Origin of the sequence: Hydrogenophaga intermedia (assembly GCF_023715105.1) — a bacterium.
Taxonomy (GTDB): Bacteria; Pseudomonadota; Gammaproteobacteria; order Burkholderiales; family Burkholderiaceae_C; genus Hydrogenophaga; species Hydrogenophaga intermedia_A.
This window is the reverse complement of sequence record NZ_JAMBNO010000002.1, coordinates 278,850-334,840: the sequence shown is the minus strand read 5'-3', so window position 1 is coordinate 334,840 and position 55,991 is coordinate 278,850. Positions and strand designations below refer to the sequence as shown.

Below are 55,991 nucleotides of genomic sequence, written 5' to 3'. Positions count from 1 at the left end.
CGCCGCGAAAAGCGGTGTCAACGCCGTGCACATCATCGATGGCCGGGTGCCGCATGCGCTGCTGCTCGAGGTGCTGGGCAACGAGCCCTTCGGCACCATGATTCGCTCGCATTGATCCCATGCGCCTGTTGCTCGTCGAGGATGACGTGCTGGTCGCCAGCGGGATCAAGCTGGGCCTCACCGACGCCGGCTACACCGTCGACTGGGTGGGCAGCGCCGAGCGCGCCGAGGCCGTTCTCGACAGGGACAGCTTCGACGCCGCGATCCTGGACATCGGGCTGCCGGGCGTGGACGGTCTGGAGCTGACCCGACGGGTGCGCTCGCGCGGACTGGCCATGCCGGTGCTCATCCTGACCGCCCGCGACGCCTTGTCCGATCGCGTGCAGGGGCTCGACCTGGGCGCCGACGACTACATGGTCAAGCCGTTCGAGCTGCCTGAGTTGCTGGCGCGCCTGCGCGCGCTGCTGCGGCGCTCGCAGGCGGCCACCACCGCGGTGTTGTCGATCGGCGCGCTCGAGATGGACACGGCCCAGCGCCGCGCCACGCTGGCGGGCCAGCCACTCGAGCTCGGACCGCGCGAGTGGACGGTGCTGGAGTACATGCTGCTGCAGGCGCCCAAGCCCGCCGCCAAGGACAAGCTGCTGGCCGCGCTCACCGGCTGGGACAAGGAAATCACGCCCAACGCGATCGAGGTCTACGTCTCGCGCTTGCGCGGCAAGCTCGAACCCGCAGGCCTGCGCTTGCGGGCCATTCGCGGCTTCGGCTACCGCCTGGAGTGTGCCGATGCCGCCGGCGACGATTGAGCAGGGCCTCACACAGGACATGATCGGCGGCCTGCGCCGCCGCCTGTTGATCACGCTGCTGGCCACCATCGCGCTGATCGGCGCCTTCAGCGTCCTCTTCCACTACCAGAGCGCGGGCACCGCTGCCCTGCAGCAGGACCAGCGCCTGCAGCGCCTGGTGCCCATGCTGGCCGATTCGGTGGTGGTCTCGCGCATTGCCGGGCGCGCCGCGCCGGGCCTGGCCGAGCCCGACGCGGTGCTGCAGGCGCCGACGCAGGCGGACGACCTGGCCTTGCTCATGGCGCCACCGGTGCAGGAGTTCCTGGCCGATCGCGAGGGTTACGCTGCGGTCGGCGTTTTCAATGGTGAAGGGCAGCAGCTCGTGGGGCCGACCTGGCTGCCCACCCTGCTGCCAACCACCGACGCGCCCGAGTTCATCAGCGTGGTGGAGGGCGGCGTGACCCACCGGGTCGTGGCCCAGCGCATGCGCACCGAGGCGGGCGAACTGATCTTCATGCTGGCCGATGGCAGCGATGCGCGCCAGCGGTGGGTGCGCAACGTGCTGCTGCGCGTGCTGCTGCCCAACCTGCTGTTGTTTGCCGTGGCCGCCGTGGTGCTGAGCTGGGGCATCTCGCGCGCCTTGCAGCCGTTGATCGAGCTCAAGCAGGCGGTGGAGCGGCGCTCGCCGCGCGACCTGAGCCCCATCGACGACCGCCAGACCCCGGCCGAGGTGCGCCCCCTGGTGGCCGCGCTCAACCGGTTGTTCGCGCGCGTCAATGAACAGAGCGAGACGCAGCGCCGTTTCGTGGCCGACGCCGCGCACCAGTTGCGCACGCCGCTGGCCGGCCTGCAGGCGCAGGTGGAGGCCTGGGCCCAGGCCACCCGCAGCATGGGCGCAGGCGACTTGCTGAGCCTGCGCGCCGAGCAGGTGCTGCGCCTGCGCGATGCCACGCGCAACACCACCCAGCTGGCCAACCAGTTGCTGGCGCTCTCGCGCACCGACGCGCTGCGCGACGACGAGAGCGCGCTCGAGCAGATCGATCTGGCCGAGCTGTGTGAAAGCCTGCTCGCCAAATTTCTGGACGCCGCAAGCGTCCGCCACATCGACCTCGGCCTGGAGGTGGCCCCGGCGCAGACGCGCGGCCACACCTGGTTGTTGCGCGAACTGCTCATCAACCTGGTGGACAACGCCATCAAGTACACCCCAGCCCACGGCCACGTCACGCTGCGCTGCGGGCAGCACGCATCAACCGGCAGCGCGCAGGCGTGGATCGAGGTCGAGGATGACGGCCCGGGAATTGCCCCGGCCGAGCGGGAGCGCGTGCTGCAGCGTTTCTACCGGGTGCCCGGCTCGCCAGCGGGCGGGCACGGCCTGGGTCTGGCCATTGCCGACGGCATCGCCCGCGCGCACCGCACGCAGCTGCAGTTCGACGAGGGTGCGCAGGGGCGCGGCCTGCGCGTGCGCGTGGTGTTCGATGCGGTCGCCCACTAGCTCCACAGCCCGCGCCGATGCTGGGTAACCAGATGTTGCCAGCTGTGCGAGAATGCCCCGCGGGAGTACCCCCGGGGCCCATCGGGCGCCCTTCGACGCCACCTCACGGACCGATCGCACGACCATGACCAACGCCGCGCCCGAGATGCCCACCCCCGATGACGACACGCTGGCCACCGCGGCCGCGGCGGAAACGCCCGAAACCGCCACGCGCAAGCGGCCCAAGCCCGGCGAGCGGCGCGTGCAGATTCTGCAGGCTCTGGCCACCATGCTGGAGCAACCCGGGGCCGAACGCATCACCACCGCGGCGCTGGCCGCCCGGCTGGAGGTGAGCGAGGCGGCGCTGTACCGCCACTTTGCGAGCAAGGCCCAGATGTTCGAAGGCCTGATCGAATTCATCGAGCAGACGGTCTTCGGCCTGGTGAACCAGGTGGGCGAGCGCGAGGCCGATCCGCTGGTGCGTTGCCGCAAGCTCGTCACGCTGCTGCTTCAGTTCGGTGAAAAGAACCCTGGCATGACGCGTGTGATGGTGGGCGACGCGCTGGTGTTCGAGAACGAGCGCTTGCAGCAACGCATGAACCTGTTCTTTGACAAGTTCGAGTCCAGCCTGCGCCAGCACCTGCGTGAGGCCGCCGTGCTCACCGGTACCACCACCCCCACGGTGGATGCGCAGGCCGACGCGTCTGTGATTACGGCGTTTTGCGTCGGGCGCCTGCAACGCTTTGCGCGCAGCGGCTTCAAGCGCTCACCTGGCGAAAGCCTCGAACACAGCCTCAACCTGCTGCTGCCCGGCGGGCGGCTCTGAGCCCGGGCTCAGGCCGACAGCTGCGCCTCCTGAACGATCAGCACGTCGTCCGGGCAAGCGCGCACCCAGTCTGCGCTCGCGCTGAGTTCGCTCGGCAGGTACATCGCCTGCAAGGGCGTTGACTGGCAGCGGCAGACATCGAAGAAGGCCTCCATCAACTCACCCGGAACGCGCATCAGCGCCTCGCCGTGGGGCCGCAGATCGAGCACGCCGCTGCCCTCGCGCGCGTGGTCGTCCAGCGCCTGCCACAGTTCAAAGTCGGCCGCATCGAAGGTGTCGGGGTCGATGCACCGCGATTGCAGGTCGGCAAAGCGTTCAAGCAGGGCGGGCCCGGCCTGGGTGTCGATGCGGACGGGCGAAGTCGACTGCGCGGTGCATAGGCGGGACGCTGCGGTGGGGCTGCTCATGGTGACCTCCGGACTCGCGCGCCCAGCGGGTGAGGATGGCAGGCGCGCCACAGGAGCTTGCCGCGCCCTGGTGCCACCGCCTGACCGCGCGGACGGTGCGTCCGTGGAACGGGACGGCTGGCGTGAAGCCCCTGCAATGGGAGTACGGCCGGCATCGTTTCTAGACGCCAGGCCCTAAAGCCACACGGTCTTTGTGTCGCAGGCGTGTTGCGTGACGCACGATCTGGGTCAAAATAGCACGACCGTTCGTTTCTTTTGACGAGCCCCATTCACCCGGACCCACCGAGCACATGAGCAGCGAGACCTCCACACGCCCACGCCGCGCCGCCGCGCCGCGCAGTGCCGATGCTGCCCGCCACGCGCCCAAGGGCCAGCAGACCAAGGCGGCCATCGTCGACGCCGCCCTCGGTCTGGCCACGCAGATCGGTCTCGAAGGCTTGTCCATCGGGGCGCTGGCCGAGGTGATGCAGATGAGCAAGTCGGGTGTGTTCGCGCACTTCGGCTCGCGCGAGGAACTGCAGATCTCGGTGGTGCGCGAGTACCACACGCGCTTCGAGGACGAGGTGTTCTATCCCGCCATGGCTGCGCCGCGTGGTCTGCCGCGCCTGCGCGCGCTGTTCGACAACTGGATGAAGCGCACCTCGGTCGAGATCGACTCGGGCTGCATCTACATCAGCGGCGCGGTCGAATTCGACGACCGCCCGGGCCCGGTGCGCGACGCGCTGGCCAGTTCCGTCACCACCTGGCAGGACGCGCTCAAGCGCGCGATCGAAATCGCCGTGGAGGAGGGCCACTTTGCGCCCGACACGGACGCGTCACAGGTGGCGTTCGAAATCCACGGTCTCATCCTTGCGCTGCACTACGAAGCACGCTTCCTGCGCAGCCCCGGTTGCCTCGAGCGCGCCTGGCGCGGCTTTGCCGCCATTCTTGAGCGCAACGGTGCTGCCGAAGCACCGCGGCGCAAGCGCTGAATCGCCAACCAAACAACCCCTTTCGTCGAAACCACAGGAGCTTCACCCATGCCCGTCTACACCCCGCCCCTGCGCGACATGCAGTTCCTCATGCACGAGGTGTTCCATGCCGTCGATGAACTCAAGGCATGTCCCAAGCACGCCGAGATCGACGCCGACACCATCAACGCGGTGCTCGAAGAAGGCGGCAAGTTCGCAGCCGAGGTGACCTTTCCGCTCAACATCAGCGGCGACGAAGAGGGCTGCGTGCTCGACAAGACCACGCACGAAGTCCGCACGCCCAAGGGCTTCAAGGAAGCCTACGCGCAGTACGTGGAAGGTGGCTGGCCCGCGCTCTCGTGTGACCCCGAGTTCGGCGGCCAGGGCCTGCCCTTCATCGTGAACCAGTGCTTCTACGAGATGCTCAACAGCGCCAACCAGGCCTGGACGATGTACCCCGGCCTGTCGCACGGTGCCTATGAATGCCTGCACGCGCACGGCTCGCCCGAGCAGAAGGCGCTGTACCTGCCGCCGCTCACGAGCGGCAAGTGGACCGGCACCATGTGCCTGACCGAACCCCACTGCGGCACCGACCTGGGCATGCTGCGCACCAAGGCCGAACCGCAGGCCGACGGCACCTACAAGCTCACCGGCCAGAAGATCTTCATCAGCGCCGGCGAACACGACATGGCCGAGAACATCGTGCACCTGGTGCTCGCGCGCCTGCCCGATGCACCGGTGGGCAGCAAAGGCATCAGCCTGTTCCTGGTGCCCAAGTTCCTGGTGAAGGCCGACGGCTCGCTGGGTGAGCGCAACGCCATCCACTGCGGTGGCCTGGAGCACAAGATGGGCATCCACGGCAACGCCACCGCGCAGATGGTGCTCGACGGCGCCGTCGGCACGATGGTGGGTGAGCCCAACAAGGGTCTGCCCGCGATGTTCGTGATGATGAACGCGGCCCGCCTGGGCGTGGGCAACCAGAGCCTGGGCCTGACCGAAGTGGCGTACCAGAATGCCCTGGCCTACGCCAAGGACCGCATCCAGATGCGCAGCCTCTCGGGCGTGAAGGACAAGAGCAAGCCGGCCGACCCGATCATCGTGCACCCCGACGTGCGCAAGATGCTGCTCACCGCCAAGGCCTACGCCGAAGGCGGCCGTGCGCTGCTGATGTTCTGCACCCTGCTGCTCGACAAGGAACTCAACCACCCCGACGAGAAGGTGCGCAAGGACTGCGCCGACCTCGCCGCGCTGCTCACGCCCATTGCCAAGGCCTTCCTCACCGACAACGGTTTCGAAGCCACCAACCACTGCCTGCAGGTGTTCGGCGGCCATGGCTACATCAAGGAATGGGGCATGGAGCAGTACGTGCGCGATGCCCGCATCAACATGATCTACGAGGGCACCAATACGGTTCAGAGCCTGGACCTGCTGGGCCGCAAGGTGCTGGGCAACAACGGCGCCACGCTCAAGAAGTTCGGCAAGCTGGTCGCCAAGCTGGTCGAGGAAGAGGGCGTCAACGAGAAGATGGCCGAGTTCATCAACCCGCTGGGCTACCTGGGTGAGCAGATGACCAAGTTCACCACCGAGATCGGCTTCAAGGGCATGCAGAACGCCGACGAGGTGGGTGCGGCCGCCGTGCCCTATCTGCGCGTGGCCGGTCACCTGGTGTTCGCCTACTTCTTCGCGCGCATGGCGCAAGCCGCGCAGCGCGCCATCGACGCCGGCAGCACCGACCCGTTCTACGCCGCCAAGCTGCAGACCGCGCGCTTTTACTTCGCCAAGCTGTTCCCGGAGACCGCCACGCTCATGCGCCTGGCGCGTTCGGGCAGCAAGGTGCTGATGGACACCGATCTGGCCCTGGCCTGATCGACCGCCTCACCCCGAAGGAGACCGCCATGTTGCTCAAGACGACGCTTGCCACTTCCCTGATCACGCTCGCGGGCCTTGCCCACGCGCAGATGACGCCCACGGGCCTGTGGAAGACCATCGACGACGACTCGAAGAAAGAGAAGTCGCTGGTGCGCATCACCGAGAGCAACGGCGTCTTCAGCGGCCGCATCGAGAAGCTGCTCGACCCCGCCACCGACCAGAAGGCCGTGTGCGACAAGTGCACCGACGACCGCAAGGACAAGCCGGTGCTCGGGCTGGAGATCCTGCGTGGCATCAAGCAAGGTGAGACCGACAAGGCCGTCTACGAGGGCGGCACCATCGTCGACCCGAACAACGGCAAGAGCTACCGCGCGCGTTTGAAGCCCGTCAATGGCGGCGCCCAACTCGAGATGCGCGGCTACATCGGTCCTTTCTTTCGAACCCAGGTCTGGCAACGCGTCGAGTGACCGCGGCCACCTCCACGGATAACCCATGAACCGTTTCAACGTCAGAAAAGTCGCCGTGCTCGGCGCGGGCGTGATGGGCGCGCAGATCGCTGCCCACCTCGTCAACGTCAAGGTGCCGGTGGTGCTGTTCGATCTCCCGGCCAAGGAAGGCCCGAAGAACGGCATCGTCACCCGCGCCATCGAGAACCTCAAGAAGCTCAAGCCCTCGCCGATCGGTGTGGCGGCCGATGCCGATCTGATCGTGGCCGCCAACTACGAGGAGCACATGGCCCTGCTGGGCGAGTGCGATCTCGTGATCGAGGCGATCGCCGAGCGCATGGACTGGAAGCTCGACCTGTACGGCAAGATCGCGCCGCACGTGGCGAAGCACGCCATCGTCGCGTCCAACACCTCGGGCCTGTCGATCACGAAGCTCAGCGAAGCGCTGCCCGAAGCGATCAAGCCGCGCTTTTGCGGCATCCACTTCTTCAACCCGCCGCGCTACATGACGCTGGTGGAGCTGATCGCCACACCGGCCACGCAACCGAAGATCCTCGACGACCTCGAGACCTTCGTCACCAGCGGCCTGGGCAAGGGCGTGGTACGCGCCAAGGACACGCCCAACTTCATCGCCAACCGCATCGGCATCGCCGGCATGCTGGGCACGATGAAAGAGGTGGAGAACTTTGGCCTCACCTTCGACGTGGTGGACGACCTCACGGGCAAACGCCTGGGGCGTGCCAGCAGCGGCACCTTCCGCACCGCCGACGTGGTGGGCCTGGACACCATGGCCCACGTCATCAAGACGTTGCAGGACAACCTGAACGAGCAGACCGACCCGTTCTACGGCAGCTTCGGCACGCCCCCCGTGCTCAAGGCGTTGCTCGACAAAGGCCACCTGGGCCAGAAGACCAAGGCCGGCTTCTACAAGAAGGTCGGGCGCGACGTGATGCGCTTCGAACTCGACAGCGGCGAGTACGTGCCCGCTGGTGAAAAGGCCGACGATGTGTACGGCCGCATGCTCAAGAAGCCCGCGGGCGAGCGCTTGAAGCTGCTGCGCAACAGCACCGGACCCCAGGGGCAGTTCCTGTGGGCCATCCTGCGCAACAGCTTCCACTACGCGGCTGTGCACTTGGCCACCATCGCCGACACCGCGCGCGACGTCGACCAGGCCATGCGCTGGGGCTTCGGCATGAAGCAGGGTCCGTTCGAGCTCTGGCAGGAAGCCGGTTGGCTCGAGGTGGCGAAGATGGTTCAGGAAGACATCGACGCCGGCAAGGCACTCAGCAAGGCGCCTTTGCCCACCTGGGTGTTCAAGGGCCCGGTGGCCGAAGCGGGTGGCGTGCACACAGCGCAGGGCTCGTGGAACCCGTCGAGCGGCCGCTTCGAGCCGCGCCGTGAGCTGCCGGTGTACCAGCGTCAGCCCTTCCCCGAGCTGCTGCTGGGCGAAGCCGGTCCGCGTTTCGCCGATGCGGGCACCACCATCGAAGAGACCGATTCGATCCGCCTCTGGACCTTGGACAACGAGGTGCTGATCGCCAGCATCAAGACCAAGATGCACGCCATCAGCCCCGAGGTCTGCGAAGGCCTGATGCAGGCGGTGGAACTGGCCGAATCGCAATACCAGGGACTGGTGGTCTGGTCGGGCGACGAGCCCTTCAGCGTGGGTGCCGACCTGCAGGCCATGCTGCCGGCCTTCCTGGCCGTGGGCGTGGCCGCCATCGAAGACGCCGAAGGCTTCATGCAGCAGACCATGCTGCGCCTGCGCTACGCCAGCGTGCCGGTGATCTCGGCGATCCGCGGCATGGCGTTGGGCGGCGGCTGCGAGCTGGCCGTGTACAGCAGCAAGCGTGTGGTACACATGGAGAGCTACATCGGCCTGGTGGAAGTGGGCGTGGGCCTGATACCGGGCGCGGGGGGCCTCACCTACATCGCTCGCCGCGCGGCCGAGAACGCCGCCACCTCCACCGGCAAGGACCTGCTGCCCTTCCTCACCGAGGGCTTCACCGCCGCTGCCATGGCCAAGGTGGGCACGAGTGCCATCGAGTCGCGCAGCATCGGCTACCTGCTTGAGTCCGACCTGATCGTGCCGCACAAGGACGAGCTGCTGTTCGTGGCGCTCAACGAAGCCAAGGCCATGTTTCGCGCCGGCTACCGCGCGCCGCACAAGCGCCTGTTTCCGGTGGCCGGCCGCTCGGGCAAGGCCACGGTGATGGGGCAGCTCGTGAACATGCGCGACGGCGGCTTCATCAGCCAGCACGACTTCCACATCGCCACGTTGATCGCCAACGTGGTCACCGGTGGCGACGTCGACCCGGGCACCCTGGTGAGCGAGGAATACCTGATGACGCTGGAGCGCCAGGCCTTCTGCGCGCTGATCACGAACCCGAAAACCCAAGAGCGGATTCTTGGCATGCTCAACACCGGCAAGCCGGTGCGCAACTGAGGAGCCCCACCATGAGCAAACAGATTCAAGACGCCTACATCGTCGCCGCCACGCGCACGCCCATCGGCCGTTCGCACAAGGGTTCGTTCCGTCACCTGCGGCCCGATGACCTGCTCGCCATTGCGCTGCGCTCCGCGCTCGCGCAGGTGCCCGGCCTCGATCCGAAAGCCATCGAAGACGTCATCTGCGGCTGCGCCATTCCCGAGGCTCAGCAGGGCCTGAACGTGGCGCGCATCGGCGCCATCCTCGCCGGCCTGCCCAACAGCGTGGGCGGCATCACGGTCAACCGCTTCTGCGCCTCGGGCCTGTCTGCCGTGGCCATGGCGGCCGACCGCATCCGCGTGGGCGAGGCCGACGTGATGATCGCCGCCGGCACCGAGAGCATGAGCATGGTGCCCATGATGGGCAATTCGCCCAGCCTGTCGCCTGCCATCTTCGCCAACACGCAGGACGTGGAGCAGTACGGCATCGCCTACGGCATGGGTCTCACGGCCGAGAAGGTGGCGCAGCAGTGGAAGGTCTCGCGCGACGCGCAGGACGCTTTCGCGCTGCAGTCACACCAGCGCGCCGTCATCGCCATGAAGAATGGCGAGTTCACGAACGAGATCACGCCGGTGGAAGTGACCGAGCGCGACGTGAACCTGGAGACGGCCGAGGTGAGCACCCGCACCCGCACCGTGAACCTGGACGAAGGCGCGCGCCCGGACACCAGCCTCGAAGGCCTGGCGAAGCTGCGCACCGTGTTCGCCGCGCGCGGCTCGGTCACCGCGGGCAACAGCTCGCAGACCAGCGACGGTGCGGGCGCGCTCATCCTTGCCAGCGAGGCCGCCGTCAAGCGCTTCGGCCTGAAGCCGCTCGCGCGCTTCGTGAGTTACGCCAGCCGCGGCGTGCCGCCGCACATCATGGGCATCGGCCCGGTGGAGGCGATTCCCGCCGCGCTGCGCTACGCCGGCCTGAAGCAGGACGACATGGACTGGATCGAGCTCAACGAAGCCTTTGCGGCCCAGTCGCTCGCCGTCATCAACACCCTGGGCCTCGACCCGGCCAGGGTCAACCCCATGGGCGGCGCCATTGCGCTCGGCCACCCGCTGGGCGCCACCGGTGCCATCCGTTCGGCCACCGTGGTGCATGCGCTGCAGCGGCATCAGAAGAAGTACGGCATGGTGACGATGTGCGTAGGCATGGGGCAGGGCGCCGCCGGGATATTCGAGAGGGTCTGACGACTCGACCATAGAAAAAGCGCCCCTCGGGGCGCTTTTTCCTTGTGTGCACGTCGTTTCACAAGGGCTTCTTGAGCCAGTTCGCGATCTCGCCCACCACGCCGCGGCGGAAGGCCAGCACGCAGATCACGAAGATCACGCCTTGCACGATGGTGACCCAGGCGCCGAGCTGGGCCAGGTAGTTCTGCATCGAGACGATGATGGCCGCGCCCACCACGGGGCCGAACAGCGTGCCCATGCCACCCAGGAGCGTCATGAGCACCACCTCGCCCGACATGCTCCAGTGCACGTCGGTGAGCGAGGCCAGCTGGAACACGATGGCCTTGGTGGCACCGGCCAGACCCGCCAGGCCGGCCGAGAGCACGAAAGCCAGGTGCTTGTAGCGGTCGGTGTCGTAGCCGAGCGAGGTGGCTCGCGCCTCGTTCTCGCGGATGGCCTGCAGCACCTGGCCAAAGGGGGAATGGACCACACGCCAGATCAGCAGGAAGCCGCCGATGAACACCGTGAAAACCACGGCGTACATGGCCATCGGGCTGCCCAGGTCGATCAAGCCGAACAGCTGACCGCGTGGCACGCCCTGGATGCCGTCCTCGCCGCCGGTGAACTTGGCCTGCAGGCTGAAGAAGTAGACCATCTGTGCCAACGCCAGGGTGATCATGGCGAAGTAGATGCCCTGGCGGCGGATGGCCAGCGCACCCGCCACGACGCCCAGCAACACGGCGCAGACCGTGCCGAACAGGATGGCCAGCTCCGGTGTGAGGCCCCAGACCTTGGCCGCGTGGGCCGAGGCATACCCGGCGCTCCCCAGGAACATCGCGTGGCCGAACGAAAGCAGACCACCGAAGCCGATCAGCAGGTTGAAGGCGCACGCGAACAGCGCGAAGCACATCACCTTCATCAGGAACACGGGGTACACGAACAGCGGCGCGATCAGGAAGAACGCGACCATCAGGCCGAACGCGATGGCCATGTGCGAGTGGCCGCCAGCGGCCTTGGTGGCCAGGGCGTCGACGGGGGCGGAGGAGGTGGTGGTGCTCATGGGCGTGTTCATTTCTGGGTGCCGAACAGCCCCGCGGGCTTGATCAGGAGCACGATGGCCATGATCACGAAGATCACCGTGTTGGAGGCTTCGGGGTAGAAGACCTTGGTGAGGCCTTCGATGATGCCCAGACCGAAGCCGGTCAGGATGGCGCCCATGATCGAACCCATGCCGCCGATCACCACCACCGCGAACACCACGATGATCAGGTCGGCGCCCATTTGCGGGCTGACCTGGTAGATGGGCGCGGCCATCACGCCGGCCAGTGCGGCCAGGCCGACGCCGAAGCCGTAGGTGAGCGTGATCATGCGCGGCACGTTGATGCCGAAGCCCTGCACCAGCGTGGGGTTCTCGGTGGCCGCACGCAGGTAGGCGCCTAGCTTGGTGCGCTCGATCACGAACCAGGTGGACAGGCAGACGATGAGCGAGGCCGCCACCACCCAGCCGCGGTAATTGGGCAGGAACATGAAGCCCAGGTTCTGGGCACCTTGCAACTGCGCGGGAATGGAGTAGGGTTGCCCCGAGGAGCCGTACTCGTTTCGGAACAGACCCTGGATGATGAGTGCGATGCCGAAGGTGAGCAGCAGGCCGTAGAGGTGATCGAGCTTGTACAGCCTCGAGAGCATCAGGCGCTCGATGAGAACGCCGGTGGCACCCACCACGATCGGAGCGATGAGCAGCGCCCACCAGTAGCCGATGCCCAGCTTGTTGAGCAACAGCCACGCCACGAAGGCGCCCATCATGTACTGGGCGCCGTGCGTGAAGTTGATGATGTTGAGCAGACCGAAGATCACGGCCAACCCGAGCGAGAGCAGCGCGTAGAAGGAGCCGTTGATCAGCCCGATCAGCAACTGCCCGAACAGGGCCGCGGTGGGAATGCCGAAGATCTCGGTCATGCTCGACGTGCTCCGTTTACTTCACGAGCGGGCATTCGCCCTGGTTGAGCGGGCGGAATGCCTGATCGGCCGGGATGGTGGCGCGGATCTTGTAGTAGTCGTACGGTCCCTTGGACTCGGACGGCTTCTTCACTTCCACCAGGTAGGCGGGGTGAATCTTGCGGCCGTCCTGGCGGATCGTGCCCTTGCCGAACAGCGGGTCGTCGGTGGGCATCTTCTTCATCTGCTCCACCACCTTGAGGCCGTCATCCGTCTTGGCGGCTTCCACCGCCTTCAGGTAGTGCAGCACCGAGGCGTACACGCCGGCCTGCACCATCGTCGGGTACTTGCCACCGTTGCGCTCGGCGAACTTCTTGCTCCAGGCGCGCGTCTGGTCGTTGAGGTCCCAGTAGAAGGTCTCGGTGAAGATCAGGCCCTGGGCCGTATTCAAACCGAGTGAATGCACGTCGGCGATGAACATCAGCATGCCCGCCAGGTTCTGGCCGCCGCGCGTGATGCCGAACTCGGCCGCCTGCTTGATGGAGTTGATGGTGTCGCCGCCGGCGTTGGCGAGCGCGATCACCTTGGCCTTGCTGGCCTGTGCCTGCAGCAGGAAGGACGAGAAGTCCTGGCCCGGGAACGGGTGGCGCACCTTGCCGAGCACCTTGCCACCGGCCTTGAGCACAGCGGCTTCGGTGTCGCGCTCCAGCGCGTGGCCGAAGGCGTAGTCGGCGGTCAGGAAGAACCAGCTGTCGCCGCCGGTCTTGGCGATCGCGCTGCCGGTGCCGTTGGCCAGCATCCAGGTGTCGTACGTCCAGTGCACGGTGTTGGGGCTGCAGGCCTTGCCGGTCAGATCGGAGGTGGCAGCACCCGAGTTCAGGAACACCTTGTTCTTGTCGCGCACGATCTGGTTGATGGCCAGCGCCACCGAGCTGGTGGGCACGTCAGCGATGGCGTCGACCTTGTCGACGTCGATCCAGGTGCGTGCCACGGTGGAGCCCACGTCCGGCTTGTTCTGGTGGTCGGCGCCCACGATCTCGACCTTCATGCCCTTGGCGGCGGCACCGAAGTCCTCCACCGCCATGCGCGCAGCCGTCACCGAGCCGGGGCCGGCGATGTCGGCGTACAGGCCCGACATGTCATTGAGCACGCCGATCTTGATCACCCCGTCGGAGATCTGCGCCTGCGCGGCTCCGGCGGTCAGCATGGCTGCGGCCGCGGTGGCCAGCAGCTTCGTCGTCGTTTTCATCATGTCGTCGTCTCCTTCAGGGTGTGAACGTGGAAAGACCAACCCCGGCGTTTGCTGTGTGATCAGACACCGAGGTACTCGTGCAACATGCCCATCTTCGCGTCGAGCTCTGCAGCAGAGAAGCCCTCGACGATGCGGCCATGTTCCATGACGTAGAAGCGGTCCGCAAGCGGGGCCGCGAAGCGGAAGTTCTGCTCGACCATCACGATCGTGAAGCCGCGCTCGCGCAGCGTGCGGATGGTGCGCGCCAGCGTCTGCACGATCACGGGCGCCAGGCCTTCCGAGATCTCGTCGAGCAGCAGCAGCTTGGCACCGGTGCGCAGGATGCGCGCCACCGCGAGCATCTGCTGCTCGCCGCCGGACAGGCGCGTGCCCGGGCTGTTGCGGCGCTCCTTCAGGTTCGGGAAAAGCTCGTAGAGCTCGTCGATCGACATGCCGCCGTCGGCCACCGCGGGCGGCAGCATCAGGTTCTCCTCGCAGCTCAGGCTGGCGAAGATGCCGCGCTCCTCGGGGCAGTAGCCCAGGCCCAGGCGCGCCACCTGGTGCGTGGGCATGTTCACCGTTTCCTGCCCGAACACGCGGATCGAGCCGGTGCGCTTGCCCACCATGCCCATGATCGACTTGAGTGTGGTGGTGCGGCCCGCGCCGTTGCGCCCGAGCAGCGTCACCACCTCGCCGCGGTGCACCTTAAGATCGACGCCATGCAGGATGTGCGACTCGCCGTACCAGGCGTTCACGCCACTCAGGCTCAGGAGTTCTTCCGCCATCAATGTGCCCCTTGCAGTGCGGCGTCGGCGCTGCCCATGTAGGCCTCCAGCACCTGCGGGTTGGCCGACACCGTGGCGTAGTCGCCCTCGGCGATCACCTGACCGCGCTGCAGCACGCTGATGGTGTCGGCGATGCTCGACACCACGTTCATGTTGTGTTCCACCATCAGGATGGTGCGGTTGGCCGACACCTTCTTGATGAGCTGCGTCACGCGTTCCACGTCCTCGTGGCCCATGCCCTGCGTGGGCTCGTCCAGCAGCATCAGTTCCGGCTCGGTGGCCAGCGTGGTGGCAATCTCCAGCGCGCGTTTGCGGCCGTAGGGCAGCTCCACCGTCACCCAGTCGGCGAACTCGGCCAGGCCCACGGTCTCCAGCAGCACCATGGCGCGCTCGTCCAGCCCGTCGAGCACTTTTTTCGATTTCCAGAAATGGAACGATTGCCCCGTGGCGCGCTGCAGACCGATGCGCACGTTCTCGCGCACGCTCAAGTGCGGGAAGGTGGCCGAGATCTGGAACGAACGCACCATGCCACGCCGCGCCACCTGGGCGGGCTTCTGCGTGGTGATGTCCTCGCCGTTGTAGAGGATCTGGCCGCGCGTGGGGATAAGGAATTTGGTGAGCAGGTTGAAGACCGTGGTCTTGCCCGCGCCATTGGGGCCGATCAAGGCGTGGATCTGCCCGCGTCGCACGCGCAGGTTCACGTCGTTCACGGCGATGAAGCCCTTGAATTCCTTCACCAGGCCTTTGGCCTCGAGGATGCAGTCGTCAGCGTTGTTGCTTGCCATCGCCGGCATTGTCAGCATGCGACCGATCTGCATGACGAGGGGAAACCCCGAGGCAGGTGGTGTTGACGTGTGCTCGCATGTCGCACGCGCTACATCGCGCCGCCTCGACGGCGCCCGAACGTGGCATGCCGCTGGTGCACACTGCGCGTATGGATGCACACGCCTTCGATCGCGCCATCAAGCTCACTGCTGGTGGAGAGGCCGGCCATTGGCGCGGCCAGACCGATCCCGCCTACGCCAACATGGTCGGTCCGTATGGCGGGATCACCGCGGCCACCGCGCTGCAGGCCATCAGTCAGCATCCCGACAGGATCGGCGATCCGGTCTCGCTCACGGTGAACTACTGCGCCGCGCTGGCCGACGGCGCCTTTGCGCTGACGGCGCGCCCGGTACGCACCAACCGCTCCACCCAGCACTGGCTGGTCGACATCGAACAGGGCGGCGAAACCGTGCTCACCGGCACCGCGCTGACCGCCTTGCGCCGCGAGACCTGGGGCACGCAGGACGAACCCGCGCCACGCGTGCTCTCGCCCAACGCCATCGGCAAGCCCAACATGGCCGCGCTGGTCGAATGGGTCAAGCGCTACGACATCCGCATCGTCGAGGGCGCCATCCCGCGCGTGTGGGACGGATCGGGCGAGCACAGCCGCACCACGCTGTGGGTGCGCGACGAGCCGCCGCGCGCGCTTGACTTCGCCAGCCTGGCCTCGATGTGCGACGTGTTCTTTCCGCGCGTGTGGCTTCGTCGTGCCACGCGCGTGCCCGCGGGCACGGTGTCCATGACGATCTACTTCCACGTCGGCCAGGCCGAGCTTGCGGCGGTGGGCGAGGGCTGGCTGCTGGGCCAGGCGCAGTCCAGCGTGATGCGCAACGGCTACTTCGACCAGCGCGGCCAGCTCTGGAGCCAGGCAGGCGCGCTGCTGGCCACCACGCACCAGGTCGTCTACTACAAGGAATGAGCCTCAGGGCCGGCCCAGGAACAGGTACAACCCCGTGAAGCCCTTGGGCGCGCTCACCACGCTCAGGTAGAGCGGCCCGATGCCGGTGTCCGCGCCCACGAACAGGCTGCCGGCGCCGCGCAGGTCACCCAGCGAGATGTCGCGCCGCGTGAGCCAGGCATTGCCGGCCTCCAGCGAGCCGCCCACGAACAGCGCGCGCGCCACCCCCACGTCCCAAGGCAGGCGGCGGTAGTAAGTCAGGCGCCCGAACACGAGGTAGTTGCCCGCCACCTGCCCGGTGCGGTAACCGGAGAGGTTCTGGAAGCCGCCCAGCGAGTATTCGTCGATGGCGCCCAGCGGAATGCGGCTGGCGTGCGCGAAGCGTGCGCCCATGTTGAGCGTGTGCGGCCCGAAGCTGCGCACGCCGGTGAAGCTGCCCTCCACGCGGGTGAAGCTGTTGGTGGCGCCGCCCACCTCCTTGCGTCGGCCCGCCACGAACTCGCCAAGGGCGCGGTAGCCGCGCGACGGGAAGTTTGCGAAGTCGAGTTGATCGGCGATCACCGCCGCACGCAGGCCGTTCTCGCGCCATCGCACGCTGCTGGCCACCGGCAGCCCGGCCAGGCTGGCCGACAACAGCTCGGGCGTGGCGCGCCGCGCACTCGACACCAGGCCCAGCCGCATTTCGCCCACGGTGCCGCGCAGGCCGATCGGCCAGCCGATGTCGGCGCCCAGGCGCAGGCTGCGCCGTTGCAGTCGCGCCAGCGCATCGCCATCGAGCCCGTAGAGGTCGACCCGGCGCACGCTGGCGTCCACGTAGGCAGAGAGGAAACGTTCGCTGGCCAGACCCAGCGGCTGGTAGATCTCGGAATACAGGCCCAACGTCTCGCCCACCTGCACACGGTTGCGCCACTCGGCCCCGCTGTCGTTGAGCCAGTGGCGGTTGTGGCTCAGCCGCAGGTTGAACGCGCCCTCGCCCTGGAAGTCGGTGCGCAGGTCGATGCCCAGCCGCAGGTAGTTGGGGCCCCAGTTGTTTTCGCGCAGGCCGATCACCAGGTCCTCGCCGCCGGTGTCCGCATTACGCACCAGCCGGTAGTCGATGCGCTCGTAGTCGCCCAGCGCCGCCAGCTCCTGCAGGTCCTCCTCGATGCGCCGCACGTCCACGGCCTGGCCGGGTGCGGTGTCCAGCGTGGTCGCGATGCGCGCAGCACGCGCTTCTTCGACCCCTTCGAAGCGGATGCTGGCGATGGTGCCCACGCGGGTGGCGTTGAGTTCGGCCTGCGTGCGCCGCGCATCGGCCCAGGCCTGGTACTGCGGCGCCGGTGCCGCAAAGCGGGCCAACGCCTCGCTCACGGTGCGCGCGTAGTCGTTGCCCAGGCGCACCAGTTCGGCCCCGCGCTCGAAATCGCCCGAGCTCAGATCGCCCAGGGGAGGCGCCAGCAGCAGATCGCGCGGCGTGAGCGTGGCGATGCTGGCCTGCACGTTCTGCTCGGTCAGGATGTTCACCATCTGCGTGGTGATGCCCAGCAGCGTGCCCAGCGAGTCGCGGCCCGCCAGAGGTGTACCGATGTTGACCGCGATGATCACCTCGGCGCCCAGATCGCGCGCCACGTTCACCGGCAGGTTGTTCACCAGCCCGCCGTCGCCCAGGATGCGGCCATCGATCTCCAGCGGCGAGAACACACCCGGCACCGACATGCTCGCGCGCAGCGCGGCGGCCAGGTCGCCGCGGTCCATCACCACCGCCTTGCCGGTCTCCATGTCGGTGGCCACGGCACGAAAGCGCGTCGGCAGGCCGTCGAAGTTGGGCAGGTGGCGCGTGGGCAGCGTGTAGCGGCGCAGCAGCATCTCCAGCGATCGGCTCGACACCGCGCCCGTGGGCAGGCGGAACTCCCCGTCGCGAAAGCCCAGCAGCAGCACTGGCGAAAGCTCGAAGTCCTCCTCCTTGCGCCGCTGCGAGAGCATCTGCCGCGGCTGGCGCGTGCTGAACAGGCCGTTCCAGTCCACCCCCAGGATCTCGCGCTCCAGTTCGTCGGCCGTCATGCCGCTGGCGTAGAGACCGCCCACGATCGCCCCCATCGAGGTGCCCACGATCAGGTCCACCGGCACGCGCGCGGCCTCCAGCGCCTTGAGCACGCCGACGTGGGCAAAACCGCGCGCCCCGCCGCCCGAGAGCACCAGCGCCACGCGCGGGCGCGGCATCTCGGGCAGCGGTGCCTGGGCGGTGGGGCTGGTGTCGGGCTTGTCCTGCGCGCCAGCCGGCGCGACGAGCAGGCACAGGCAAAGCAGGATGAACGGCAGGCGAGGGCGCATGGCGTCGTGTGAGTGACAGTTCGAGGGAGCCGAGTCTAGGCCGCGTCGTGCATCGAAGGTGGCCTTCGTGGTAACTTGCCCGGCTGTTTTCACACCCGCTTGCAAAGCCATGAGCGACATCCTCGTCCACACCGAAGCCGGCATCCGCACCATCACCCTCAACCGGGTCGACAAGAAGAACTCCATCACCGCCGCCATGTACGGCGCGATGGCCGACGCGCTGGCCAGCGCGGTGGACGACGCCGCCGTGCGCGTGGTGCTGTTCCAGGGCCATGAAACCGTGTTCTCGGCCGGTAACGACATCGGCGATTTCCTCAACAGCCCGCCCGCGGGCCTGGACTCGCCGGTGTTTCGCTTCCTTCAGGGCATCGCCACCTTCCCCAAGCCCTTGCTGGCGGCGGTGTGCGGGCCGGCGGTGGGCGTGGGCACCACCATGCTCTTCCATTGTGACCTGGTCTACGCTGGCGACAACGCCGCGTTCTCCATGCCGTTCGTGAACCTGGGTCTGTGCCCCGAGGCAGCGAGCAGCCTGCTGGTGCCGCAGATGTTGGGCTACCACCGCGCGGCCGAGGCGCTGCTGCTGGGTGAACCCTTCATGGCCGAGGCCGCGCTCGAGGTTGGTCTCGTCAACCGCGTGCTGCCGCCCACCGAGGCCAACACCTACGCCCACGGCGTGGCCGCCAAGCTCGCCGCCAAGCCGCTGAGCTCGCTGATCGAAACCAAGCGCCTCATGAAGAAAGGCCAGAGCGAGCTGGTGCTCAAGACCATTGCGGAAGAGGGCGCCAGCTTCGGGCGCATGCTGCGCGAGCCGGCGGCGAAGGAGGCGTTCGGGGCGTTCATGGAACGCCGCAAGCCGGATTTCTCGAAGGTCTGATCGCACCGGGCCGCCGATGTCCGACGACACCATCGAACGCGCCAAGGCGCACTTCTTCGCCGGCAACGACCATTTCGAGGCTGGCCGTTTCGATGCCGCGCGCGCCGACTACGAGGCCGCGCTGGCGCTCGTGCCCGGGCGGGCCTCGGTGCTGGCCAACCTGGGCGTCACGCTCACGCGGCTGGGCCGCTGGGCCGACGCGGTGCCGCGGCTGGACGCAGCGCTGCTGGCCGAGCCCACCAACCGCGACGCCTGGGCCGCGCTCGGCCTGTGCCGTGAGGCGCGGGGTGACTGGGCGGGCGCGGTGCACGCGCTGCGCCAGGCCATCGGCCTGGGCGCGCAGCAGGCCGGCCTGTGGCTGGCGCTGGCCACCTGCGAGCTGGAGCAGGACCACGAGCGCGAAGGCCTGCAGGCGATCGAGGAGTGCCTGGCGCTGGACCCGACCATGGGTGAGGCCTGGAGCCAGCGCGGTACCGTGATGCGCCGCCACGGCCATCTGGCCCAGGCCGCGCACTGCTTCGAGCAGGCCATCGCGCACGGTGCCGACGCCGAACTGCACCGCTTCTACCTCGCTGCCGTCACCGATGCGCGCGACCCGCCGCCGCCGCCCGCCCTGTACGCGCGCGTCCTGTTCGACCGCTACGCCGACGAGTTCCAGGACCACCTGGTCGAGGTGCTCAAGTACAGCGCGCCGCAGACCTTGCTCACGCCACTGCTCACGGGCGGCCGGCGTTTCCAGCGCGTGCTCGACCTGGGTTGCGGCACCGGGCTGTGTGCGCAGGTGCTCGCGCCCCACGCCGACGCCATCGACGGTGTGGACGTGGCCGATGCGATGGTGCGCCGCGCGCAGGCGAGCGGCCTGTACCGGCGGGTCTGGCGCGCCGATGTCATCGAGGGCTTGCGAGAGGCCGGCGACACCGCCGATCTGATCGTCGCGGCCGATGTCTTCATCTACGTCGGTGCGCTGGACACGGTGTTCGCCGCCGTCGCGCCGCGCCTGGCCCCGGGCGGCGTTTTCGCATTCAGCGTGGAGCAAGCCGACCCAGGGCGCGCCCTGCAACTGCGCCCCAGCCTGCGCTACGCGCACGGGCGCGAGTCGCTTGAAGCCCTGGCCGCTGCCCACGGCTTGCTGGTCGATGCCGTGTGGGCCGCACCCATCCGAGAAGACCAGGCGCAGCCCGTGATGGGCTGGTACCTGCACCTGCGCAAGCCCGGCTGAGGCGTCAGGCCCCTGCCGCGGGCCGGTACTTGAACGCGGCGCGGATCACGCCGTGGTCGCCGGTGCCGTCGTTCGGGTGGTTGTCGAAATTCAGGTGGTCGTTGTTGATCGCCAGGCCGTCGAACATCCACACGCGCTGGCGGCTGTGGTCATAGAACTCCTGGCTCACCAGGATGTGGTCCAGCGATTCGCGGATGTCCTGGTGCACGTGGGTGTAGTACACGTCGCGCGTGTCGCGGTATTCCTGCAGTGTCTGTGCGGTGTAGAGCGCGGTGTCGCTGCCGCCCAGGGCGCCACCCACCAGGTACTGCGGCTGCTCGGTGAGGATGTTGGCGGTGTTGCTGTGCTGGCCGTCGTTGATGTCACCGAGCACGACCACCGGGGTGCGCGTCCCTTTCATCAGCGTGGACAGCATGAACCGCAGTGCCGCGGCCTCCGCGGTGCGGCGGATGGTTGAGATCGCCGACCCCAGGCCTGTGGCGTGCGGACGGTAGGTGTCTACCGCATCGCGGTACCAGTCTTCGTTGAACACCTTGGTCGGCCCCTTGCTCTTGAAGTGGCACACGAACACGTGCACCGGCTCGCGGTCCTCGCGCGGGGCGATGGTAAAGTGCAGCAGCGGGCGCGAGAAGCCGCGGATGTTGACGTCGATCGCCGGCGTTTGCGGGTCGTCGCCGCGCGAGCGCAGCACGAAGCCAGGCGGGAACGCGGTGATCCACTGCGGCTCACTGGCGCGCAAGCCCCGCCGCACCATGGCCCCGCAGGTGATGCGCGAGCCGTCGGCCTGCGGCGCGGTGATCAGCTCGAAGTCGTTCGCCAGCTGCGCGGCGTCGATCGCGCGCTGCACCGAGTCGCGGTGCCACAGCTCCTGGAAACCGATCACGTCGGCCACCAGCGAACGCAGCTGCGCTGCCGTCCAGAGAATCTTGAGGTCGTACTGGGCCTGGGTCCAGCCGTCGCGGTCGGTGTAGATGGCCCGCCCGGGCTCGTTGAGGTTGTAGAGGTTGAACGAGCCGATGCTGAGTTCGCGCAGTTTCATGACGGCCTCCTGAACGTTCGTTCAGTCTGGGCGCGCCGCGCGGCGGCGTCATGCAACCGATGGGGGAAGGCGACGGGCGGTGGGAAGCTTCAGGCCGCGTTGCGCCGCGCCACCCAGTACGCCGCGCCATCGGCACCGTAGCGCTCGGCGTGGGGCACCTCGCGCTCCAGCGCGAAGGTATCGCCAGCCCGCAGGTGGCGGGTGTCGCTGCCCACGGTCAGCCACAACTCGCCCTGCGTCACCACCGCCTTCACCGAGAACGGGTGGGTGTGGGTGTCGAGCACGGTGTCGGGAGCCCACTGGCGCTCGATGACTTCGTCAAAGCCCTCGGCCAGGGCCTGCTCGCGAAAGGTGTCGAAATGCAAGGTGTTCATGGCGCCGCATTCTGGGCCTAGGATGTGCGTTTTGCCTACCGGGAGACCTTGCACCGTGTCGTACATGCTGCTGATCATCGAACCCACGGGCCAGCGTGCCACCCGCACCGAAGCCGAAGGCCGCGAGGCCTATGCGCGCATGCAGGCCTTCGGCGCATCGCTGCGCGCGCAGGGCCGCCTCAAGGCGGTGGAATCGCTCGCCGGGCTGAACGACGCGGTGCGCATCAGTCAGGCGCCCGGTGCCGCGCGCCGGCTCGACGGCCCGTTTGCCGAGGCCAAGGAAATGGTGGGAGGTTTCTTCCTGCTCGACGGCGTCACGCGTGACGAGGCGATCGAGCTCGCCCGCCAGTGCCCGGCCGCCGAATGGGCCACGGTGGAGGTGCGCGGCCTGGCACCGTGTTTTGACGAAAGCCGGGCCTGAGGCACCAACCGACGGGCGGCGGTCGATGCCGTAGCGCCGCGACCGTCGTCGGCAGGAGCGCGGCGAAACCGGTCGTTGCGTGAGACACCAGCCAGGAGATCCCCATGCCTTCCAGACTCTTCGTCAACCTGCCCGTGGCCGACCTGCCACGTGCACAAGCCTTCTACACCGGGCTGGGCTTCACGCTCAACCCGCGTTTTTCCAACGAGCAGGCGGCCTGCATCGTCATCAGCGAGCACATTGGCGTGATGCTGTTGGTCAAACCCTTTTTCCAGGGCTTCACCCACCTGCCGGTGGCAGACCCAGCCAAGGGCACGGCGGTGTTGAACGCGCTCGAATGCGCCAGCCGCGACGAGGTGAACGGCTTCGTGGCCAAGGCGCTTGCGGCCGGTGGCAGCACGCCCAATCGCGCGCAAGACCACGGCTTCATGTTCCAGCACGGCTTTGCCGATCCCGACGGCCACCAGTGGGAGGTGTTCTACATGGACGAGGCAGCAGCGCCGCGCCAGTTCTGACGGGCGCCGATGCACAGCGCGGTCCATGAACGCATCGCAGCCATCTGGCGGCTCGAATCCGCGGCGGTGGTGGCGGCAGTGGCCCGGCGCGTGCGCGATCTCGGTGTGGCCGAGGACATCGCGCAGGACGCGCTGGTGGCTGCGCTCGAGCACTGGCCGGTGGACGGCATGCCCGACAAGCCCGGCGCCTGGCTGATGCGCGTGGCGCTCAACCGCGCCATCGACCACCTGCGCCAGCGCGCCACGCGCGAGGGCCACGAAGCCGATATCGCCGCCGACCTCCAAGCGCTGCAGGCCGACCGCGTGCCCGACGTGGCCGACACCGTGGACGCCGCGCGCCAGGACACCATCGGCGACGACCTGCTGCGGCTGATCTTCACCGCCTGCCACCCGCTGCTTTCGGCCGACGCCCGCGTGGCGCTCACGCTCAAGCTGCTGGGGGGCCTCACCACGCAAGAGATCGCGCGCGCCATGTTGCAAAGCGAACCCACCGTCGCCCAACGCATCGTGCGCGCCCAGCGCACATTGCGCGAGGCGGGTGTGCCGTTCGAGGTGCCGCGCGGCGCCGCGCTGGCCGAGCGCCTGGGCTCGGTGCTGGAAGTGATCTACCTCGTCTTCAACGAGGGCTACACCGCCACCCGCGGTGACGACTGGATGCGCCCGGCCATGTGCGACGAGGCGCTGCGGCTCGCGCGCGTGCTGCTGGCGCTGATGCCCGACGAGCCCGAGGTGCTGGGCCTGCTCGCGCTGCTGGAGATCCAGGCCTCGCGCAGTGCCGCGCGCACCGACGCCGAAGGCCGCCCCGTGCTCCTGGAGCGGCAGGACCGCTCGCGCTGGGATCACCTCCTGATCCGCCGCGGGCTGGAGGCAATCGCACGCGCCGAATCGCTCGCGCGCACACCCGGTCCCTACCAGTTGCAGGCCGCCATTGCCGCCTGCCATGCGCGCGCCGCCTCCGCCGACGCCACCGACTGGGGCCGCATGGCCGCGCTCTACGACGACCTCGCGCGGGTGCAGCCCTCACCGGTGGTGGAGCTCAACCGCGCGGTGGCGGTGTCGCGCCACGCGGGCGCTGCCGCCGGCTTGCAGGTGCTGCAGCCGCTGCTGGCCGAACCCGCCCTCGCGCGCTACCCCTGGCTGGCCGCGGTGCAAGGTGACCTGCTCGAGCAATTGGGCCGGCGCGACGAAGCGCGCGCAGCCTTCGAGCGTGCCGCAGCGCTCACCCACAACGCACAGGACCGCGCCTTGATGCAGGCGCGCGCCGCGTCACTGAACTGACCCGCGGCCTTCATGTGCGCTTCATCTTCGCTGCCCAGAGTGGCGGGATGGACCTCTCCCACGCCGCGCTACCGACCATCGCCTCGCCCTGGCGGCGTTTCGACGCCCGGGTCTTTCGCGCCATCGGCGCCGGCCACGGTCCGGCATGGCTGATGACGTTCGCGCGCCTGCTGGCGCGCTGGAGCTGGCTGCCCTTGCTGGCGGTGGTGGCTGCCGTGGCGGCGCAAGCCCCCGCGCACGGCGCGCTGCTGGCCGTGCTCTCGCTGGTGTTTGCCGGCGCGGTGCAGCTCGTGGGCAAGCGGCTGGCGCGTCGCTGGCAGGCCCAGCGGCCGTTCGTGCTCGGCCTGTGCGACAACCACCTCGGCCACAGCGCGCGCGCCGGGTTCCCGAGCAGCCATGCGCTGGTCATGGGCGCCGTGATCGGCGTGTTGTTGCCCTACACACTCAACGACGCCCTGCTGGCTACCATGAGCGCGATCGCGGTGCTCACCGGCTGGGCGCGTGTGCACACCGGCGCGCACTTCCCGCTCGACGTGGTCGTCGGCACGGTGATCGGTCTGCTCGCGGGCCTGCTGTTCGGCTTGCATCTGCCTTTCTGAAGGGCTGCGTGATCGCAGCACCCGCACCCGCGGGCGATCACGGATGCGCAAGCAGCGGACCTGCGGGCACACTCGTGGTCACCATGCCCGATCAAGCAGCCGCCGCGAACGCCACAACCAACCCCGTGCTCATCGTCGGCGCTGGCCCCGCAGGCCTGGCGGTGGCGGGCTGCCTGCGCCAGCGCGGCATCGACAGCACGGTGCTCGAGCAGGCCTGCGGCGTGGGCAGTTCGTGGCGCCACCATTACGAGCGCCTGCACCTGCACACCGTCAAATCGCACTCGGCGCTGCCGGGCCTGCCGTTCCCGCCCGACGCGCCGCGCTACGTGCCGCGCCAGGGCGTGGTCGACTACCTCGAGGCTTATGCCCGGCACCATGGCATCGCACCGCTGTACGGGCAGACGGTGTTGCGCATCACGCACGACGCAAGCCAATGGCAGGTGCACACCGCCGCCGGGCAGACCTTTGCCGCACCCGAGCTGGTGCTGGCCACCGGCGCCAACCGCGAACCCAGCATGCCCCTGTTGCCCGGGCAGGACGCCTTTGCCGGGCGCGTGCTGCACAGCCGCGACTACCGCAACGCCCAACCCTTTGCCGGCCAGCGCGTGCTGGTGGTGGGTATCGGCAACACCGGTGCCGAGATCGCGCTGGACCTTGCCGAACACGGCGTGCGCGTGGCGCTGTCGGTGCGCTCGCCGGTCAACATCGTCAAGCGTGACGTGCTGGGCCGGCCCACGCAGCTCTCCAGCATTGCGCTTGCCAAGCTGCCCGAGCCGCTGGGCAACGCGCTCGCGAGCCTGCTGCGCAACCTCACCGTGGGCGATCTCTCGCGCTGGGGCCTGCGCACGCCACGCGCGTCGCCGTTGCAGCAGCTGCGTCGCGAAGGCAAGACGCCGATGATCGACATCGGCACACTCGATCGCATCAAGGCCGGCGACATCGCCGTGTTCCCCGGCATCGCCACGCTCACGCGCGGCGGCGTGCGCTTCACCGACGGGCGTGAGCAGCCGTTCGACACCATCGTGCTCGCCACCGGCTACAGCGCCGGCCTGGCAACGCTGTTCCCGCAGCACACGCTGCCGCTGGATGCGCGTGGCCTGCCGACGGTGCTGCACGGCGCGGGCGATCTCGAGGGCCTGCACTTCGTGGGTTTCGACATCCGTCAGCCCGGCGGCTTGCTGCGCACCATCGCGCAGCAGGCGGAGCAGGTGGCCGCGCAGGTGGCCTTGCAGGTGGCCAGGCGGGTCGCCGGGCGCGTGGCGGCCACGGCACCGCAGCCATTGCCATTCATCGGTTGAGCCGCGCCAAGGGTGGCGTCGTGAAAGAAATCGAACCAGCATGCGACCCATCCCCAACACACCCCGGGAGAGTGCATGAAAGCGATCTGGAACGGCGTTGTCGTGGCCGAGAGCGACGACATCGTCCTGGTTGAAGGCAACGCCTATTTCCCCGCCGGTTCGCTGCGGGCCGAGTACCTGCAGCCCAGCAACCACCACACGTTCTGCCCCTGGAAGGGCGAGGCCAGCTACCACAGCCTGCTGGTGAACGGCGAGCTCAACCGCGATGCGGTCTGGTTCTATCCCGACCCCAAGCCCGAGGCCGAGAGCGTGCGCGATCGTGTGGCGTTCTGGCGCGGCGTGCAGGTCAGCCCCTGATGCGCCGCGACGACCTGGGCGAACTCGCCCTGCGCTTCAGCGAGATCCGCGCCCGCAGCGTCAGCCTGTGCGCGCCACTGGCGGTGGAGGACCACGTGGTGCAGCCAGTGGTCGACGTGAGCCCGCCGAAATGGCACCTGGCACACACCACCTGGTTCTTCGAGACCTTGCTGTTGGCGCAGGCCGTGCCCGGGCACGCACCGTTCCATCCGGCCTACGGTTTCCTCTTCAACAGCTACTACGAGAGCGAAGGCGCGCGCGTGCCGCGTGCGCAACGGGGCCACCTGAGCCGACCGACCGTGAGCGAGGTGATGGCCTACCGCGCGCACGTGGACGCGGCCGTGCTGGCGTGGCTCGACACACGGCCCGAAGCGCGCTGGCTCGAACGGCTGGAACTCGGCCTGCAACACGAACAGCAACACCAGGAGCTGCTGCTGACCGACATCAAGTTCATCCTGGGCCACAACCCGCTGCGCCCTGCGTACCTCACGCACGACACGCACGACACGCACGCCATCGCCGTCGGCCAGGAGCATCCCGAACAACCACGCACACTGCGCTGGCGCTCGCATCCCGGTGGCGTGTGCGCCATCGGTCATGCGGGCGGGGGTTTCGGGTTTGACAACGAGGGCGCGCGCCACGAGGTCTTGCTGCAGCCCCATGCGCTGGCGGACCGGCTGGTGAGCAATGCCGATTACCTGGCGTTCATGGACGCCGGGGGCTACGACACCCCGCGACACTGGCACGCCGACGGCTGGGACTGGCGCACCGCCAGCGGCGAACGCGCGCCGATGTACTGGTTTCGCGGCGACGACGGCCAGTGGTGGCACCAGACCCTGCGCGGCCCGCAACCGCTGCCGCCCAACGCCCCCGTGACCCACGTGAACTGGTTCGAGGCCAGCGCCTACGCCGACTGGGCGGGCGCGCGCCTGCCCACCGAGGCCGAATGGGAGGTGGCGGCCGCCGACGGCATGGCCTGGGGGCTGCGCTGGGAATGGACGGCCAGCGCCTACACACCGTACCCGGGTTTTCGCCGCGCCGACGGCGCCGTGGGCGAGTACAACGGCAAGTTCATGGTCGGGCAACAGGTGTTGCGTGGTGCTTCGTTTGCCACGCCGCCCGGCCATGCCCGGCTCACCTACCGCAACTTCTTCCAGCCACCGCTGCGCTGGCAGTACACCGGCATTCGCCTCGCCCGATGAGCAAACATCACCGACTTCCCGCCACGGTCAGCGCGCTGGCGGCCGATGGGCCGCACACCGATGCCGCCGAGGGCACCCTGGCCGGCGATGTGATGCGCGGCCTGAGCGCCTTGCCCAAGCAGCTGTCCTCGAAGTACTTCTACGACGCGCAAGGCTCGCGGCTGTTCGAGCGCATCATGCGGCTGCCCGCCTACTACCCCACGCGGGTCGAGGCACGCTTGCTGCGGCGCCACGCGCGCGCGCTGCTGGCCGCGCTGACGCCCACCGGCGCGCCCATGGAACTGCTCGAACTCGGCAGTGGCGACGGCCGCAAGACGCTGGCACTGTGCCGCGAATGGCTCAAGGCCGGCGCCAGCCTGAGCTACCGGCCCATGGACATCTCGGCGCAGGCGCTCGAACGCCTCGGGCAGCGCGCGACGCGGCAATTGCCGGCGCTCTCGGTACACCCCTTGTGCGGCGATTACTTCCAGACCTGGCCGCTGCCGCAGGCACGGCGCCACCAGGTGGCGCTGTTCCTGGGCAGCAACCTTGGCAACTTCACCGATGCCGAGGCGAACCGCTTCCTGCGCCGCGTACGCGCGCACCTGCGGCCTGGCGACAGCCTCATGCTGGGTCTTGATTTGCGCAAGGACCCCAGCACCGTGCTGGCGGCCTACGACGACCCCGAGGGCGTGACCGCTGCCTTCAACCTCAACCTGCTGCGCCGCCTCAACCGCGAACTCGGCATGGATTTCGACCTGGCCGCCTTTCGCCATTACGCGAGCTATTGCCCGTTGCAAGGCGTGGCCCGCAGCTTCCTCGTGAGCCTTCGGGCACAGTCGGTGCACAGCCGGGTGCTGGGCCAGTCCTTCGGTTTCGAGCCGGGCGAGGTGATCTACACCGAGCAATCGCAGAAGTACGAGCGCGCAGGCGTGGAGGCCATGGCCAGCCAGTGCGGCTTCGCGCTGCACGCCTGGTTCGAGGACCCGGAGCTGCCCTACGCGCTTGTGGTCTGTCGCGCGAAGGCCTGAGGGGCTCCGCCGCCCCTAGGCCATCACTTCAAAGTGGGTGCCCATGCCGCCGGCGTGGTGTTCGAGCACGTGGCAGTGGATCAGCCAGCGGCCCGGGTTGTCGGCCACGAAGGCCACCTCCGCGCGATCCCCCGGGGCCAGCAGCACCGTGTCGCGCCAAGCCGCTTCGGTGAGTGGCTCACCGTTGCGCGACAGCACCTTGAAGTGGTGGCCGTGCAGGTGCATCGGGTGCCACCAGGCGGTGGGGTTCTCGAACGCGATGCGCACGCTGCGGCCCTGTGGCACGCGAAACGCGGGTGGGTGGTGGCCGTGGTGGTCACCCACGTGCGCCTGGCCGTTGATGGTCCACACCGGGTCTGCCTCGCGCGCGCCCGCGGCGCGGCGCTGCTGGCGTGCCGCGCGCGCCTCGGGCGTGTCGGCGGGCCATCCTTCGCGGCTGCGCGCGCCGCCGCCCAGGCGCATCGTGTGCAGCACCGCCCCGGCCAGCATGGGCTCGGGCGGCGGCGTGTAGGGCGAGGGAACGGGCGCGGGGCGCGGGGCGGTGTCGTTGGCGCCACCGACCACCAGCGTGGCCAGCGCTTCGGCCTCGCGGCCGTTGAACTGGCGGATGGCAAAGCGCCCGGCGCGCACCGCGTCCACCACCACGTCGGCGCGCATGCCGGGGCCGATGAGCAGCGGCGCGTCCCACGGCACGGCCTGCGGCGCGGGCATGCCGTCGCGCGCGATCAGCCAGGCGTTGATGCCCGGCTCGGGCTGCAGCGCGAACAGACGCGCGTTGGCGGCGTTCACCAGCCGCAGCCGCACACGCTGGCCGGTGCGCAAGGCCAGCTCGGGCCGCAGCGCACCGTTCACCGTGAGGCGCTGGCCCAGGCGGCCCGCGTGCGCCACGTCGTGGAAGCGGTAAAAGTCCTCGGCAATGCGGCCCTGCGCATCGAGCCGCCAGTCGTCGAGCAGCCACACGATGTCCTGGTCCACCGGCGGGGGTGAGTCGTCCTCCACCACCAGCGCGCCGGCCAGACCGCGTTCCAGCTGCTCGGCCGCGCCCAGGTGCGGGTGGTACCAATAGGTGCCGCTGTCCGGCAGCTTGAAGCGGTAGCGAAAGCGCGCGCCGGGCTCGATCGGTGCCTGCGTGAGGTGCGGCACGCCGTCCATGGCGTTGGGCAGGCGGATGCCGTGCCAGTGCACGGTGGTGGCCTCGGGCAACTGGTTGTTCAGGTCGATGTCGAGCCAGTCGCCACGGCGGTAGCGCAACACCGGGCCGGGCACGCTGGCGTCGTAGGCCCAGACGGGCAGGGCGGTTTCGCCCGCGGCGGCCAGCGCGGCGGGCGCGGGGCTGAGGCTTCGCGGACCCTGTGCCTGGGCGAAACCCGGCAGGGTGATCAGCGGGGCGCCCGCCAGCGTGTGCAGCAACTCGCGTCGGTTCATGGGTGCACAGCCTAGCGGTGCGGGAAAACCCCGTCGGCCCGGTCGGGCGAACGGCACCCGGGCAGCGTTCACGCGGCACCGACGCGACAGGGGGCGCTTATTTTCACCAAGCAACCGCTTGCTATAAATGAATCCCGCTGCTATGTTTGCGGCCAATGGACGCCCACGCCCCGCTGGTTGAACCCCTCCCGCGCCGCAGCCGCGGCCGCCCCCGCAAGACCGCCGATGAGCGCGACGACGGCAACCGCCGCCAGGCCCTGCTGCGCGCCGCCGCGCGGCTGTTTCGTCAGCAGGGCTTTTCGGCCACCAGCACACGCGACATCGCGGCCGCGGTGGGCATGCGCTCGGGATCGCCCTTCTATCACTTCGAAAGCAAGGAGGCCCTGCTGGCCGCGGTGATGGAAGAGGGCATGGAACGCGCGCTGGCGCACCAGCGCGAGCGCATGGCCGCGGCGGTGGCGGCCTCGCCCACGCCGCTGTCGGCGCGTGAATGCCTGCGCGTGCTGGTGCGCGGTCATTTCGACAACCTGCTCGGGCCAGAGAGCGACCACATCCCCGTGATGCTCTATGAGTGGCGCGTGCTCTCCGACGAGCAAAAGCGCGCCGTCAATCGCCTCAAGGACGACTACGAAGCCGTGTGGATGCCGGTGCTGCAGGCCCTGCACCGTGAAGGCGCGCTCGCGGGCGACCCGCGCGTCGCCCGGCTCATGCTGTTCGGCGCGCTCAACTGGGCCGCGCAGTGGTACGTGGCCGACGGCCGCGCCACGCTGGACGACCTCACCGAGACCGCGCTGCAACTGTTCCTGAAGGACTGAGCATGAACACCCGATACCGCTCCGCCTTTCGCCCCGGCCTGTTCGCGGGCCAGGTCATCGTGGTCACGGGCGGCGGCTCGGGTATCGGCCGCTGCACCGCGCACGAACTCGCCTCGCTCGGGGCGCACGTGGTGCTGGTCGGCCGCAAGCTGGAGAAACTGCAGACGGTGGCCGAGGAGATCGTGGTCGATGGCGGGTACGCGAGCTTTCACGCCGCCGACATCCGCGACGAAGCCGCGGTGCAGGCGCTGGTGACGGCCATCGTGGTCACGCACGGGCGCATCCACTGCCTGGTCAACAACGCCGGCGGCCAGTACATCAGCCCGCTGGAAAAGATCTCTGCCAAGGGATGGCAGGCCGTGATCGACACCAACCTCACCGGCGGCTTCCTGGTGGCGCGCGAATGTTTCTTGCAGAGCATGCAAGCTCACGGCGGCTCGGTAGTGAACATCGTGGCCGACATGTGGGGCAGCATGCCCGGCATGGGCCACAGCGGCGCGGCGCGCGCGGGCATGGTGAGCTTCACCGAAACCGCGGCGCTCGAATGGGCGAAGAGCGGCGTGCGGGTGAACGCGGTGGCGCCGGGCTACATCGCCTCCAGCGGCATGGACCACTACCCGCCCGAGGCTGGCCCCATGCTGCGCGAGATGCGCGAGACCGTGCCGCTGGGGCGCTTCGGCAACGAGGCCGAGACGAGTGCGGCGATTGCCTTCCTGCTCTCGCCCGCGGCCAGCTTCATCAGCGGCAGCGTGCTGCGGGTGGACGGGGCGCGTCCGCAGGTGCGCCTGGGCTGGGGCGACATCGCCGCGCCGGCCGAGGCGCAGCAACGCGACGCGGTGAAGCCCTTCGACGGCTTTCACCGCTACGTCACGCCCAAGGTGTTCCAGTCATGAGCTTCGCGTCTGCCTTCAACCCGCACAGCGAGGTCGCGCAGGCGCGCCGCACGGCCATGCTGGAGCGCATTGCGCAGCTGCGTGCCATTGAGGCGCGCGCCGCGGCTGCGTCGGCGCAGAGCAAGCCGGTGTTCGACAAGCGCGGCCAGCTGCTTCCGCGCGAGCGCATTGCGCTGCTGATCGACCCGGGCGCACCCTGGCTGCCGCTGTGCTCCATCGCCGGCTTCGGGCAGGACACCAAGGACCCGTCTAAATCCGTGGCCGGCGGTGGGGTGGTCGCGGGCATCGGCTTCATCGCGGGCGTGCGCTGCATGGTGGTGGCCAGCGACTCGGGCATCGAGGCCGGCGCCATCCAGCCGCGCGGGCTGGAGAAGATCCTGCGCGTGCAGGACATCGCGCTCGAAAACAAGCTGCCGTTTGTGCACCTGGTGGAGAGCGCGGGCGCCAACCTCACCAAGTACAAGGTCGAGGGCTTCGTGCACGGTGGCTCGCTGTTCCGCAACCTCGCGCGCCATTCGGCCGCGGGCCTGCCGGTGATCACGGTGCAGCACGGCTCGGGCACCGCGGGCGGGGCCTACATGCCGGGCCTGAGCGACATCGTGGTGATGGTGCGCGGGCGCTCGCGCGCCTTCCTGGCCGGGCCACCGTTGCTGAAAGCCGCCACCGGTGAAGTGGCCACCGAGGAGGAACTGGGCGGCGCCGAGATGCACACCAGCGTGTCGGGCCTGGGCGAGTACCTGGCGGAGGACGACCGCGAGGCACTGGGTATTGCGCGGCGCATCGTCGATCAGGTGCGGGATGGCTTCGCGCGACACGCCGCGCCTGCGTTCGCCGAACCCGCGCTGCCCACCGACGACCTGCTCGCGCTCATGCCCGCGCACCACCGAGAGCCGCTGGACATGCGCGAGGTCATGGCGCGCATCGCCGATGGCTCCGAACTGCTCGAATTCAAGCCGCTCTACGGCGCGGCCACGCTGTGCGTGCAGGCGCGTATCGGCGGCCATGCGGTGGGCTTCATCAGCAACAACGGCCCCATCGACGTGCCCGGCGCCAACAAGGCCACGCACTTCATCCAGTGGATGTGCCAGCTCGGCCATCCCATCGTCTACCTGCAGAACACCACCGGCTACATGGTGGGCAAGGACAGCGAGCAGGGCGGCATGATCAAGCATGGCAGCAAGATGATCCAGGCCGTCACCGGCGCCACCGTGCCGCAGATCACCATCCAGTGCGGGGCTTCGTTCGGCGCCGGCAACTACGGCATGTGCGGGCGCGGCTTCGAGCCGCGCTTCCTGTTCAGCTGGCCCAACGCGCGCACCGCGGTCATGGGTGGCGAGCAGGCCGCGCGCACCATGCAGATCGTGGCTGAGGCTGGTTACGCGCGCAAAGGCATCAAGCCCGACCCGGCGCAGATGCAGCAGCAGTTCGACCAGATCGTGCAGGTGTTCGAAAGCCAGGCCGACGCCTTCCACACCAGCGGCCTCGTGCTCGACGACGGCGTGATCGACCCGCGCGACACGCGCGCCGTGCTCATCTTCTGCCTCGACACCTGCGCCGAGGCCGCCGCCCGAACCCCCCGGCCACTGCCGTTCGGCGTGGCGAGGATGTAGCGCATTCCCACAGGAGACACACCATGCAGTTCACGCACGAACACCGCGAGATCCAGAAGACGCTCAAGCGCTTCATCGACGACCACATCAACCCGCACGTGGACGAATGGGAAGCGGCCGAGATGTTCCCCGCGCACGAGGTCTTCAAGGGCCTGGGCGACCTGGGCCTGCTGGGCCTGACCAAGCCCGAAGCCCACGGCGGCGCCGGTCTGGACTACAGCTACAGCGTGGCCATGGCCGAGACGCTGGGCCACATCCACTGCGGTGGCGTGCCCATGGCCATCGGCGTGCAGACCGACATGGCCACGCCCGCGCTCGCGCGCTTCGGCAGCGAGGAACTCAAGGCGCAGTTCCTGGCGCCTGCGATTCGCGGCGAGACGGTGGGCGCCATCGGCGTGAGCGAGCCCGGCGCCGGCAGCGACGTGGCCAACATCAAGACCTACGCCCGAAAGGACGGCGACGACTACGTCATCACCGGCCAGAAGATGTGGATCACCAACAGCCTGCAGGCCGACTGGATCTGCCTGCTGGTGAACACCAGCGAGGGCCAGAGCGGAGCGGGCAACAGCAATCACAAGAACAAGAGCCTGGTCATGGTGCCGATCCGCGAGAACGGCAAGACGGTGAAAGGTTTCGAGGTCGGCAAGAAGATCCGCAAGATCGGCATGCACAGCAGCGACACCGGCCTCATCTACTTCGACGAGGTGCGTGTGCCGCAGCGCTACCGCATCGGCCAGGAAGGCGCGGGCTTCATCTACCAGATGCAGCAGTTCCAGGAAGAGCGCCTGTGGTGCGCCGCGAGCACGTTGCAGAGCCTGAACAACTGCATCGACTGGACCATCGAGTGGGCGCAGGAGCGCAAGCTGTTCGGCAGCACGTTGGCCGACCAGCAGTGGGTGCAGTTCAAGCTGGCCGAACTCAAGACCGAGGTGGAATCGCTGCGCGCGCTGACCTACCTGTCGTGCGAGCGTTACGTGGCCGGCGAGGACGTGACCGAGTGGGCCACCATGGCCAAGCTCAAGGCCGGGCGGCTGAACCGCCTGGTGCCCGACACCTGCCTGCAGTTCTGGGGCGGCATGGGCTTCACGCTGGAGAACAAGGTCTCGCGCATGTACCGCGATGGGCGCCTGGCCTCCATCGGCGGCGGGGCCGACGAGGTGATGCTCGGCATCCTCACGAAAATCATGGGCATCGCCAAACGGCAACCCCGATGACGGCCGGTGCGATGAACAACGCGCTGATCATCGAACGCGACGGCGCCGTGGAGCGCTGGACGCTCAACGACCCGGCTTCGCGCAACGCGCTGAGTGATGCCATGGTGGTGGCGTTGTACGCGGCGTGCCTGCGCGCGCAGGGAGACGCCACCTTGCGCGGCGTGGTGCTCACCGGCGCGGGTGGCGCCTTCTGCGCTGGCGGCAGCCTGGGCAACTTCGCGCACATCATCGGCCAAGCTTTGCAGCCCGGCGAAACCGACCCGGTGATCGGCATGAACCGCGCCTACGGCGACCTGTTGCACGCGCTGGCTGCGCTGCCGCAATGGCTGCTGTGTGCGGTGGACGGGCCCGCCATGGGTGGCGGCTTCGGCCTGGTGTGCTGCGCCGACGTGGTGCTGGCCACCGAGCGCGCGAGCTTTGCCACGCCCGAGGTCACGCTGGGCCTGCCGCCGGCGCAGATCGCGCCCTTCGTGTGGCAGCGCCTGGGCGACGCCACCGCGCGCCAGTGCCTGCTGAGTGGCGTGCGCTGGGGCGCACGCGATGCGCAGGCCGCGGGCCTGGTGAACCGCGTGGTGGCCGACGACGCGCTGGAGAGTGCCGTGGCCGAGGCCACGCAGGCGCTCAACCGCGCCGCGCCCGGCGCCGTGGCCGCCACCAAGCAGCTGCTGCAACGCCTGCGCACCGATGTGCCCGACCTGCGCGACGAAGCGGCGATCGCCTTTGCCGCCGCGCTGCGCGGGCCCGAGGCCGCGGCCGGCCTTGCCGCGTTCGCGAAGAAGCAACCCGCGCCGTGGGTGGACAAGGCATGAAGACACTGCTGATCGCCAACCGTGGCGAGATCGCGCGCCGGGTCATCCGCACCGCGCAGCGCATGGGCATCGCCACGGTGGCGGTCTACAGCGAGCCCGACGCACACGCGCTGCACGTGCGCGAGGCCACCACGGCGGTGGCGCTGGGCGGCGTGAGTTCGGCCGAGTCCTACCTGCGCATCGACAAACTCATCGCCGCCGCGCGGGCCAGCGGCGCCGACGCGGTGCACCCTGGTTACGGCTTCCTGAGCGAGAACGCCGACTTCGCGCAGGCGGTACTCGACGCCGGCCTCACCTGGGTCGGCCCGCCGCCCGCGGCGATCCACGCGCTGGGCAGCAAGTCGGCCGCCAAGGCGCTGGCGCAGCAACACGGCGTGCCGGTGCTGCCGGGTTACTTCGGCAGCGACCAGAGCGACGCCACCTTCGCCGCCGAGGCGCAGCGCGTCGGCTACCCGGTGATGGTGAAGGCCGTGGCCGGTGGCGGCGGGCGTGGCATGCGCCTGGTGGCCGACGCTGCGCAACTGAGCGCCGCGCTGGCCAGCGCGCGCGCCGAGGCGCAATCCAGCTTCGGCAACGCCGACCTGCTGGTCGAGCGCGCCGTGGCGCGCCCGCGCCACGTGGAAGTGCAGGTGTTCTGCGACGCGCACGGCCACGGCATCCACCTGGGCGAGCGCGATTGTTCGGTGCAGCGGCGGCACCAGAAGATCATTGAAGAAGCGCCGAGCCCGGCCGTGACGCCCGCGTTGCGCGAAAGCCTGGGCGCCGCCGCGGTGGCGCTGGCGCAGGCCGCGGGCTACCAGGGCGCGGGCACGGTGGAGTTCCTGCTGGATGGCGAGGCGTTCTATCTCATGGAGATGAACACCCGCCTGCAGGTGGAACACCCGGTGACCGAAATGCTCACCGGCCTGGACCTGGTGGAATGGCAAATCCTCGTGGCGCGCGGCGAGCCGCTGCCGCTGACGCAGGAGCAGGTGCACCTGCAGGGCCATGCCATCGAGGTGCGCCTGTGCGCCGAAGACGAGCACTTCACCCCCCACACCGGCACCGTGCGCGCCTTCGTCGAACCGCCGCTGCACGCGGGCCTGCGCTTCGACCACGCCATCGAACCCGGCAGTGTGGTCACGCCGCACTACGACGCCATGCTCGGCAAGCTCATCGCCCACGCGCCCACGCGTGCGCAAGCCATCGCGCAACTGGCGCACGCGCTCGACGCCACCGTGCTGCTGGGCCTGCCTACCAACTGCGCGTTCCTCGCGGCCTGCTTGCGCCATCCGGTGTTCGGTGCAGGTGAGGCGTTGATCCCGTTTCTGGCCGAACACGGTGATGCCGTGCGCGCCGCGCTGGCGCCGCCCGCCACGGCGCTGCTGGCCGGCGTGCTGGCCGCTGCCTGCCCGGCCGGTGCCGCCAGTGCCCTGCCGTGCCCGTTTGCGCGCCCGCTGCGCTGGCGGCATGGCGATGCGGTGCTCGATCTCGCGGTGCTTGAAGTGGGGCAGGGCGCGCTGCGCATCACGCAGGGTGAGCGTGTGCACGAGGCGGTTGTGCAGCCCGGCCGCGTCACGATCGACGGCCTCACCCACACGGTGCACACCTGCGCGGTGGGCGAAGGCACTTGGCAGGTTCAGGTGCAAGCCGAGGGCGGCGCGCACACCCTGGCCTTGCACGACCTGGGCTTTGCCCCGCGCGAGCGCGCCGACGGCGGCAGCGCTGCGCGTGAGCTGCGCGCACCCTTCAACGGCAAGCTGGTGGCCGTGCACACGCAAGCCGGCGCGCGCGTGGCCAAGGGCGATGCGCTGCTCGCCATCGAGAGCATGAAGATCGAGCACCAGATTGCCGCGCCGCGCCACGGTGTGGTGGCCACGGTACCGGTGGGCGCGGGCCAGCAGGTGGCGCCCGGGCAGTTGCTCATCACCTTCGCCGAAGAAAGCCCCGCATGAACTGGACGCCGCAAGACACCACGGCCCTGCTCGACACGGTGGCGCGCTTTGCGCGCGAAGCCCTCGTGCCACACGTGAACGACTGGGACGCACAGGCCGGTTTCCCCCGCGACGTGTACCGCCAGGCCGCAGCCATCGGCCTGCTTGGCCTGGGCTACCCCGAGCACCTGGGCGGCACGCCCGTGCCCTGGCGTGCGCGCAACGCGGTGTCGCAGTTGCTGGCGCGGCGCACCGCCAGCGGCGGCCTGCTGGCCAGCCTGTTCAGCCACAACATCGGCCTGCCGCCCATCCTGAAGCACGGTGCGCCCGAACTGCAGGCCGAGATCATCGCGCCGGTGCTGCGCGGCGAGCAGATCGCGGCGCTGGGCATCACCGAACCCGGTGGCGGCAGCGATGTGGCCAGCCTGCGCACCACCGCGCGCCGCGACGGCGGCGACTACGTGATCCACGGCGAGAAGACCTTCATCACCTCCGGCGTGCGCTGCGACTGGATCACGCTCGCGGTGCGCACCGATCCGCAGAACCGCAGCGCCGGCGGCATCAGCCTCATCGCCGTGCCCTGCGACGCGAAGGGCATCGAGCGCACCGCGCTGCACAAGATGGGCTGGCACGCCAGCGACACCGGCCACCTGCGTTTCGACGGTGTTCGCGTGCCCGCGCGTTATCTGATCGGCGAGGAGCACAAGGGTTTTCGCATGATCATGGGCAACTTCAACGGCGAGCGCCTGGCCATGAGCGCGCTGGCTCTGGGCTTTGCCGAGGCCTGCCACGACGAGGCCCTTTCCTGGGCGCGCGAGCGCAAGACCTTCGGCGCTGCGCTGATCGAGCACCAGGCCATCCGCCACAAGCTCATGGACATGCGCATGCGCATCGCGTCCACGCAGCACTGGCTCGACGCGCTGGGCGATCGCATCGACGCCGGCGACGAAGGCGCGGACTGGGTGGGCAACGTGTGCCTGCTCAAGAACCACAGCACGCAGGTCATGCAGGCCAACGCCGACGCCGCGGTGCAGATCCTCGGCGGCATGGGCTTCATGCGAGGCACCGCCAGCGAACGCATCTACCGCGAGGTGAAGGTCATGATGATCGGCGGCGGCGCCGAGGAGATCATGAAGGAACTCGCCGCCCGACAATTCGGCCACCCATGAGCACCACCAAAGTACCGCCCACCGCCTTCGAACCCGAGTTCGTGCAACTGCTCACGCAGCTGTTCGAGCACAAGATCGTCTTCAACAGCGTCATCGGCCTCAAGGTCACCGCCATCACGCCCGAGCGCGTGAGCGGGCGCATCGAGATGCGGCACGAACTCATCGGCTCGTACACCCACAACCGCATCCACGGCGGCGTCATCAGCGCCAGCCTGGACGCCATGGGCGGCCTGGCCGCCATGGCCGCCATCGGCGCGCGCCACATGGACGAAGTGCCCGAGCAGCGCCTGCACCGCTTCATCAAGCTCGGCACCATCGACCTGCGCATCGACTACCTGCGCCCCGGCATCGGCACGCACTTTGATCTGAGCGCCGAGGTGCTGCGCCTGGGCTCGCGCGTGGCCAGCACGCGCATGGAATTCCGCGGGCCCGACGGCAAGCTCCTTTCCACTGGGGCGGGTGCGTATATCGTGAGTTGAAGAGGCCGCGCAACGCGGGCCACGGGGAAGACCGATGAGCGATTTCAAACTGACCTACTCCACGATGTTCGCGCCCCCGCGCGAATTGCACGAGCGCTTCGATGCCGCGCTCGCGCGCGTGCGCGGGCAACTCGGCCAGGACCACGGCCTGTTCATCGACGGCGCCTTCGTGCCGCGCGCCGAGCACATCGAGAAATACAACCCCGCCGACACGCGCGAACGGCTGGGCCGTTTTGCCCAGGCCTCGGTGACCGACGTGGAACTGGCCGTGGCCGCCGCGCGCCGCGCCTGGCCCGCGTGGCGCCGCACGCCCTGGCAGGAACGTGTCGCCCTGCTACGCCGCGCCGCCCGCCTGGTGGACGAGCGCCTCTACGACATGGCCGCCATCGTCTCGCTGGAGGTGGGCAAGACGCGCATGGAAGCCCTGGGCGAGGTGGCCGAGGTGAGCGCTTTCTTCGACATCTACGCGCAGCAGATGGAAGAGAACAACGGCTACGACCACAAGCTGCCCGACGACCCGCTGCCCCACCTGGTGAGCCACAACCGCAGCGTGATGAAGCCCTACGGCGTGTGGGCCGTGATCGCGCCCTTCAACTACCCCTTCGCACTGGCCGGCGGGCCCACCGCGGCCGCGCTCGTCACCGGCAACACGGTGGTGCTCAAGGGCTCGGTGGAGACGCCGTGGTCGGGCCTACTGCTGGCGCAATGCCTGAAGGACGCAGGAGTGCCCGACGGCGTGTTCAACGCCCTCGTGGGCGACGGCGCTAACGTGGGCGAAGCGCTCATGCGGCACGACCACATCGGCGGCATCACCTTCACCGGCAGCTACGCGGTGGGCATGCACATCCTGCGCACGCAGGCCGCGCGCGCGTATCCGCGCCCCTGCATCGCCGAGATGGGCGGCAAGAACGCCGCCATCGTCACCGCGCGCGCCGACCTGGATGTGGCCGCGCAAGGCATCGTGCGCTCGGCCTTCGGCATGTCGGGCCAGAAGTGCTCGGCGCTCTCGCGCGTGTACGTCGACCGCCGCGTGGCCGACGCGCTCATCGAGAAACTGCAGGCCGCGGTGGCCAAGCTCGCCATCGGCAACCCGCAGCTCGAAGCCACGTACACCGGCCCCGTGGCCACCCCCGCCGCGCAAGCGCGCCACGCCGAATGCCGCGCCCTGCTGGAACACAGCGATGGCGCGCGCATCGTCGCCAGCGGCCCGCTGCCGCCCGACGCCGCGCGCGGCTTCTACTGCGAACCCGTGATCGCCGAAGCCCCGTTGAACCACCCGCTGTGGCAGCGCGAAATGTTCGCCCCGCTGGTGATGATCGGCCGCGTGGACAACGCCGAACACGCCATGGCCGAAGCCAATGCCAGCACCTTCGGCCTCACCGCCGGCTTCTTCGGTGCGGAAGACGAAGTTGACTGGTTCCTTGACCACATCGAAGCCGGCGTCACCTACGTCAACCGCCCCCTGGGCGCCACCACCGGCGCCTGGCCCGGCTATCAACCCTTCGGGGGCTGGAAGGGCTCAGGCAGCACGGGGAAAGCGCTGGCGTCGTTCCATTACCTGCCGCAGTACATGCGGGAGCAGTCGCAGACGCGGATCCTGGGGTGAGAGAGTGATCAGCTTCGTGTTTTAGGTGGTCGGACCTTTTGACAGTGAAAATGCGCATTCATCACGAGCGTTTTTGCCCTGACACCGCGAGCGAACACCTCTTCATCCGATGACTTTGCACCGCGCCCACTACCACGCAACGATTGACGCGTTTCTCAATACATCCGCTGATGCAATTTGCGGAATGTTGGCGAGCCGCAGTGGCGGCGCTGTTGAACCTACCCAGTTGCGCGCCTGGCAAGAACAGGTAGCGGTGCTGCAGATGGCTCTGGTGCCGTACGGCGGGCAAGGCCACGTGTTTTTCGAGTTCGTGTTGCCGCGCATCGGCCGTCGAGTTGATGTCGTCTTGGTCATCAACCATGTTGTCCTTGTTGTTGAGTTCAAGGCCGGCGAGAAGGAATTTCATCGACGCGCGATCGATCAAGTTTGGGACTACGCGCTGGACTTGAAGAACTTTCATGAGCCCTCGCACGCCATACCTTTGGTCCCCGTGCTGATCGCTACACAAGCTGAATCGGTCGATCTGGCGTTGACCACCCCTGCGCATGACGGCGTTTACGAGCCTGTGCGAATTGGGAGGGGTCAGCTGGGCCTTCTACTTCATAGGCTAACAGCGGAAAATGCCAGTCAGTGCATTGATGGCCTCGCATGGGGAGCTGGTCGCTACAGTCCCACCCCAACGATTGTTGAAGCGGCGCGTGCGCTCTATGGCGGTCACGCCGTGTCTGATATCTCACGAAGCGATGCCGGCGCATCGAACTTGACGCGAACATCACAGTACTTGAACGAGGTCATTGCCGGAGCGCAAGAAGTCGGACGTAAGGCAATCTGTCTGTTGACCGGAGTTCCCGGGGCTGGAAAAACTCTGGTTGGCCTTGATGTCGCTGCGCAGCACATGGATGCTGCGAGTTCGTTGCACAGCGTATTCCTTTCTGGGAACGGTCCTTTGGTCGCCATCCTGACTGAGGCTTTAGCGCAGGATCGGGTTCAACGTGCTCGCCGAGAAGGAGGAATCCTCACCAAGGGTGCTGCGCGACGTCAGGTCGAGACATTTATTCAGAACGTTCATCATTTTCGCGATGACTGTCTCCTTGATCCTGGTCCTCCGCCCGAGCACGTGGCGATTTTTGACGAAGCCCAACGCGCGTGGAATCGTGAACAAACCGTAGCTTTCATGGCGCGAAAGAAGGGGCACCCTGACTTTCAAATGTCTGAGCCCGAGTACTTGTTGTCTTGTATGGATCGTCATTCAGACTGGGCGGTGGTTCTTTGTCTCGTGGGTGGTGGGCAAGAGATCAATACAGGGGAGGCGGGAATATCCGAATGGATCGAAGCGCTTCAATCGCGGTATCCGAACTGGGAAATCCATCTTTCACCTCGTTTGCATGATTCTGAGTACGGGTCGGGCGCAGCCCTGCGTGCGCTGAGCGGCCGTGAACGGGTCCATCTAAATGATTCGCTGCATTTGGATGTATCTATGCGCTCGTTTCGCGCCGAGCGAGTTTCCGATTGGGTCAAGTTTGTCCTTGACTTAGAAGAGGACAAGGCGCGAGGCACGTTGCATGAGTTGCTGCCACGCTATCCCATCGTTCTGACGCGAGACCTTGATGCAGCCAAAGCATGGGTCAAGAAGCGGGCTAGGGGTAATGAGCGGTTTGGGATGATCGTGTCTTCGCAAGCTCAACGGCTGAAACCGCATGCCATCGACATTCGGGTGCCTATCGACCCAGTGCACTGGTTCTTGGGTCCCAAAGAAGATGTTCGGTCGTCCTACTACTTGGAAGATGCTGCCACGGAGTTCCAAGTACAGGGTTTAGAGCTTGATTGGGCGTGCGTGGTATGGGATGCCGACTTTCGCAAGTCTGGTTCAGTGTGGGATCACTGGTCGTTCGTTGGAAGTCGTTGGCAACGGGTCAGGAAACCAGATCGACAGGCGTACCTGAAGAATGCGTATCGCGTTCTCTTGACCCGTGCTCGTCAAGGCATGGCGCTTGTGGTCCCGATGGGCAGTGGGCATGACCCTACTCGAGCCGAGAATTTTTACGACGAAACGTATTCCTATCTGCGGTCGATTGGTCTCCCAACCCTCGATTAGTCGCAACGCCGTAGGGCGATGTATTCAAGCGTTGTGGCCTTGCCTCCACAACCCGTCTGCTCGATGAACCTCCCCTCATCCCACCCAACCCCCCACAACACCATCCGGGTGTGAAAGTCCTCCAGCACCTCGTCGGCCACATGCGGGCCCAGGTGGGTAAGGCGTTTGTCTTTCAGGTGCACGTAGTGCAGCGGGTGGTGTTGCGCCAATCTGTGCCACAGCGCGTGCGCGGCGGGGGATTGGCGGGGGCCGCTGATGAGGCACATGCCCTGGCCGAGCGCCCAGCGGTAGACCGCGGTGGCGATGCCGTGGCGGCGGTATTCGGGGGCGATGCGGGTGTGCGGGCTGCGCAGCACGCGGTCGGCGCGGCGGTTCAGTTCGATGAGGCGGTTGAACACGACGAAGCCGGCCAGGCGGTTGAGGCCGCGGTCTTCGACGTAGACGTAGTGCTCGCCGTCGGCCACGCGGTGGCGCAGCACCAGGCCCGGCAGGTGCACGGGCAGGGTGGCGCTTTCGTGCAGCGCGTCGCCCGGTGTGCGCAGGCGCTGATGCAGGCGGCGCAGGTCGGCCGCCAGCAGGTCGGCGGGCAGGTCGACGTCGATGCGCAGTTCCAGCGGGCGCGTCCACGGTATCCCGCGCGGCATGCGCCAGGGCAGGGCCCACGGTGTGGAACACGGTGTCGCACACGGTGTGTGTGGGTGGGGCAGGGCGATGGCGCTCATGTCGCGCCCTCCAGGCGGTGGGCATGGTGGGCGTTGGGGTCTTCGTCGTGGTCCGATGCGCCGTCGCTCGCCCACCAGCCGCTCAGCAACCGCTCAGCAACCGCTCGGGCCGGTGGCTCGCGCTCACGCGCGCGCTGGTAGCCCAGTCTTCGCGCGGCACGCACAGGCCGGCGTAGACGCCATAGCCTTCGCCGGCGCGGATGGCGCCTTGTGCGCTCAGGCTTTCGCCCGCGCGGATGGCGCCGCCCGCGGTGATGTCGCCGCCGGCCTTGATGCCCCAGCCGGCGTCCAGGTGGCGTTCGCAGTGCAGGTCGCTGTCGGTGAGCACGCCGTCGCCGGCGCGCAGGTGGCCGCTGACGTGCGCGGCGCCGCGCACGCGCAGGCTGCGCCCGCACTGCACGTCGCCACGCACTTGCAGAACGCCGCCCACGCTGGCTTGCGCGCCCACCTTCAGCTCGCGTTGGCACACCAGGTCGCGCGTCACCCGCAGGTGATCGCGTGCGCGCACCGGGCCTTCGATGTGCAGTGCGCCGGCCTGCAGGTCGCCGCCGGCGTCCACGCCCGTGGCCTCGATCACGCCGCCGGCCACGATGGCCTCGCCCGCGCTCACGATGCCGCCGGCGCGGATGGCGCCGCCCGCGCGCAGCGAGCGCCCGGCACGCACCAGGCCATGGGCATCGATGTCGCGGCGCACCTCAACGGAACCCGCGAACACAAGCGCCAGGCCCGAGAAATGGTCAAGCTGCAGCACCGCGCTGGTGGGGCCGAACTGCGTGAGCAGCCAGCAGGCGTCGTCCACGCGGCCGTCGGCCACCAGGGCATCCAGCAGGGCCTGGTAGTCGTTGCCTTGCGGGTGGTGGCGCAGCAGCCAGCGAAAGCCGTCCGCGCACGGGCTTTTGGCTTTGATGAAGCGTTTGGTGAGTTCCATCGTCATCTCCGCTCAGGCCGCGGCCAGCAGGCCGGCCCAGGCGCGGCGCAGCGCGGCCCGCAGCGAACGCGCGGGCTGAGGCACCACCAGGGTGTCGTCGGCGAGGTGCATCAGGGCCCGGGCGCGCACGCCGCCCCACGGCCACCAGCGCCGCCATGTGTGGCCCATCACGAGTGTGCCCACGGTGCTGCGGGCCAGGTGGGCTTGCAGTTCGTCGTCGACGTCCCCAAAGAGCACGGTGGTCTGCACGTCGTGCAGGGGTGCGCAACCTTTCGCGCATGCGGCGGTTCGCAGCGGCGCGGCCAGTTGGTCCAGCGTGTGGTGCGCCTGCAGGCGCCGCTGGCGCTGCATGTGGTCGAACACCGTCCACGCCACGATGTCGCGCGGGTCGTCGGCGGGCAGCGCGGTGGGCAGCACGTGCACCAGGCGCAGCGGTCGCTGTGCGGCCAGGCGCCAGGCCCAGGCCAGCAGCGGCGCGTCGAGCGCGTCGGGGCGCAGAAGGCAGTGCACGCTGCGCACGCCGTCGGCTTCAGCGCGGTGGATCACCCACACCGGGGCACTGGCCGCGCGCAGCAGCGGTGTCAGCAGGCGCTCGGCCAGGGTGGCGCGCGATGTCCCCGCGGTGGCAGCCGATGGGGCATCGGCCAGGCAGGTGAGGCTGGCGGTGCGTGCCAGGCGCACGGCCTCGGCGGCTGTGCGCACGGGGGTGCCGGCCACGTGCACGGCCAGCGCATGGCGGCGGCGCAGCACGCGCGCGCGCTGCTGCAGCCGCGCCATGGGGTCGCTCAGGCCGTTGGGGTGTTCATCGGTGCACCAGGCCAGGCGCAGGTCGGTGCCCAGCGTGCGCGCCAGCCGTGCCGCCTTGTGCAAGGCGTCGCCGGTGCCAGGGCGCAGGGTGGTCAGCGCCAGCAGCGGTGCGGGGGGTGCCACGCCTTCGTGGTGGCGGCATTGGAAGCGGTGGGCGTCGATCGGCGCACCCGGCAGCCAGGGCGGGTGGCTTGGCACGTGCGTGTGCCGGAGCGTGAGGGACACGGTGAACTCCTTCCAGAGGCCCGGGCCGCGATGCGGTCAGGCCATGCTTCGCACGGGGCGAGGGGCCCGGCGATGGAAGGTGTGTGCGGTGAGGGGGGAGGGAGCGATCGCCGGGCTCAGGAATCTGCGGCCAGCAGGCACTGGCTGCCGACGGCCACGCATTGGCCGGAGCGAGGGCGCGTGGCCGCCGTGCACGACGCAAGCGCGTGTGCAGCGAAAACGGTGGCCGGGGATTTCAACATGCGCGGGAGTCTAGCCCGAACGCAATGTCGCACTGATGCATGAGGGTGTTATGCGAGCGGTGTGCCGCAGAGGCTACTTGGTGAGGTTGGCCAGACCGAGGCCGATGAACACGATGAACAGGCCACGCTGGAAGGCTGCAGCGCTGAGCCTGCCGCGCGCCAGGGCGCCCAACCACATGCCGGCGAACGCGGCCCCCAGCGCGATGGCGGTGGATGCGGACCACAGGTTGAGCCCGCCGCTGGCTTGCAGGCGCAGCGCCAGCGCGATCATGGCCACGGTGAAACCCAGGCCCAGTGCCTGCACCAGCGCGTCTTTGTCGAGCTTGAGGCTCTGCAGGTAGGGCACGAGCGGCATCACGGACACCGCCGTCATCGCCGTCATGAGACCGGCCGTGCCGCCCGCCAGGGCGCCCCAGGCGGGGTGGCGCTGGGAAAGGTCGGGCAGGCGTGGGCGCCACAAACCCCAGGCGCCGTAGAGGACCAGCACCGCGCCAAGTGCGTGGCGCACATCGAATGGCAGCGGCGCGCCGCCCAGGCCCGGCGCCAGCGCGGTTGCCAGTGCCAGCCCCAGCCACGCGGGCCAGAGGCGGCGCACCAGCATCCTTGTGTGCGGGCCACGGCATTGCGCCACGTTGGTGGCCAGGGTGGGGGCCACCAGCAGCGCTGCGGCCTGCGCGGGCAACATCCACAAACCCAGCAGGCTGATGGCCACGGTGGGCAGGCCCATGCCCGTGATGCCTTTGACGGTGCCCGAGAGCACGAAGACGGTGGCGATCAGCACAAGCTCGGTCGGATCGGGCATGGGCGCATGGTGACGCAGTGGCGCCTCGTCGTCGATCAGACAGGTGTTGAGGCATCCTTCGGCGTTTTCGAAGGATGTGCTGCGCATTGACCTTGGACGAGCATCCCAAGTTGTCGTGCGTATCCTTCATGCTCGCCGAAGGATCGACCATGCCCACCGCCCGATCGAAACACACCACCCGCCGCACCGTCGATTACCGCGTCGACCCGTTCGACCTGCACCTGTTCAGCGCGGTGCTGGAGCACGGCACCATCACCGCGGCGGCACAGGCGTCCAGCCTGTCGTTGGCCGCGGCGAGTGCGCGGCTGAAGACATTGGAGGCCGTGGTGGGCACGCCGCTGCTGGGCCGCTCCAAGGCCGGCGCCTCACCCACCGACGCGGGCAAGGCGCTGGCGCGGCATGCACGGCGGGTGCTCGCCGAGCTGGAGGCCTTGCACGTGGAGATGGCGGGCTTTGGCCGCGGCCTGCGCGGCACGGTGCGTCTGCTGTCCATCACCGCCGCCCTGGCGGAGCCGTTGCCACCCCGGCTCGGGCGGTTTCTGGTGCAGCACCCGGACATCGATCTCGACGTCCAGGAGTTGCCCAGCGACGCCATCATGGACGGACTGCACCGCGGCCTGGGCGATGTGGGCGTGGTCTCCGACTATGTGGACACGCGCGGACTCATGGCTTGGCCCTGGGCCGACGACCAGCTGGTGGCATTGCTGCCGCGCGGCTGGCTGGGCCGCGCGCCCGGGGCGGTGCGCTTTGCGGAGCTGCTGGAGAAGCCGTTCGTGGGCTTGCCGGCCGACGCCGGGTTGAGCCGTTACCTGGCCGTGCAGGCCAGCCGCTGCGGGCGCGTGCCGCACCACCGGGTGCGGCTGGGGCAGTTCGCGGCCATCGCGCGGCTGGTGGCCGACGGTGTGGGCGCGGCGGTGATGCCGCTGAGCGCGGCGCAGCGCTGGCGCGTGGCGCCGGCCGTGGTCGTGCCGTTGGCGGACGCGTGGTCGCGCCGGCGCCTGTTGCTGTGCGCCACGCCGCAGGCGATGGAGCTGGCGGGCGTGCAGGCGCTGTTGGCCACCCTGCGCGCGCCCTAGCCCGTGCAGCGCCGCGCGTTGGCTGGCGACGCGCAGGCTGACGGGGCGAATGAAGCGCTGGCTTACTCGGGCTTGAACCCCGAGGCTTTCACCGGCGCCTCCCAGCGCTTGAGGTGTTCGGCCACCATGGCGGCGGTGGGCGCGGGCCCGGCGTGGCTGGGCACCAGGCCGAAGTTGCGGATGCGCTCCTGGATGCCCGGGTCGGCCAGGGCCTGGGCCACGGCCGCGCTGATGCGCTCGCTCATCTGCGCGTTCACGCCAGCCGGGCCGAAAAAGGCGAAGAAGGCATCGGCCGCCATGTTGATGCCTTGCTCCTTGAGCGTGGGCACGTCGGGCAGCGCGGCCGAGCGCTGCTCGCCCGTGACGGCCAGGATGCGCAGGCGGCCCGCGCGGTGGTGTTCGATGGTTTCCGAAGCGGTGTCCACCATCAGCGGGATCTGGCCGCCCAGCAGGTCTTGTGCGGCGGGCGCGCCGCCGCGGTAGGCCACGTGCGTGAGCGGCACGCCACTGGCCTGGCCGATCAGCAGGCCCGCGAAGTGCGGCACCGTACCCGCGCCCGAGGTGCCGTAGCTGGCCTTGCCGGGGTTGGCTTTCATCCAGTCGAGCACAGCCTTGAGGTTGCCTTGCGGCGCGCCCGGCCCGGCGGTGACGGCAAAGTCGAACACGGTGGTGCGCGCGATCGGCGTGAAGTCCTTGATCGGGTCGTAGCCGACGTTGCTGTACAGGTAGGGCGCGATCACGAGTGCGCCACTCGGTGCCAGCACGATGGTGTTGCCATCGGGTGCGGCGCGACGCAGTTCACCCAGCACCAGTCGCCCGCCGGCCCCGGGCTTGTTCTCCACGATCACGTTCTGGTTGAGCGAGGCCTTCATCTTCTCGGCCACCAGCCGTGCAACGGTGTCCACCGAGCCACCGGGCGGAAAGCCCACCCACACGCGCAAGGTGTTGTCCTGCGCCGAGGCCAGGCCGGCCACGGCCAGCAAGGTGGCGCCTGCCAGGGCGTGGAAATGGCGTCTTTGCATGGGGTTGTCTCCTGTTGTGGGGTGGGGCGCCGCCATTCTGGAATCGGCATACGCGGCGTCCATGCGTGTTTACCCCGGGAAAGTAGGCTTGCTAACAATCGCGCGGCGCGGCATCGTGTCGGGTGCTTCGCACAACAGAAGGATTTCTGCATGCCCGTGATCGACGTCCACACCCACATGTACACGCCCGCCTGGCTGGAGCTGCTCAAGGCCCGCGGTGGGCAATACAACATCCAGCGCCGCCCCGATGGGCAAGACGAGATCTTCCGCGGCAACACGCCGGTGGCGATTCCCCAGCGCGGGCACTTTGACTACGAGCTGCGCATCCGCACCATGGATGACGCCGGCATCGACATTTCCATCGTCTCGCTCACCTGCCCCAATGTGTACTGGGGCGACGAGGCCACCAGCTGCCAGGCGGCGGTGGAGTCGAACGACGCGATGGCGCGCGCGCAAGGCCGCTGGCCCGACCGCATCCGCTGGTTCACCTCGTTGCCGTGGGAGTACCCGCACCGCGCCGTGGAGGAGCTCGAGCGCAGTTGTGCCAACGGCGCCGTGGGGGTGATGGTGCTGGCCAACATCTCGGGCCGCAGCCTCACCGACCCGTTCTTCGAGCCCGTCTGGGCCGAGATCGATCGCCGCGGCCTGCCGGTGCTGGTACACCCCACCGACCCGCCCGGCGTGGACCTGATGGACATGACCAAGTACGACCTGAGCTGGTCGGTCGGCTTCATGTTCGACACCACGCTGGCATTCACGCGCATGATCTTCGACGGCTTCTTCGACCGCTTTCCGAACATGAAGCTCATTGCCTCGCACGGCGGTGGCACGCTGCCCTACCTGGTGGGCCGCTTCGAGAAGGGCGACGAGGTGGAGATCCCGCAGCGGCGGCGCATGCAACGCAAACCCACCGACTACCTGCGCCACATTTTTTACGACAGCATCACTTACGACCCGCGCGCCCTGGAATACCTCGTGTCCATCGTCGGCCCCTCGCAGGTGATGCTGGGCACCGACTGGCCGCACCAGGTACACGACGTGGCCGGTGCGCTGCGCAAGGTCGACGGCCTTGGCCCCGGCCTGCGCGAGGCCGTACGCGGGGGCAATGCGGTCAAGGTGTTCCGGTTGTGAGCTGGCGGGCCGGCCGCACCCACCACCACGCCAGCGCCACCAGCACCGCGAAGGTGGTGTAGGCGGTCACGAACACCCACCACGGCGCGTCCCAGTAGAGCAGGCGCGCAAGCCAGTGCTCGATGAAGCTCTGCGTGTAGGCGCCCTGGCCGGCAATGCGCCGCAAATCCTGCTCCCACACGGTGAGCGGGCACAGCTGCCCGAGCCAGGCTTGCGCCGCGATGAAGACGATCAAGCCGAGGTGCGTGAGGCGAAGCCCACGATGACGCACCCAGCGCCAGCCGAGCACGCCGCCCGCCAGCACCAGTGGCAGCAAGCCCACCACGAACAGCACCACGCCCACGTGCAGCGCGAGCAGTGCGTCGGCCAGCCATTGGGCGGTGTTGGAACTCATGTGCCCATTCTGCGACCACGGGGGGAGCGCGCCGTGGCGCCCCTCAGACGATGGTGTCGATTTCGCCGCCCTCGGGGGCTTTGAGGTTCATGGCCAGCGCGATGCTCCGGGACTGCATGGCCACGATCAGGTCACTTGGTGCGCCGGTCATGAGATCGAACAGGTCGGGTGGCATTGTCTTGCCCGGGGCCAGTGCGCCCCTCACGGCCTGGCGCGCCTGATCCATCCAGGAAGCGGCTGCCGCCTCGATCAGTTGGTACACGTCCATCCGGTCTTGAGCCAGGGCCGCGTGGGCGGCTTCCTGGAAAGCGTCACGCACGCCTCTGGCCAGACGGCCAACCGGTTGTATCTGGGCAGGCGGTTGAAACGCGCGCTGCAGTCGTCCGTAGGCCGCGACCAGACGCCGCGACGCCGCGGGTTCGCCGCGGGGAAGGTCCCCGAGCTGGACCACGGGCAAGGCGAGCACCGGCCTTGCGTTGCTCGTTGAGGTCGTGGTCACAGTCGCTTTGGGCGTCTCGGGCGCGGTGGGTTCGCTGATGTCCCGGCGCACGCGCTTGGTCTCGGATGCAGCGCTGCGCTCGTCGTTGCCATGCTGCTGCTGGTCAAAGGCGCGAATACTGTCGGCAATGCGCGCCATCCGTTGTTCGAAATCCTTCATGGCACGGCTGCCGCGGGGCTCACCGGCCCTCAAGGCTTGCTCGCGCACCCGGGCGCAGGTTCCCTTGAACCATCCTCGGATCTGTTGATTCATCTCGCCGGGCGGCGTCATTTCGTAGAACGCCAGCATGTGCAGGTCCAGCAGGTGTTCGGGGGTCCATTGGGTGGTGTCGAACAGGCGAGACAGGCCGAGCGAAGAGCCGAGCTGTGGCTGGACGGCGACCCCGGGTGGCGTGAGGTGTGCTGCCGGTGGCCGGTTCGCCGCGACGAGTGCGTTCACGCGGTTCGTGTCGAGCGATGGGTCGTCCGAGGTGAGTACGCCTATATTGCAATCGGGGGCGTTGTCTCTGCCGGCTTCCATCGCGAGCGTGGCCAGTGCTTGCACGCTCTCGGGGTCATTACTTCCATCGCTGCTGTTGCGCAGCGATCTCAGGTTGGTGAGGATTTCGATGAATTGCGATGGCTTGCACCGTGGCCCGTACTGACCCAGAAAGCCCAGCTTGTGCACCCTGTAGCGCGTGATGGGTAGCGAGCCCTGACCGAACAGCGCGTGCTCACCCGCTTTTTGAACCGGTGCGACTGGCGGTGAAGGGAGCGCGGTTTGTGGGATCAGCGTGTGCTGGGGGTTGTCAGTGCCGGCCCGAACAGCCAGGGGGCGGGATTCGTTTGCCCCGCTCTGTGCCAGGGGGGTTGCCGGGCGAGGGTTGCCGGGCCGGATCAACAAGCGACTTTTGGGTTGCATAAGGAGTTGCCGCCGCCAGGCGACGCGGCACGAAGCGGCCTCCGCTCAGTAACCGGGTTGAATCGTGGGTTCCCCCGCACGATCGAAAAAAAGCCGCCGGGCTTGCACCGCGGCGGCGTCTGCGCATGGCCCGTTGACCGGGCGGCGCGGATCGGGATGTGCGCTTACTTGGCGCCGTCGATCTTCATGTACTCGGAAATCACTTTCCAGCGGTTGTTGTCGAGCTGCGAGAGGCGCGTGGCGTTGCTGCCCAGGCGCTTCGTGGGGCTGAAGGTCATCTCGGCGCTGCCGAAGATATCGGGCGGAATGGTCATGGTGTCCATCGCCTTGATGAAACTGTCCGTGGTGAGGTTGTTGCCGGCCTTGGTGGCAGCGCGGATGAAGGAGTCCATCGCGCTGTAGCCATAGACCGAGAACACCGTTGGGTCCTCGTTGAACTTGGTCTGGTACTTGGTGGCCCAGAAGCGCACCGGCTGCGAGGTGGCGTCCAGGTAGGGGTGCTGCACGGTCATGGTGGCGTACAGGCCGTTCATGGCGGGGCCGCCGAGCTTGTGGATCAGGTCGGTGTAGGCCGCGCTGGAGCCGATGAAGGTGGGGTTGAAGCCCAGGCGGCGCGCGGTGGCGATGCCGCCGATGGTCTCGCGGATGATGGTGCCCAGCACCACCATGTCGCACTGCTCGGACGCGAGCTTCTGCATCTGCGATGAGAAGTCGGTGGCGCCACGCTTGTAGCTGGTCTCCACGGCCAGCGTCATGCCGGCGGCCTTCAGACCATCTTCGGCACCGCGCTTGACCTCCAGGCCGAACTCGTCGTCCTGGTACATGGTGCAGACCTTCTTGGCGTTCTTCTCCTTGGCCAGTCGCGGCACCGCGATCTTCATCTGGTCGTAGTAGGTGGCGGCAAAGCTGTACTTGAGCTTGTGGAAGGGCTCGTACATCTCGCGCGCGGCCGTCACCGGGAAGAAGTTGATCACGTTCTTCTGGAACTGCACCGGCATGGCGGCCATGTTCTGCGCCGTGCCGATGTGGCCGATCATGGCGAAGATCTTGTCCTGGTTGACCAGCTTCTGTGCGGCCAGCACCGCGCGGCGCGGGTCATAGGCCGAGTCTTCCACCACCAGCTTGATCTTGCGGCCGTTGATGCCGCCTTGCTCGTTGGCCTCGTCCACACGCAGCATCATGCCCAGGCGCACCTGCTTGCCGAAGCCGGCGATGGGGCCGGAGAGATCCTGGATGGAGCCGAGGACGATTTCGTCCTTGCTCACGCCTTGCGATTGCGCCATCGCGGCGCCGGTGCTCAGCGCGATGGCCGCGCCGATCAGGCTCAGTGTTGTCTTCATCGCTGTCGTCTCCTGTGAGTTGGTGAGAGAGGTCAGGGGTTCAGTGGTACATCGCCTCGATCTGCTCGGCGTACTTCTTCTGCACGAGCTTGCGCTTGAGCTTCATCGTCGGCGTGAGTTCCTCGTCTTCCGCGGTGAGCTGGGTGTCGAGCAGGAAGAACTTCTTGATCTGCTCCACACGCGCAAACTTCTTGTTGACGCGGTCGATTTCGGTCTGGATGAGTTGCTGCACTTCGGCGGTGCGCGTGAGGCTGGCGTAGTTGGAGAAGGGCACGTCGTTGTCCTGCGCGAATTTCTCCACGTTCTCCTGGTCGATCATGATGATCACCGTGAGGTAAGGACGCTGGTCGCCGATCACCACCGCGTCGGTGACATACGGGGAGAACTTCAGTTCGTTCTCGATCTCGCTGGGCGTGATGTTCTTGCCCCCCGCGGTGATGATGATGTCTTTCATGCGGTCGGTGATGCGGAAAAACCCTTCCTCATCCACCGTCCCCACGTCACCGGTGTGCAGCCAGCCGTCGGGGTCGATCGTCTCGGCCGTTTTCTCGGGCAGGTTGAGGTAGCCCATGAACACGTTCGGGCCGCGCACCAGAATCTCGTTGGTGGCCGGGTCCAGGCGGACCTCGTTGTATTGCGCGGCCGGGCCGATGCTGCCGGGCTTGATGCGGTCGGCCGGAATGCCGGTGGAGGCGCCACAGGTCTCCGTCATGCCCCACACCTCGAGCATGGGCACGCCCAGCGCGAGGTACCAGCGCACCAGATCGGGTGAGATGGGCGCTGCGCCAGTGACGAGAAAACGCGCGCGGTGGATGCCGATCAGCTTGCGCACGTTGTCGAGCACCAGCACGCGGGCCAGCTTGAACTGCAGCTTGAGCCCGCCGGGCACCGACTCGCCCTTGAGCACATGCTCGGCCACGCGCTGGCCGACACCGATGGCCCACGCGTACGCGGCCTGCTGCAGCGCGCCCGCTTCCTTGAGCGCGATCATCACGCCGGAGTAGAACTTCTCCCACACGCGCGGCACCGCGGTGAACACCGTGGGCGCGATCTCGCGCACGTTCTCGGGCACCGTCTCGGGGTTCTCCACGAAGTTGAGCTTGGCCCCTGTGTAGAGCGAGAAGTACTCACCACCCAGCCGCTCGGCGATGTGGCACAGCGGCAGGAAGCACATGCACTCGTCGTTGCCGTCGCGCGCGATCAGCGTGTTGTAGCCGCGCACGGTGTACACGAGGCCCTGGTGCGAGTGCATGGCGCCCTTGGGCTTGCCGGTGGTGCCCGAGGTGTAGACCAGGATCGCCAGGTCTTCGGGCTTCACGTTGCGCACGCGCTCTTCCACCATGTGCGGATGGGTCTGCAGGTGGCTGCGGCCCAGCTCGCGCAAGGCGGCCAGGCTCATCACCCGCTCGTCGCGGAAGTCGCGCAGGCCTTCCATGTCGAACACCACGATCTGGCGCAGCATGGGCAACTGCGCGCGCACCTCCAGCGCCTTGTCGAGTTGTTCCTCGTCCTCCACGAACAGCACCGTGGTGCGCGAGTCATCGCACAGGAACTGCACCTGCTCGGCGGCATCGGTGGGGTAGATGCCGTTGGCCACGCCGCCCGCGCTCAGCACCGCCAGATCGGCGAGCACCCATTCGATGGTGGTGTTGGACAGGATGGAGGCGGTCTCCTTGGGCGCGAAGCCCAGCGCCATGAGGCCGTGCGCGATCTCGCGCACCGCTTCACCGGTCTGCGACCAGGTCCAGCTGCGCCAGATGCCGAAGTCTTTCTGGCGCATCCACACGGCCGGGCCGCGCGCCTTCACGCCGTTCCAGAACATCGCGGGAATGGTGTCGCCCTCGAGCACCACGCGGGTCTCGGGCTGAATGTGGGAGAGGTCCCAGAGGTAGCTCATATGGTTGCTCCGCTCAGCGCCAGTTCTTCTTCTTCTTCCAGCGGCGCTCGGCGCGCACGCCGGCTTCCTTCATGCCGAGGTAGAACTCCTTGATGTCGTCCTTCTCGCGCAGCCGGGCGCAGGTGTCTTCCATCACGATGCGGCCGTTCTCCAGCACGTAGCCGTAGTCGGACGCGTTCAGTGCCATGTTGGCGTTCTGCTCCACCAGCAGGATGGTGGTGCCGCGCTCGCGGTTGATGCGCACCACGATCTCGAAGATCTCCTTGGTGAGCTTGGGGCTCAGCCCCAGGCTGGGCTCGTCCAGCAGCATCAGGTCGGGGTTGGCCATGAGCGCGCGGCTGATCGCCAGCATCTGCTGCTGCCCGCCCGAGAGCAGGCCGGCGTCTTGCGTGGCGCGCTCCTTGAGGATCGGGAAATAGGCGAACACGGCCTCCATGTCGCGCGCCACGCCGTCGCGGTCGCGCCGGGTGTAGGCGCCCATGAGCAGGTTGTCGCGCACGCTCAGCAGCGGGAACACCTCGCGCCCCTCGGGCACGTGCAGCAGGCCCTGCTGCACGATGTGCGCCGGGTCCTGCGCGGTGATGTTCTCACCCTTGAACTCCACCGTGCCCTTGCGCGGGTCGATGATGCCGCTGATGGTCTTGAGGATGGTGGTCTTGCCCGCCCCGTTGCTGCCCAGCACGGTGGCGATCTCGCCGCGGCGCACCTGCAGGCTCACGCCGCGGATGGCCTTGATCGGACCGTAGGCGCTCTCGACGTTGGAGAGTTTCAGCACCGGCGCATCACTGGTGGGAACGCTCATGCGGACACCTTGTTGTGGTTTTCGCGGCGCAGGCTGGACACGTCGTCCACGCTGCCCAGGTAAGCCTCGATCACGCCCGGATCGGCCTGCACCTCGGCCGGCGTGCCGGTGGCCAGCTCGGCGCCCATGCTCATCGCCAGCACGCGGTCGGACACCTTGGAGACCAGGCTCATGTCGTGCTCCACCATGAGTACCGTGATCCCGAGTTCGTTCTTGATGTCGGTGATCCAGAAGGCCATGTCCTCGGTCTCTTCCACGTTCAGGCCGGAGGAGGGCTCGTCGAGCAGCAGCAGGCGCGGCTCGGTGCACAGCGCACGCGCCAGTTCCACCACCTTGCGCACGCCGTAGGGCAGGCCGGCCACCATGCTCTCGCGGTGGTGCTGCAGGTCGAGCAGGTCGATCACGTGCTCCACCCGCTCGCGCGCTTCGATCTCGGCGGCGCGCGTCTTGCCGGTGAAGAAGATCTCGCTCCACAGCCCGGTGCGCCGGTGTGTGTGGCGCCCGATCAGCAGGTTCTGCAGCACGGTGGCGTGCTCGAACAACTCGATGTTCTGGAAGGTGCGCGCAATGCCGAGCCTGGCGATCGCGTGCGGCGGCTGCTCCGTCAGGC

General features: G+C 68.3%; 53 protein-coding genes (2 of these 53 cut by a window edge). 32 read left to right on the top strand and 21 right to left on the bottom strand.

Translation table 11 applies throughout. From position 1 onward, the window contains the following. The 4 genes from argB to slmA form a co-directional block, all read left to right on the top strand. Positions 1-115, top strand: the final stretch of a protein-coding gene (argB, locus tag M3149_RS03300; protein WP_251707904.1) for an acetylglutamate kinase. It extends 785 nt beyond the left edge of the window; only the last 115 of its 900 coding nucleotides appear in the window; its start codon lies beyond the left edge, outside the window; the stop codon is at positions 113-115. A 4-nt stretch (positions 116-119) separates the two neighbouring features. Beyond that, entirely contained in the window at positions 120-803 is a 684-nt protein-coding gene (locus tag M3149_RS03295) for a response regulator (RefSeq protein WP_251707903.1), read from the top strand. Beyond that, the gene (locus M3149_RS03290; RefSeq protein WP_251707902.1) at positions 784-2,274 is read left to right on the top strand and encodes an ATP-binding protein; all 1,491 of its coding nucleotides are present in this window, start codon (positions 784-786) and stop codon (positions 2,272-2,274) included. The genes M3149_RS03295 and M3149_RS03290 overlap by 20 nt, the downstream gene beginning before the upstream one ends. 124 nt (positions 2,275-2,398) lie before the next feature. After that, positions 2,399-3,079: a nucleoid occlusion factor SlmA gene (gene slmA / locus M3149_RS03285; protein WP_251707901.1), complete on the top strand. Its 681-nt coding sequence runs from the start codon at positions 2,399-2,401 to the stop codon at positions 3,077-3,079. Between the two features lie 8 nt (positions 3,080-3,087). Here slmA and M3149_RS03280 read toward each other — a convergent pair whose 3' ends face one another. Beyond that, positions 3,088-3,486 carry a hypothetical protein gene (locus tag M3149_RS03280; RefSeq protein WP_251707900.1) on the bottom strand — a complete coding sequence of 133 codons (399 nt, stop codon included), beginning with the start codon at positions 3,484-3,486 and terminating at the stop codon, positions 3,088-3,090. A gap of 290 nt (positions 3,487-3,776) precedes the next feature. Here M3149_RS03280 and M3149_RS03275 point away from each other — a divergent pair, with 290 nt between their 5' ends. From M3149_RS03275 to M3149_RS03255, 5 genes are read left to right on the top strand one after another with little or no spacing between them, the layout of a single operon-like run. After that, positions 3,777-4,457, top strand: coding sequence for a TetR/AcrR family transcriptional regulator (locus M3149_RS03275; protein WP_251707899.1), 681 nt, complete (start codon positions 3,777-3,779; stop codon positions 4,455-4,457). A gap of 48 nt (positions 4,458-4,505) precedes the next feature. Then, positions 4,506-6,302, top strand: coding sequence for an acyl-CoA dehydrogenase C-terminal domain-containing protein (locus M3149_RS03270; RefSeq protein WP_251707898.1), 1,797 nt, complete (start codon positions 4,506-4,508; stop codon positions 6,300-6,302). 29 nt (positions 6,303-6,331) lie between these two features. Beyond that, positions 6,332-6,772, top strand: coding sequence for a DUF2147 domain-containing protein (locus tag M3149_RS03265; protein ID WP_251707897.1), 441 nt, complete (start codon positions 6,332-6,334; stop codon positions 6,770-6,772). A gap of 25 nt (positions 6,773-6,797) precedes the next feature. Next, positions 6,798-9,197 carry a 3-hydroxyacyl-CoA dehydrogenase/enoyl-CoA hydratase family protein gene (locus M3149_RS03260; RefSeq protein ID WP_251707896.1) on the top strand — a complete coding sequence of 800 codons (2,400 nt, stop codon included), beginning with the start codon at positions 6,798-6,800 and terminating at the stop codon, positions 9,195-9,197. 11 nt (positions 9,198-9,208) lie between these two features. Continuing rightward, the gene (locus M3149_RS03255; RefSeq protein WP_251707895.1) at positions 9,209-10,417 is read left to right on the top strand and encodes an acetyl-CoA C-acyltransferase; all 1,209 of its coding nucleotides are present in this window, start codon (positions 9,209-9,211) and stop codon (positions 10,415-10,417) included. A gap of 58 nt (positions 10,418-10,475) precedes the next feature. Here M3149_RS03255 and M3149_RS03250 read toward each other — a convergent pair whose 3' ends face one another. Genes M3149_RS03250 through M3149_RS03230 form a run of 5 tightly spaced genes read right to left on the bottom strand, consistent with a single transcriptional unit; the run spans position 10,476 to position 15,132 of the window. Continuing rightward, entirely contained in the window at positions 10,476-11,456 is a 981-nt protein-coding gene (locus tag M3149_RS03250) for a branched-chain amino acid ABC transporter permease (RefSeq protein WP_251707894.1), read from the bottom strand. 8 nt (positions 11,457-11,464) lie between these two features. After that, complete coding sequence (locus M3149_RS03245; RefSeq protein ID WP_251707893.1) at positions 11,465-12,352, bottom strand: branched-chain amino acid ABC transporter permease; 888 nt, start codon at positions 12,350-12,352, stop codon at positions 11,465-11,467. A gap of 16 nt (positions 12,353-12,368) precedes the next feature. Next, positions 12,369-13,583 carry an ABC transporter substrate-binding protein gene (locus tag M3149_RS03240; RefSeq protein ID WP_251707892.1) on the bottom strand — a complete coding sequence of 405 codons (1,215 nt, stop codon included), beginning with the start codon at positions 13,581-13,583 and terminating at the stop codon, positions 12,369-12,371. Positions 13,584-13,642: 59 nt separating this feature from the next. After that, on the bottom strand, positions 13,643-14,347 hold the full coding sequence (locus M3149_RS03235) for an ABC transporter ATP-binding protein (RefSeq protein ID WP_251707891.1): 705 nt from the start codon (positions 14,345-14,347) through the stop codon (positions 13,643-13,645). Next, entirely contained in the window at positions 14,347-15,132 is a 786-nt protein-coding gene (locus M3149_RS03230; RefSeq protein ID WP_251707890.1) for an ABC transporter ATP-binding protein, read from the bottom strand. Before M3149_RS03230 ends, M3149_RS03235 begins: the two co-directional genes overlap by 1 nt. 149 nt (positions 15,133-15,281) lie before the next feature. On the opposite strand from M3149_RS03230, the gene M3149_RS03225 reads away from it, so the two are divergent. Beyond that, positions 15,282-16,091 (top strand): acyl-CoA thioesterase, encoded by an 810-nt coding sequence (locus M3149_RS03225; protein ID WP_251707889.1) that lies wholly within the window; start codon positions 15,282-15,284, stop codon positions 16,089-16,091. Positions 16,092-16,094: 3 nt separating this feature from the next. Here M3149_RS03225 and M3149_RS03220 read toward each other — a convergent pair whose 3' ends face one another. After that, positions 16,095-18,380 (bottom strand): patatin-like phospholipase family protein, encoded by a 2,286-nt coding sequence (locus tag M3149_RS03220; protein WP_251707888.1) that lies wholly within the window; start codon positions 18,378-18,380, stop codon positions 16,095-16,097. Between the two features lie 109 nt (positions 18,381-18,489). Here M3149_RS03220 and M3149_RS03215 point away from each other — a divergent pair, with 109 nt between their 5' ends. Both M3149_RS03215 and M3149_RS03210 read left to right on the top strand, forming a co-directional pair. Then, on the top strand, positions 18,490-19,254 hold the full coding sequence (locus tag M3149_RS03215) for an enoyl-CoA hydratase (protein WP_251707887.1): 765 nt from the start codon (positions 18,490-18,492) through the stop codon (positions 19,252-19,254). Between the two features lie 16 nt (positions 19,255-19,270). Continuing rightward, positions 19,271-20,473, top strand: coding sequence for a tetratricopeptide repeat protein (locus M3149_RS03210; protein ID WP_251707886.1), 1,203 nt, complete (start codon positions 19,271-19,273; stop codon positions 20,471-20,473). Positions 20,474-20,477: 4 nt separating this feature from the next. Here M3149_RS03210 and M3149_RS03205 read toward each other — a convergent pair whose 3' ends face one another. Both M3149_RS03205 and M3149_RS03200 read right to left on the bottom strand, forming a co-directional pair. Then, positions 20,478-21,512 (bottom strand): endonuclease/exonuclease/phosphatase family protein, encoded by a 1,035-nt coding sequence (locus M3149_RS03205; protein ID WP_251707885.1) that lies wholly within the window; start codon positions 21,510-21,512, stop codon positions 20,478-20,480. Between the two features lie 89 nt (positions 21,513-21,601). Then, positions 21,602-21,886 carry a cupin domain-containing protein gene (locus M3149_RS03200; RefSeq protein ID WP_251707884.1) on the bottom strand — a complete coding sequence of 95 codons (285 nt, stop codon included), beginning with the start codon at positions 21,884-21,886 and terminating at the stop codon, positions 21,602-21,604. 55 nt (positions 21,887-21,941) lie between these two features. Between M3149_RS03200 and M3149_RS03195 the strand changes: the two genes are divergently transcribed. From M3149_RS03195 to egtD, 8 genes are all read left to right on the top strand, one after another. Further along, positions 21,942-22,307 carry a YciI family protein gene (locus tag M3149_RS03195; RefSeq protein WP_251707883.1) on the top strand — a complete coding sequence of 122 codons (366 nt, stop codon included), beginning with the start codon at positions 21,942-21,944 and terminating at the stop codon, positions 22,305-22,307. Positions 22,308-22,411: 104 nt separating this feature from the next. Next, complete coding sequence (locus M3149_RS03190; RefSeq protein ID WP_251707882.1) at positions 22,412-22,822, top strand: VOC family protein; 411 nt, start codon at positions 22,412-22,414, stop codon at positions 22,820-22,822. A 9-nt stretch (positions 22,823-22,831) separates the two neighbouring features. Then, a complete protein-coding gene (locus M3149_RS03185; RefSeq protein WP_251707881.1) occupies positions 22,832-24,100 on the top strand; it encodes an RNA polymerase sigma factor in 1,269 nt (422 codons plus the stop codon). A 47-nt stretch (positions 24,101-24,147) separates the two neighbouring features. After that, on the top strand, positions 24,148-24,699 hold the full coding sequence (locus M3149_RS03180) for a phosphatase PAP2 family protein (RefSeq protein ID WP_251707880.1): 552 nt from the start codon (positions 24,148-24,150) through the stop codon (positions 24,697-24,699). Positions 24,700-24,782: 83 nt separating this feature from the next. Then, positions 24,783-25,997, top strand: coding sequence for a flavin-containing monooxygenase (locus tag M3149_RS03175; protein WP_251707879.1), 1,215 nt, complete (start codon positions 24,783-24,785; stop codon positions 25,995-25,997). A 75-nt stretch (positions 25,998-26,072) separates the two neighbouring features. Then, complete coding sequence (locus tag M3149_RS03170; protein ID WP_251707878.1) at positions 26,073-26,354, top strand: DUF427 domain-containing protein; 282 nt, start codon at positions 26,073-26,075, stop codon at positions 26,352-26,354. Next, a complete protein-coding gene (gene egtB, locus M3149_RS03165; RefSeq protein ID WP_251707877.1) occupies positions 26,354-27,556 on the top strand; it encodes an ergothioneine biosynthesis protein EgtB in 1,203 nt (400 codons plus the stop codon). The genes M3149_RS03170 and egtB overlap by 1 nt, the downstream gene beginning before the upstream one ends. Next, positions 27,553-28,566: an L-histidine N(alpha)-methyltransferase gene (gene egtD / locus M3149_RS03160; RefSeq protein WP_251707876.1), complete on the top strand. Its 1,014-nt coding sequence runs from the start codon at positions 27,553-27,555 to the stop codon at positions 28,564-28,566. Before egtB ends, egtD begins: the two co-directional genes overlap by 4 nt. Before the next feature lie 15 nt (positions 28,567-28,581). Here egtD and M3149_RS03155 read toward each other — a convergent pair whose 3' ends face one another. Continuing rightward, positions 28,582-29,991, bottom strand: a complete 1,410-nt coding sequence (locus M3149_RS03155; RefSeq protein ID WP_251707875.1) for a multicopper oxidase family protein — start codon at positions 29,989-29,991, stop codon at positions 28,582-28,584. 155 nt (positions 29,992-30,146) lie between these two features. Here M3149_RS03155 and M3149_RS03150 point away from each other — a divergent pair, with 155 nt between their 5' ends. The 10 genes from M3149_RS03150 (at position 30,147) to M3149_RS03105 (ending at position 42,594) form a co-directional block, all read left to right on the top strand. After that, positions 30,147-30,806: a TetR/AcrR family transcriptional regulator gene (locus tag M3149_RS03150; protein WP_251707874.1), complete on the top strand. Its 660-nt coding sequence runs from the start codon at positions 30,147-30,149 to the stop codon at positions 30,804-30,806. 2 nt (positions 30,807-30,808) lie between these two features. Beyond that, positions 30,809-31,699, top strand: a complete 891-nt coding sequence (locus tag M3149_RS03145; protein ID WP_251707873.1) for an SDR family oxidoreductase — start codon at positions 30,809-30,811, stop codon at positions 31,697-31,699. Continuing rightward, on the top strand, positions 31,696-33,309 hold the full coding sequence (locus M3149_RS03140; RefSeq protein ID WP_251707872.1) for an acyl-CoA carboxylase subunit beta: 1,614 nt from the start codon (positions 31,696-31,698) through the stop codon (positions 33,307-33,309). The genes M3149_RS03145 and M3149_RS03140 overlap by 4 nt, the downstream gene beginning before the upstream one ends. Positions 33,310-33,332: 23 nt before the next feature. Continuing rightward, entirely contained in the window at positions 33,333-34,523 is a 1,191-nt protein-coding gene (locus M3149_RS03135; protein WP_251707871.1) for an acyl-CoA dehydrogenase family protein, read from the top strand. A gap of 11 nt (positions 34,524-34,534) precedes the next feature. Further along, positions 34,535-35,332 carry an enoyl-CoA hydratase/isomerase family protein gene (locus M3149_RS03130; protein WP_251707924.1) on the top strand — a complete coding sequence of 266 codons (798 nt, stop codon included), beginning with the start codon at positions 34,535-34,537 and terminating at the stop codon, positions 35,330-35,332. Beyond that, positions 35,329-37,266: a biotin carboxylase N-terminal domain-containing protein gene (locus M3149_RS03125; RefSeq protein WP_251707870.1), complete on the top strand. Its 1,938-nt coding sequence runs from the start codon at positions 35,329-35,331 to the stop codon at positions 37,264-37,266. The genes M3149_RS03130 and M3149_RS03125 overlap by 4 nt, the downstream gene beginning before the upstream one ends. Continuing rightward, entirely contained in the window at positions 37,263-38,414 is a 1,152-nt protein-coding gene (locus M3149_RS03120) for an acyl-CoA dehydrogenase family protein (protein WP_251707869.1), read from the top strand. The genes M3149_RS03125 and M3149_RS03120 overlap by 4 nt, the downstream gene beginning before the upstream one ends. Continuing rightward, complete coding sequence (locus tag M3149_RS03115; protein ID WP_251707868.1) at positions 38,411-38,893, top strand: thioesterase family protein; 483 nt, start codon at positions 38,411-38,413, stop codon at positions 38,891-38,893. Before M3149_RS03120 ends, M3149_RS03115 begins: the two co-directional genes overlap by 4 nt. 34 nt (positions 38,894-38,927) lie before the next feature. Beyond that, entirely contained in the window at positions 38,928-40,499 is a 1,572-nt protein-coding gene (locus tag M3149_RS03110) for an aldehyde dehydrogenase family protein (RefSeq protein WP_251707867.1), read from the top strand. 109 nt (positions 40,500-40,608) lie between these two features. Next, a complete protein-coding gene (locus M3149_RS03105) occupies positions 40,609-42,594 on the top strand; it encodes a DUF2075 domain-containing protein (RefSeq protein WP_251707866.1) in 1,986 nt (661 codons plus the stop codon). Here the strand turns inward: M3149_RS03105 and M3149_RS03100 are convergent. The 4 genes from M3149_RS03100 to M3149_RS03085 all read right to left on the bottom strand — a co-directional run bounded on the left by M3149_RS03100 (position 42,591) and on the right by M3149_RS03085 (position 46,407). Beyond that, positions 42,591-43,316, bottom strand: a complete 726-nt coding sequence (locus M3149_RS03100) for a GNAT family N-acetyltransferase (protein ID WP_353056790.1) — start codon at positions 43,314-43,316, stop codon at positions 42,591-42,593. The genes M3149_RS03105 and M3149_RS03100 overlap by 4 nt on opposite strands. An 82-nt stretch (positions 43,317-43,398) precedes the next feature. Then, entirely contained in the window at positions 43,399-44,244 is an 846-nt protein-coding gene (locus tag M3149_RS03095; protein ID WP_251707865.1) for a FapA family protein, read from the bottom strand. Positions 44,245-44,256: 12 nt separating this feature from the next. After that, entirely contained in the window at positions 44,257-45,276 is a 1,020-nt protein-coding gene (locus M3149_RS03090) for a hypothetical protein (protein WP_251707864.1), read from the bottom strand. Positions 45,277-45,591: 315 nt separating this feature from the next. Beyond that, entirely contained in the window at positions 45,592-46,407 is an 816-nt protein-coding gene (locus M3149_RS03085; protein WP_251707863.1) for a sulfite exporter TauE/SafE family protein, read from the bottom strand. A 62-nt stretch (positions 46,408-46,469) separates the two neighbouring features. Here M3149_RS03085 and M3149_RS03080 point away from each other — a divergent pair, with 62 nt between their 5' ends. After that, positions 46,470-47,396: a LysR substrate-binding domain-containing protein gene (locus M3149_RS03080; protein WP_251707862.1), complete on the top strand. Its 927-nt coding sequence runs from the start codon at positions 46,470-46,472 to the stop codon at positions 47,394-47,396. A gap of 62 nt (positions 47,397-47,458) precedes the next feature. On the opposite strand, the gene M3149_RS03075 is transcribed toward M3149_RS03080, so the two are convergent. Next, positions 47,459-48,418, bottom strand: coding sequence for a Bug family tripartite tricarboxylate transporter substrate binding protein (locus M3149_RS03075; RefSeq protein WP_251707861.1), 960 nt, complete (start codon positions 48,416-48,418; stop codon positions 47,459-47,461). 150 nt (positions 48,419-48,568) lie between these two features. Here M3149_RS03075 and M3149_RS03070 point away from each other — a divergent pair, with 150 nt between their 5' ends. Next, entirely contained in the window at positions 48,569-49,549 is a 981-nt protein-coding gene (locus tag M3149_RS03070) for an amidohydrolase family protein (RefSeq protein WP_251707860.1), read from the top strand. Here the strand turns inward: M3149_RS03070 and M3149_RS03065 are convergent. The 6 genes from M3149_RS03065 to M3149_RS03040 all read right to left on the bottom strand — a co-directional run. Further along, positions 49,530-49,943 (bottom strand): DUF2784 domain-containing protein, encoded by a 414-nt coding sequence (locus tag M3149_RS03065; protein WP_251707859.1) that lies wholly within the window; start codon positions 49,941-49,943, stop codon positions 49,530-49,532. The two genes, M3149_RS03070 and M3149_RS03065, sit on opposite strands and share 20 nt — an antisense overlap. A 43-nt stretch (positions 49,944-49,986) precedes the next feature. Continuing rightward, positions 49,987-51,108: a hypothetical protein gene (locus M3149_RS03060; protein WP_251707858.1), complete on the bottom strand. Its 1,122-nt coding sequence runs from the start codon at positions 51,106-51,108 to the stop codon at positions 49,987-49,989. Between the two features lie 398 nt (positions 51,109-51,506). Further along, positions 51,507-52,682 (bottom strand): ABC transporter substrate-binding protein, encoded by a 1,176-nt coding sequence (locus M3149_RS03055; protein ID WP_251707857.1) that lies wholly within the window; start codon positions 52,680-52,682, stop codon positions 51,507-51,509. Positions 52,683-52,722: 40 nt separating this feature from the next. Beyond that, a complete protein-coding gene (locus M3149_RS03050; RefSeq protein ID WP_251707856.1) occupies positions 52,723-54,579 on the bottom strand; it encodes an AMP-dependent synthetase/ligase in 1,857 nt (618 codons plus the stop codon). 13 nt (positions 54,580-54,592) lie between these two features. Then, positions 54,593-55,381, bottom strand: coding sequence for an ABC transporter ATP-binding protein (locus M3149_RS03045; RefSeq protein ID WP_251707855.1), 789 nt, complete (start codon positions 55,379-55,381; stop codon positions 54,593-54,595). Further along, positions 55,378-55,991, bottom strand: the 3' portion of a protein-coding gene (locus M3149_RS03040; RefSeq protein WP_251707854.1) for an ABC transporter ATP-binding protein. It continues 217 nt past the right edge of the window; 614 of the gene's 831 nt are visible here — the last part of the coding sequence; its start codon lies beyond the right edge, outside the window — the gene reads right to left on this strand; it ends in the stop codon at positions 55,378-55,380. Before M3149_RS03040 ends, M3149_RS03045 begins: the two co-directional genes overlap by 4 nt.

Bases quoted from the DNA above. Each gene is read 5' to 3' on its own strand.
- M3149_RS03295 (WP_251707903.1), top strand. From the start codon at position 120: ATGCGCCTGTTGCTCGTCGAGGATGACGTGCTGGTCGCCAGCGGGATC.
- M3149_RS03290 (WP_251707902.1), top strand. From the start codon at position 784: ATGCCGCCGGCGACGATTGAGCAGGGCCTCACACAGGACATGATCGGC.
- slmA (WP_251707901.1), top strand. From the start codon at position 2,399: ATGACCAACGCCGCGCCCGAGATGCCCACCCCCGATGACGACACGCTG.
- M3149_RS03280 (WP_251707900.1), bottom strand. From the start codon at position 3,486: ATGAGCAGCCCCACCGCAGCGTCCCGCCTATGCACCGCGCAGTCGACT.
- M3149_RS03275 (WP_251707899.1), top strand. From the start codon at position 3,777: ATGAGCAGCGAGACCTCCACACGCCCACGCCGCGCCGCCGCGCCGCGC.
- M3149_RS03270 (WP_251707898.1), top strand. From the start codon at position 4,506: ATGCCCGTCTACACCCCGCCCCTGCGCGACATGCAGTTCCTCATGCAC.
- M3149_RS03265 (WP_251707897.1), top strand. From the start codon at position 6,332: ATGTTGCTCAAGACGACGCTTGCCACTTCCCTGATCACGCTCGCGGGC.
- M3149_RS03260 (WP_251707896.1), top strand. From the start codon at position 6,798: ATGAACCGTTTCAACGTCAGAAAAGTCGCCGTGCTCGGCGCGGGCGTG.
- M3149_RS03255 (WP_251707895.1), top strand. From the start codon at position 9,209: ATGAGCAAACAGATTCAAGACGCCTACATCGTCGCCGCCACGCGCACG.
- M3149_RS03250 (WP_251707894.1), bottom strand. From the start codon at position 11,456: ATGAGCACCACCACCTCCTCCGCCCCCGTCGACGCCCTGGCCACCAAG.
- M3149_RS03245 (WP_251707893.1), bottom strand. From the start codon at position 12,352: ATGACCGAGATCTTCGGCATTCCCACCGCGGCCCTGTTCGGGCAGTTG.
- M3149_RS03240 (WP_251707892.1), bottom strand. From the start codon at position 13,583: ATGATGAAAACGACGACGAAGCTGCTGGCCACCGCGGCCGCAGCCATG.
- M3149_RS03235 (WP_251707891.1), bottom strand. From the start codon at position 14,347: ATGGCGGAAGAACTCCTGAGCCTGAGTGGCGTGAACGCCTGGTACGGC.
- M3149_RS03230 (WP_251707890.1), bottom strand. From the start codon at position 15,132: ATGGCAAGCAACAACGCTGACGACTGCATCCTCGAGGCCAAAGGCCTG.
- M3149_RS03225 (WP_251707889.1), top strand. From the start codon at position 15,282: ATGGATGCACACGCCTTCGATCGCGCCATCAAGCTCACTGCTGGTGGA.
- M3149_RS03220 (WP_251707888.1), bottom strand. From the start codon at position 18,380: ATGCGCCCTCGCCTGCCGTTCATCCTGCTTTGCCTGTGCCTGCTCGTC.
- M3149_RS03215 (WP_251707887.1), top strand. From the start codon at position 18,490: ATGAGCGACATCCTCGTCCACACCGAAGCCGGCATCCGCACCATCACC.
- M3149_RS03210 (WP_251707886.1), top strand. From the start codon at position 19,271: ATGTCCGACGACACCATCGAACGCGCCAAGGCGCACTTCTTCGCCGGC.
- M3149_RS03205 (WP_251707885.1), bottom strand. From the start codon at position 21,512: ATGAAACTGCGCGAACTCAGCATCGGCTCGTTCAACCTCTACAACCTC.
- M3149_RS03200 (WP_251707884.1), bottom strand. From the start codon at position 21,886: ATGAACACCTTGCATTTCGACACCTTTCGCGAGCAGGCCCTGGCCGAG.
- M3149_RS03190 (WP_251707882.1), top strand. From the start codon at position 22,412: ATGCCTTCCAGACTCTTCGTCAACCTGCCCGTGGCCGACCTGCCACGT.
- M3149_RS03185 (WP_251707881.1), top strand. From the start codon at position 22,832: ATGCACAGCGCGGTCCATGAACGCATCGCAGCCATCTGGCGGCTCGAA.
- M3149_RS03180 (WP_251707880.1), top strand. From the start codon at position 24,148: ATGGACCTCTCCCACGCCGCGCTACCGACCATCGCCTCGCCCTGGCGG.
- M3149_RS03175 (WP_251707879.1), top strand. From the start codon at position 24,783: ATGCCCGATCAAGCAGCCGCCGCGAACGCCACAACCAACCCCGTGCTC.
- M3149_RS03170 (WP_251707878.1), top strand. From the start codon at position 26,073: ATGAAAGCGATCTGGAACGGCGTTGTCGTGGCCGAGAGCGACGACATC.
- egtB (WP_251707877.1), top strand. From the start codon at position 26,354: ATGCGCCGCGACGACCTGGGCGAACTCGCCCTGCGCTTCAGCGAGATC.
- egtD (WP_251707876.1), top strand. From the start codon at position 27,553: ATGAGCAAACATCACCGACTTCCCGCCACGGTCAGCGCGCTGGCGGCC.
- M3149_RS03155 (WP_251707875.1), bottom strand. From the start codon at position 29,991: ATGAACCGACGCGAGTTGCTGCACACGCTGGCGGGCGCCCCGCTGATC.
- M3149_RS03150 (WP_251707874.1), top strand. From the start codon at position 30,147: ATGGACGCCCACGCCCCGCTGGTTGAACCCCTCCCGCGCCGCAGCCGC.
- M3149_RS03145 (WP_251707873.1), top strand. From the start codon at position 30,809: ATGAACACCCGATACCGCTCCGCCTTTCGCCCCGGCCTGTTCGCGGGC.
- M3149_RS03140 (WP_251707872.1), top strand. From the start codon at position 31,696: ATGAGCTTCGCGTCTGCCTTCAACCCGCACAGCGAGGTCGCGCAGGCG.
- M3149_RS03135 (WP_251707871.1), top strand. From the start codon at position 33,333: ATGCAGTTCACGCACGAACACCGCGAGATCCAGAAGACGCTCAAGCGC.
- M3149_RS03130 (WP_251707924.1), top strand. From the start codon at position 34,535: ATGAACAACGCGCTGATCATCGAACGCGACGGCGCCGTGGAGCGCTGG.
- M3149_RS03125 (WP_251707870.1), top strand. From the start codon at position 35,329: ATGAAGACACTGCTGATCGCCAACCGTGGCGAGATCGCGCGCCGGGTC.
- M3149_RS03120 (WP_251707869.1), top strand. From the start codon at position 37,263: ATGAACTGGACGCCGCAAGACACCACGGCCCTGCTCGACACGGTGGCG.
- M3149_RS03115 (WP_251707868.1), top strand. From the start codon at position 38,411: ATGAGCACCACCAAAGTACCGCCCACCGCCTTCGAACCCGAGTTCGTG.
- M3149_RS03110 (WP_251707867.1), top strand. From the start codon at position 38,928: ATGAGCGATTTCAAACTGACCTACTCCACGATGTTCGCGCCCCCGCGC.
- M3149_RS03105 (WP_251707866.1), top strand. From the start codon at position 40,609: ATGACTTTGCACCGCGCCCACTACCACGCAACGATTGACGCGTTTCTC.
- M3149_RS03100 (WP_353056790.1), bottom strand. From the start codon at position 43,316: ATGAGCGCCATCGCCCTGCCCCACCCACACACACCGTGTGCGACACCG.
- M3149_RS03095 (WP_251707865.1), bottom strand. From the start codon at position 44,244: ATGGAACTCACCAAACGCTTCATCAAAGCCAAAAGCCCGTGCGCGGAC.
- M3149_RS03085 (WP_251707863.1), bottom strand. From the start codon at position 46,407: ATGCGCAGCACATCCTTCGAAAACGCCGAAGGATGCCTCAACACCTGT.
- M3149_RS03080 (WP_251707862.1), top strand. From the start codon at position 46,470: ATGCCCACCGCCCGATCGAAACACACCACCCGCCGCACCGTCGATTAC.
- M3149_RS03075 (WP_251707861.1), bottom strand. From the start codon at position 48,418: ATGCAAAGACGCCATTTCCACGCCCTGGCAGGCGCCACCTTGCTGGCC.
- M3149_RS03070 (WP_251707860.1), top strand. From the start codon at position 48,569: ATGCCCGTGATCGACGTCCACACCCACATGTACACGCCCGCCTGGCTG.
- M3149_RS03065 (WP_251707859.1), bottom strand. From the start codon at position 49,943: ATGAGTTCCAACACCGCCCAATGGCTGGCCGACGCACTGCTCGCGCTG.
- M3149_RS03055 (WP_251707857.1), bottom strand. From the start codon at position 52,682: ATGAAGACAACACTGAGCCTGATCGGCGCGGCCATCGCGCTGAGCACC.
- M3149_RS03050 (WP_251707856.1), bottom strand. From the start codon at position 54,579: ATGAGCTACCTCTGGGACCTCTCCCACATTCAGCCCGAGACCCGCGTG.
- M3149_RS03045 (WP_251707855.1), bottom strand. From the start codon at position 55,381: ATGAGCGTTCCCACCAGTGATGCGCCGGTGCTGAAACTCTCCAACGTC.